The 55,235-nt window shown below is 60.1% G+C and carries 59 protein-coding genes (2 of these 59 cut by a window edge); 28 read left to right on the top strand and 31 right to left on the bottom strand.

Features of this window, described 5'->3' with window-relative positions; translation table 11 throughout:
- The 9 genes from recA to leuA all read right to left on the bottom strand — a co-directional run.
- Positions 1–323 carry the 5' end (the start) of a recombinase RecA gene (gene recA, locus NZ453_RS15820; RefSeq protein WP_263771685.1) on the bottom strand. The gene continues 700 nt to the left of window position 1, outside the view, so only the first 323 of its 1,023 coding nucleotides appear in the window; its start codon is at positions 321–323; its stop codon lies beyond the left edge, outside the window.
- A gap of 120 nt (positions 324–443) precedes the next feature.
- Positions 444–953 (bottom strand): CinA family protein, encoded by a 510-nt coding sequence (locus NZ453_RS15815; protein WP_263771684.1) that lies wholly within the window; start codon positions 951–953, stop codon positions 444–446.
- Positions 950–1,435 carry a phosphatidylglycerophosphatase A family protein gene (locus tag NZ453_RS15810; protein WP_263771683.1) on the bottom strand — a complete coding sequence of 162 codons (486 nt, stop codon included), beginning with the start codon at positions 1,433–1,435 and terminating at the stop codon, positions 950–952. Before NZ453_RS15810 ends, NZ453_RS15815 begins: the two co-directional genes overlap by 4 nt.
- A complete protein-coding gene (thiL, locus tag NZ453_RS15805) occupies positions 1,428–2,408 on the bottom strand; it encodes a thiamine-phosphate kinase (RefSeq protein ID WP_263771682.1) in 981 nt (326 codons plus the stop codon). Before thiL ends, NZ453_RS15810 begins: the two co-directional genes overlap by 8 nt.
- 95 nt (positions 2,409–2,503) lie before the next feature.
- On the bottom strand, positions 2,504–3,013 hold the full coding sequence (gene nusB / locus NZ453_RS15800; protein WP_263771680.1) for a transcription antitermination factor NusB: 510 nt from the start codon (positions 3,011–3,013) through the stop codon (positions 2,504–2,506).
- Positions 3,010–3,492: a 6,7-dimethyl-8-ribityllumazine synthase gene (ribH, locus tag NZ453_RS15795; protein ID WP_263771679.1), complete on the bottom strand. Its 483-nt coding sequence runs from the start codon at positions 3,490–3,492 to the stop codon at positions 3,010–3,012. Before ribH ends, nusB begins: the two co-directional genes overlap by 4 nt.
- Before the next feature lie 45 nt (positions 3,493–3,537).
- Positions 3,538–4,665, bottom strand: a complete 1,128-nt coding sequence (ribBA, locus tag NZ453_RS15790) for a bifunctional 3,4-dihydroxy-2-butanone-4-phosphate synthase/GTP cyclohydrolase II (protein ID WP_263771677.1) — start codon at positions 4,663–4,665, stop codon at positions 3,538–3,540.
- Entirely contained in the window at positions 4,666–5,277 is a 612-nt protein-coding gene (locus NZ453_RS15785) for a riboflavin synthase (protein WP_263771676.1), read from the bottom strand.
- Positions 5,278–5,375: 98 nt separating this feature from the next.
- Positions 5,376–7,055 carry a 2-isopropylmalate synthase gene (leuA, locus tag NZ453_RS15780; protein ID WP_263771675.1) on the bottom strand — a complete coding sequence of 560 codons (1,680 nt, stop codon included), beginning with the start codon at positions 7,053–7,055 and terminating at the stop codon, positions 5,376–5,378.
- A gap of 167 nt (positions 7,056–7,222) precedes the next feature.
- Between leuA and NZ453_RS15775 the strand changes: the two genes are divergently transcribed.
- From NZ453_RS15775 to NZ453_RS15750, 6 genes are all read left to right on the top strand, one after another.
- Positions 7,223–7,684 (top strand): Lrp/AsnC family transcriptional regulator, encoded by a 462-nt coding sequence (locus NZ453_RS15775; protein WP_263771674.1) that lies wholly within the window; start codon positions 7,223–7,225, stop codon positions 7,682–7,684.
- A gap of 229 nt (positions 7,685–7,913) precedes the next feature.
- Positions 7,914–8,804: a ribokinase gene (rbsK, locus tag NZ453_RS15770; RefSeq protein ID WP_263771673.1), complete on the top strand. Its 891-nt coding sequence runs from the start codon at positions 7,914–7,916 to the stop codon at positions 8,802–8,804.
- A 233-nt stretch (positions 8,805–9,037) separates the two neighbouring features.
- The gene (locus NZ453_RS15765) at positions 9,038–10,054 is read left to right on the top strand and encodes a sialic acid TRAP transporter substrate-binding protein SiaP (protein WP_263771672.1); all 1,017 of its coding nucleotides are present in this window, start codon (positions 9,038–9,040) and stop codon (positions 10,052–10,054) included.
- Between the two features lie 99 nt (positions 10,055–10,153).
- Positions 10,154–10,666: a TRAP transporter small permease gene (locus NZ453_RS15760; RefSeq protein WP_263771671.1), complete on the top strand. Its 513-nt coding sequence runs from the start codon at positions 10,154–10,156 to the stop codon at positions 10,664–10,666.
- Positions 10,663–11,958, top strand: coding sequence for a TRAP transporter large permease (locus NZ453_RS15755; protein ID WP_263771670.1), 1,296 nt, complete (start codon positions 10,663–10,665; stop codon positions 11,956–11,958). The genes NZ453_RS15760 and NZ453_RS15755 overlap by 4 nt, the downstream gene beginning before the upstream one ends.
- An 82-nt stretch (positions 11,959–12,040) precedes the next feature.
- On the top strand, positions 12,041–13,066 hold the full coding sequence (locus NZ453_RS15750; protein ID WP_263771669.1) for a LacI family DNA-binding transcriptional regulator: 1,026 nt from the start codon (positions 12,041–12,043) through the stop codon (positions 13,064–13,066).
- A 94-nt stretch (positions 13,067–13,160) separates the two neighbouring features.
- On the opposite strand, the gene NZ453_RS15745 is transcribed toward NZ453_RS15750, so the two are convergent.
- The 5 genes from NZ453_RS15745 to NZ453_RS15725 form a co-directional block, all read right to left on the bottom strand.
- Positions 13,161–14,090: a dihydrodipicolinate synthase family protein gene (locus tag NZ453_RS15745; RefSeq protein ID WP_263771668.1), complete on the bottom strand. Its 930-nt coding sequence runs from the start codon at positions 14,088–14,090 to the stop codon at positions 13,161–13,163.
- A 55-nt stretch (positions 14,091–14,145) separates the two neighbouring features.
- The gene (locus NZ453_RS15740) at positions 14,146–15,795 is read right to left on the bottom strand and encodes a hypothetical protein (RefSeq protein ID WP_263771667.1); all 1,650 of its coding nucleotides are present in this window, start codon (positions 15,793–15,795) and stop codon (positions 14,146–14,148) included.
- Positions 15,796–15,939: 144 nt separating this feature from the next.
- Complete coding sequence (locus NZ453_RS15735; RefSeq protein WP_263771666.1) at positions 15,940–17,526, bottom strand: FGGY-family carbohydrate kinase; 1,587 nt, start codon at positions 17,524–17,526, stop codon at positions 15,940–15,942.
- 421 nt (positions 17,527–17,947) lie between these two features.
- On the bottom strand, positions 17,948–18,421 hold the full coding sequence (locus NZ453_RS15730) for a NanQ anomerase/TabA/YiaL family protein (RefSeq protein WP_263771664.1): 474 nt from the start codon (positions 18,419–18,421) through the stop codon (positions 17,948–17,950).
- Positions 18,422–18,575: 154 nt separating this feature from the next.
- The gene (locus NZ453_RS15725; protein WP_263771663.1) at positions 18,576–19,487 is read right to left on the bottom strand and encodes a LysR family transcriptional regulator; all 912 of its coding nucleotides are present in this window, start codon (positions 19,485–19,487) and stop codon (positions 18,576–18,578) included.
- Between the two features lie 132 nt (positions 19,488–19,619).
- Here NZ453_RS15725 and NZ453_RS15720 point away from each other — a divergent pair, with 132 nt between their 5' ends.
- From NZ453_RS15720 to NZ453_RS15710, 3 genes are all read left to right on the top strand, one after another.
- Positions 19,620–20,096, top strand: a complete 477-nt coding sequence (locus NZ453_RS15720; RefSeq protein ID WP_263771662.1) for a DoxX family protein — start codon at positions 19,620–19,622, stop codon at positions 20,094–20,096.
- A 55-nt stretch (positions 20,097–20,151) separates the two neighbouring features.
- Positions 20,152–20,763 carry a glutathione transferase GstA gene (gene gstA, locus NZ453_RS15715; protein WP_263771661.1) on the top strand — a complete coding sequence of 204 codons (612 nt, stop codon included), beginning with the start codon at positions 20,152–20,154 and terminating at the stop codon, positions 20,761–20,763.
- A 74-nt stretch (positions 20,764–20,837) separates the two neighbouring features.
- Complete coding sequence (locus tag NZ453_RS15710) at positions 20,838–21,632, top strand: DODA-type extradiol aromatic ring-opening family dioxygenase (protein WP_263771660.1); 795 nt, start codon at positions 20,838–20,840, stop codon at positions 21,630–21,632.
- Positions 21,633–21,711: 79 nt separating this feature from the next.
- On the opposite strand, the gene rpoH is transcribed toward NZ453_RS15710, so the two are convergent.
- Positions 21,712–22,566 (bottom strand): RNA polymerase sigma factor RpoH, encoded by an 855-nt coding sequence (rpoH, locus tag NZ453_RS15705; RefSeq protein ID WP_263771659.1) that lies wholly within the window; start codon positions 22,564–22,566, stop codon positions 21,712–21,714.
- Positions 22,567–22,766: 200 nt separating this feature from the next.
- Here rpoH and NZ453_RS15700 point away from each other — a divergent pair, with 200 nt between their 5' ends.
- Positions 22,767–23,147, top strand: a complete 381-nt coding sequence (locus tag NZ453_RS15700; RefSeq protein WP_263771658.1) for a DUF4186 domain-containing protein — start codon at positions 22,767–22,769, stop codon at positions 23,145–23,147.
- Between the two features lie 17 nt (positions 23,148–23,164).
- Here the strand turns inward: NZ453_RS15700 and NZ453_RS15695 are convergent, their stop codons facing one another.
- Positions 23,165–23,947 (bottom strand): NAD(P)H-dependent oxidoreductase, encoded by a 783-nt coding sequence (locus NZ453_RS15695; protein ID WP_263771657.1) that lies wholly within the window; start codon positions 23,945–23,947, stop codon positions 23,165–23,167.
- 88 nt (positions 23,948–24,035) lie between these two features.
- On the opposite strand from NZ453_RS15695, the gene NZ453_RS15690 reads away from it, so the two are divergent.
- Positions 24,036–24,932, top strand: coding sequence for a LysR family transcriptional regulator (locus tag NZ453_RS15690; protein ID WP_263771656.1), 897 nt, complete (start codon positions 24,036–24,038; stop codon positions 24,930–24,932).
- A gap of 135 nt (positions 24,933–25,067) precedes the next feature.
- On the opposite strand, the gene NZ453_RS15685 is transcribed toward NZ453_RS15690, so the two are convergent.
- A complete protein-coding gene (locus tag NZ453_RS15685) occupies positions 25,068–25,703 on the bottom strand; it encodes a TetR/AcrR family transcriptional regulator (RefSeq protein WP_263771655.1) in 636 nt (211 codons plus the stop codon).
- Between the two features lie 59 nt (positions 25,704–25,762).
- Between NZ453_RS15685 and NZ453_RS15680 the strand changes: the two genes are divergently transcribed.
- The 10 genes from NZ453_RS15680 to NZ453_RS15635 all read left to right on the top strand — a co-directional run bounded on the left by NZ453_RS15680 (position 25,763) and on the right by NZ453_RS15635 (position 36,879).
- Complete coding sequence (locus NZ453_RS15680) at positions 25,763–26,986, top strand: glycosyltransferase (protein ID WP_263771654.1); 1,224 nt, start codon at positions 25,763–25,765, stop codon at positions 26,984–26,986.
- Positions 26,987–27,137: 151 nt separating this feature from the next.
- Positions 27,138–27,668: a recombinase family protein gene (locus NZ453_RS15675; RefSeq protein ID WP_263771652.1), complete on the top strand. Its 531-nt coding sequence runs from the start codon at positions 27,138–27,140 to the stop codon at positions 27,666–27,668.
- A gap of 205 nt (positions 27,669–27,873) precedes the next feature.
- The gene (locus tag NZ453_RS15670) at positions 27,874–28,791 is read left to right on the top strand and encodes a dTDP-4-dehydrorhamnose reductase family protein (protein WP_263771651.1); all 918 of its coding nucleotides are present in this window, start codon (positions 27,874–27,876) and stop codon (positions 28,789–28,791) included.
- Between the two features lie 94 nt (positions 28,792–28,885).
- Positions 28,886–29,368 carry an acyl-CoA thioesterase gene (locus tag NZ453_RS15665; RefSeq protein WP_263771649.1) on the top strand — a complete coding sequence of 161 codons (483 nt, stop codon included), beginning with the start codon at positions 28,886–28,888 and terminating at the stop codon, positions 29,366–29,368.
- 200 nt (positions 29,369–29,568) lie between these two features.
- Positions 29,569–30,411 (top strand): DUF2167 domain-containing protein, encoded by an 843-nt coding sequence (locus tag NZ453_RS15660; protein ID WP_263771648.1) that lies wholly within the window; start codon positions 29,569–29,571, stop codon positions 30,409–30,411.
- Complete coding sequence (locus NZ453_RS15655) at positions 30,408–31,154, top strand: hypothetical protein (RefSeq protein WP_263771647.1); 747 nt, start codon at positions 30,408–30,410, stop codon at positions 31,152–31,154. Before NZ453_RS15660 ends, NZ453_RS15655 begins: the two co-directional genes overlap by 4 nt.
- 49 nt (positions 31,155–31,203) lie before the next feature.
- Positions 31,204–31,911, top strand: coding sequence for a site-2 protease family protein (locus NZ453_RS15650; protein ID WP_263771646.1), 708 nt, complete (start codon positions 31,204–31,206; stop codon positions 31,909–31,911).
- A gap of 243 nt (positions 31,912–32,154) precedes the next feature.
- A complete protein-coding gene (locus NZ453_RS15645) occupies positions 32,155–33,051 on the top strand; it encodes an HTD2 family dehydratase (RefSeq protein ID WP_263771645.1) in 897 nt (298 codons plus the stop codon).
- 214 nt (positions 33,052–33,265) lie between these two features.
- Positions 33,266–36,247, top strand: a complete 2,982-nt coding sequence (locus NZ453_RS15640; protein ID WP_263771644.1) for a response regulator — start codon at positions 33,266–33,268, stop codon at positions 36,245–36,247.
- Between the two features lie 17 nt (positions 36,248–36,264).
- Positions 36,265–36,879: a response regulator gene (locus tag NZ453_RS15635; RefSeq protein ID WP_263771643.1), complete on the top strand. Its 615-nt coding sequence runs from the start codon at positions 36,265–36,267 to the stop codon at positions 36,877–36,879.
- A gap of 76 nt (positions 36,880–36,955) precedes the next feature.
- Here NZ453_RS15635 and NZ453_RS15630 read toward each other — a convergent pair whose 3' ends face one another.
- The gene (locus NZ453_RS15630) at positions 36,956–38,308 is read right to left on the bottom strand and encodes an anaerobic C4-dicarboxylate transporter (protein WP_263771642.1); all 1,353 of its coding nucleotides are present in this window, start codon (positions 38,306–38,308) and stop codon (positions 36,956–36,958) included.
- Positions 38,309–38,759: 451 nt separating this feature from the next.
- Between NZ453_RS15630 and NZ453_RS15625 the strand changes: the two genes are divergently transcribed.
- The gene (locus NZ453_RS15625) at positions 38,760–39,032 is read left to right on the top strand and encodes a hypothetical protein (RefSeq protein WP_263771641.1); all 273 of its coding nucleotides are present in this window, start codon (positions 38,760–38,762) and stop codon (positions 39,030–39,032) included.
- 401 nt (positions 39,033–39,433) lie between these two features.
- Here the strand turns inward: NZ453_RS15625 and NZ453_RS15620 are convergent, their stop codons facing one another.
- Complete coding sequence (locus tag NZ453_RS15620) at positions 39,434–39,811, bottom strand: response regulator (RefSeq protein WP_263771640.1); 378 nt, start codon at positions 39,809–39,811, stop codon at positions 39,434–39,436.
- A gap of 195 nt (positions 39,812–40,006) precedes the next feature.
- Positions 40,007–40,396, bottom strand: a complete 390-nt coding sequence (locus NZ453_RS15615) for a hypothetical protein (protein WP_263771639.1) — start codon at positions 40,394–40,396, stop codon at positions 40,007–40,009.
- 160 nt (positions 40,397–40,556) lie between these two features.
- Here NZ453_RS15615 and NZ453_RS15610 point away from each other — a divergent pair, with 160 nt between their 5' ends.
- Positions 40,557–41,474 (top strand): dienelactone hydrolase family protein, encoded by a 918-nt coding sequence (locus tag NZ453_RS15610; RefSeq protein WP_263771637.1) that lies wholly within the window; start codon positions 40,557–40,559, stop codon positions 41,472–41,474.
- Positions 41,475–41,502: 28 nt separating this feature from the next.
- Here the strand turns inward: NZ453_RS15610 and NZ453_RS15605 are convergent, their stop codons facing one another.
- Entirely contained in the window at positions 41,503–42,150 is a 648-nt protein-coding gene (locus tag NZ453_RS15605) for an HAD family hydrolase (protein WP_263771636.1), read from the bottom strand.
- Between the two features lie 600 nt (positions 42,151–42,750).
- On the opposite strand from NZ453_RS15605, the gene NZ453_RS15600 reads away from it, so the two are divergent.
- Complete coding sequence (locus NZ453_RS15600; RefSeq protein ID WP_263771635.1) at positions 42,751–42,960, top strand: DUF3079 domain-containing protein; 210 nt, start codon at positions 42,751–42,753, stop codon at positions 42,958–42,960.
- 24 nt (positions 42,961–42,984) lie between these two features.
- Here NZ453_RS15600 and NZ453_RS15595 read toward each other — a convergent pair whose 3' ends face one another.
- Positions 42,985–44,046: an HD-GYP domain-containing protein gene (locus NZ453_RS15595; protein ID WP_263771634.1), complete on the bottom strand. Its 1,062-nt coding sequence runs from the start codon at positions 44,044–44,046 to the stop codon at positions 42,985–42,987.
- Between the two features lie 166 nt (positions 44,047–44,212).
- On the opposite strand from NZ453_RS15595, the gene NZ453_RS15590 reads away from it, so the two are divergent.
- Positions 44,213–45,013, top strand: coding sequence for a TetR family transcriptional regulator (locus tag NZ453_RS15590; RefSeq protein ID WP_263771633.1), 801 nt, complete (start codon positions 44,213–44,215; stop codon positions 45,011–45,013).
- 64 nt (positions 45,014–45,077) lie between these two features.
- On the opposite strand, the gene NZ453_RS15585 is transcribed toward NZ453_RS15590, so the two are convergent.
- A complete protein-coding gene (locus NZ453_RS15585; protein WP_263771632.1) occupies positions 45,078–46,280 on the bottom strand; it encodes an aldose 1-epimerase family protein in 1,203 nt (400 codons plus the stop codon).
- A gap of 120 nt (positions 46,281–46,400) precedes the next feature.
- On the opposite strand from NZ453_RS15585, the gene NZ453_RS15580 reads away from it, so the two are divergent.
- A complete protein-coding gene (locus NZ453_RS15580) occupies positions 46,401–46,736 on the top strand; it encodes a GIY-YIG nuclease family protein (RefSeq protein WP_263771631.1) in 336 nt (111 codons plus the stop codon).
- Between the two features lie 12 nt (positions 46,737–46,748).
- Here NZ453_RS15580 and NZ453_RS15575 read toward each other — a convergent pair whose 3' ends face one another.
- From NZ453_RS15575 to NZ453_RS15545, 7 genes are all read right to left on the bottom strand, one after another.
- A complete protein-coding gene (locus tag NZ453_RS15575) occupies positions 46,749–47,555 on the bottom strand; it encodes a DUF3750 domain-containing protein (RefSeq protein WP_263771630.1) in 807 nt (268 codons plus the stop codon).
- A 113-nt stretch (positions 47,556–47,668) separates the two neighbouring features.
- Positions 47,669–48,244, bottom strand: coding sequence for a diheme cytochrome c-553 (locus NZ453_RS15570; protein ID WP_263771629.1), 576 nt, complete (start codon positions 48,242–48,244; stop codon positions 47,669–47,671).
- 41 nt (positions 48,245–48,285) lie between these two features.
- The gene (locus tag NZ453_RS15565; RefSeq protein ID WP_263771628.1) at positions 48,286–49,254 is read right to left on the bottom strand and encodes an alpha-ketoacid dehydrogenase subunit beta; all 969 of its coding nucleotides are present in this window, start codon (positions 49,252–49,254) and stop codon (positions 48,286–48,288) included.
- Between the two features lie 91 nt (positions 49,255–49,345).
- Complete coding sequence (locus tag NZ453_RS15560; protein WP_263771627.1) at positions 49,346–50,308, bottom strand: thiamine pyrophosphate-dependent dehydrogenase E1 component subunit alpha; 963 nt, start codon at positions 50,306–50,308, stop codon at positions 49,346–49,348.
- A gap of 146 nt (positions 50,309–50,454) precedes the next feature.
- Entirely contained in the window at positions 50,455–51,792 is a 1,338-nt protein-coding gene (locus tag NZ453_RS15555) for a GAF domain-containing protein (RefSeq protein ID WP_263771626.1), read from the bottom strand.
- Positions 51,789–52,274 (bottom strand): hypothetical protein, encoded by a 486-nt coding sequence (locus NZ453_RS15550; protein ID WP_263771625.1) that lies wholly within the window; start codon positions 52,272–52,274, stop codon positions 51,789–51,791. The genes NZ453_RS15555 and NZ453_RS15550 overlap by 4 nt, the downstream gene beginning before the upstream one ends.
- Before the next feature lie 146 nt (positions 52,275–52,420).
- Positions 52,421–53,011, bottom strand: a complete 591-nt coding sequence (locus NZ453_RS15545) for a hypothetical protein (protein WP_263771624.1) — start codon at positions 53,009–53,011, stop codon at positions 52,421–52,423.
- 303 nt (positions 53,012–53,314) lie between these two features.
- Here NZ453_RS15545 and NZ453_RS15540 point away from each other — a divergent pair, with 303 nt between their 5' ends.
- Complete coding sequence (locus tag NZ453_RS15540; protein ID WP_263771623.1) at positions 53,315–53,602, top strand: CopK family periplasmic copper-binding protein; 288 nt, start codon at positions 53,315–53,317, stop codon at positions 53,600–53,602.
- Between the two features lie 181 nt (positions 53,603–53,783).
- Here the strand turns inward: NZ453_RS15540 and NZ453_RS15535 are convergent, their stop codons facing one another.
- Complete coding sequence (locus NZ453_RS15535; protein ID WP_263771622.1) at positions 53,784–54,515, bottom strand: response regulator; 732 nt, start codon at positions 54,513–54,515, stop codon at positions 53,784–53,786.
- Between the two features lie 75 nt (positions 54,516–54,590).
- Here NZ453_RS15535 and NZ453_RS15530 point away from each other — a divergent pair, with 75 nt between their 5' ends.
- On the top strand, positions 54,591–55,235 hold the start of the coding sequence (locus NZ453_RS15530) for an ATP-binding protein (protein WP_263771621.1). It continues 1,473 nt past the right edge of the window; the window shows 645 of its 2,118 coding nt (coding positions 1–645); it begins with the start codon at positions 54,591–54,593; the stop codon falls past the right edge of the window.

Raw genomic sequence — 55,235 nt, 5'->3', positions numbered from 1 at the left:
CCAAGCTTTTGCGCGTATGTTGGATCCAGCGCATGTTCGGCGTCGATGAATGCCGCTGTGCCACCCAGTTTCTGCATCTGGGCAATGACCTGCAATGTCAGTGTCGTTTTGCCGGACGATTCGGGGCCGTAGATTTCGACAACCCGTCCGCGCGGCAGACCACCGATTCCCAACGCGATATCGAGCCCAAGCGACCCGGTCGAAACCACCTGAATATCGCCGGCGACGCTGCCGTCGCCCATCTTCATGATCGAGCCTTTGCCGAATTGTTTCTCGATCTGGGCAAGCGCTGCCGCGAGTGCTTTTGCCTTGTTGTCGTCCATTGCCTGTCCTTTGCTCAAAGTGATCGAAATTATCTCATGTTCGTGCGCGTCGCCTTGTTTCACCGCCAATGCAACTTCCTGTCATTATATACAGTATCAGGAAAAACCGAAGAGGGTGACTTATGCGGACAGATACGCCGCCCGCCGAAGTATCCCGGACAGCGCATGGGCAACTGACTGAGCACGAATAGCGCGGCGATCGCCTGAGAAATGGTGGCTTTCGGTCTCCACCACCCCATCCGGGCCAGCCCAGCCGAAGCACACCAAGCCGACGGGTTTCGCAGGCGAACCGCCGCTCGGACCCGCGATGCCGGTCACCGAAAGCGCCCAGTCGGCGCGACTATTCCGTAGAGCGCCGACAGCCATAGCTGCCGCCGTGGCCGTACTCACCGCTCCGTGCGCCACAAGGACTTCCGGTGCTACACCGAGCATTTCCTGCTTGGCATCATTCGAGTATGTAACGAAACCGCGATCGAACCAGTCCGAGCCGCCAGCGATAGCCGTGGCACACTGCGCGATCCATCCTCCGGTGCACGACTCGGCCGTCGAGAGCCGCTGTCCATTCGCGAGCAATAGCTGCCCCACACGCGCGGCAAGCTCTTCAAGCTCGGCCTGCTCGTAGTTCCTCATGACAATAGAAAGCGCGCCAGCGCCAGGACAAGGAGCGTGTAAGCCGCCGCGACGAGATCGTCCATCATGACGCCGAAGCCGTTCTTGACGTTGCGGTCGAAGTAGCGCGCCGGTTGGGGCTTCGTGATGTCGAAAACGCGGAAAAGTGCGAATGCCGCGACCTGCCAGGCCCAGCCGACAGGACAGAAAAACAAGACGAGCCAGAATGGGACGATTTCATCCCAGACGATACTCCCGTGGTCGACAACGCCCATGTCCCTGCCGGTGCGGTGAACTGCCAGAACTCCGCCGACAAAGCAGACGGCAAGAAACGCGAGCAGTTGCAAATCGTTGAGCGACGCACGAAACAGCGGGAAAGTTACCCACGCGAACAGCGTCCCGGCCGTTCCCGGCGCGACAGGAGACAAACCGCTGCCGAAGCCGCAGGCCACAAGGTGCGCGGGATGCGCGAGGAGAAAACGTGGGGCGGGCGCTTTACTCACCGTCTTGCCCAAAATGGTCAAACCCTCGGCGATTCATCGGAACAACAGCTCCGTTCTCATCAAGCAGCCGAACTTCGCCGCCGCCCAGCCGAGCCTTGATGACGCGGCCAATGCGCCAAAGCGGCAACTCAAGACGGACACCGAGCGCAAGAAGTCCGTCTCGGCTCGCGGGCGGCGCCGTGAAGACGAGTTCGTAGTCGTCGCCGCCGGCAAGCTGGCACTCACGAGCCAAGCCCGCGTCCACATCAAGAGGTAAGGGAGGCAAATCCTTCAATGAGACCTCCGCGTCCAGGCACGAGCGTTCGGCAATATGTCCGAGATCGGCAAGAAGCCCGTCCGAGACATCGATCGCCGCACGGGCGAGGCCTTCTTCACGAAGCGCGCGGCCCAGTTCGACGCGAGGAAATGGTTGCTGCAGCGCAGCAATACAAACGTCGCGCAAGGAAGGGGGTAACGAGACGCGTCCCTGCAAATGAGCCAAGCCGAGAGCCGCCATCCCGGGATGGCCCGACACCCAGATATCGTCCCCGGCAACCGCACGGTCACGCCGCAACGCCGACCCGGTGGGTACTTCGCCAAGAGCCGTAATGCAGAAATTCAACGGTCCGCGGGTGGTATCGCCACCGACCAGATCGACACCATAACGCTCCGTGCATTCGAACAGCCCGCCGGCGAAGGCGGCAATCCAAGCCTCATCAGCGTGCGGCAGACTGCCCGCGAGCAGCAGCCAGCGCGGCTTCGCTCCCATGGCCGCGAGGTCCGAGATATTGACTGCCGCCGTCTTCCAGCCGAGCTGGCGAGGATTCGTGTCGGGGAAGAAGTGAGTTCCCGACACCAGCATATCAGTCGTCACTACGAGTTCAGTGCCGGGAGACGGAGCCAACAGGGCGCAATCGTCGCCGGGGCCGAGCACGGCATTAGGGGTAGCTCGCGCAAAATAACGCGCGATCAAATCAAATTCCGACACGGACATAGGCAGTCTTCTCTTTTCCCCTGCCGGCAAGAGGCGATCCCCGTGAGTTTCGTGCAAACTGACTCGGCGGGGCCGAGTACAAGCGCTAGTCGCGCTCAGGCTTTCGCACGAGCAGCGCGCTTGGCTTCGACTTCCACCGGCCGCAACTTGCCCGCGAGCTTGTCCAGCACGCCATTCACATATTTGTGGCCATCCGTGCCGCCGTAGCCTTTGGCCAACTCAATCGCCTCGTTGATGATCACGCGGTAAGGCGTCTGCGGATAATTCGCCAACTCATAGGCTCCAGCCAATAATACGCAGGCTTCGACTGGAGAGAGTTCGGCGAACGGCCGATCGAGATGAGCCTGGAGTTGTTCCTGCAACGACTCCTGGTGGGCAAGAACGCCGCGCAACAAGCCCATGAAAAACTGCCGATCGGCCTTTTCGAACCCGGCAGCGTCGGTCAAATGCGCCTCAATCGCCGCTTCGTCATTGCCACCGATCCGCCATTGATAAAGGCCCTGCAACGCAAGTTCTCGGGCACGCCGCCGTGGCGACTTAGGCGCCGCTGCTTTTGTTTCGCTCCCCGCGGCAGATTTCTCGACCGTTTTATCGTGAGTACTCATACGGGCCGATCTCCCATCGCACGTAGAAGGTTGGCCATTTCGACAGCGGCGCGCGCGCAGTCGGAACCCTTTTGCTGCATACGTACCAACGCCTGATCGTCGTCTTCGCAAGTCAGGATGCCGTTTGCGACCGGGATGCCGGTGTCGAGCTGAACTTCCATCACGGCCCGACACGAATCGTTCGAGACGACCTCGAAATGGTAGGTATCGCCGCGAATGACGGCCCCGAGAGCCACCAGCGCATCGTAACGATCGCTTTGCGCCATCGTTTGCAGAACGAGCGGAATCTCCAGTGCCCCAGGCACCGTGGCGATTTCGATGTCCGCCGGCGCCACGCCGAGCCGCTTGAGTTCCGCGACACATGCGGCGAGGAGTCCTTCGCAGACATCCTGGTTGAAGCGGCTCATGACGAGCCCAACACGCAGCCCCTCTCCGGCAAGGACCGATTCATACTCGTAGATGTTGTCGTAGCGCGCCATGGCAGGCCCTTTGTTCAGTTCTGATGATTATGACGGCCTAGGCTGCTAGTCGAGCCCGTCCGGAGTAGCAATGTAACTGGTCACTTCGAGATCAAAGCCCGTCATGCTGGGCATCCGGCGCGGGCTGGCCATGAGCCGCATCTTGCGCACACCGAGGTCGCGCAAAATCTGAGCGCCTATGCCGTAAATGCGCGGGTCCCATTTCGCTGCAGGGCGCTTGATTGAGTTCGGCATCTCGAGGGTCGCCAAGATATCCTGCCCGGATTCCTGTCGGCGTAGAAGAACGACCACCCCGGCCTCCGCTTGCGCCAGCGTACGCAGCGCCTGATCCAGCGAGAATGTATGGTGGCCGCTCTCGGTATCCAGGAAGTCGAGCACCGACAAGGGCTCGTGCACCCGAACCAGCGCTTCCTTGTCAGGGCGTATCTCGCCCTTGCTGAGCGCGAGATGGACATCGTTCGACGTCCGGTCGGTATACGCGTGCAGAGTAAATTCACCGTGCGCCAGGTGAACGGGTTTGGAAAGAGTCCGTTCGACCAAGGTTTCGTTACGACTGCGGAAATGGATCAGATCGGCGATCGTCCCGATCTTCAGCTTGTGCTCGCGCGCGAACTCGATGAGATCGGGTAGCCGTGCCATCGTCCCGTCGCTCTTCAGTATTTCGCAAATGACCGAGGCCGGCTCTAATCCTGCCATATGCGCGAGATCGCAACCGGCTTCTGTGTGACCGGCACGTACCAGCACGCCGCCCGGTTTAGCCATGATCGGAAAGATGTGGCCGGGCTGAACAATGTCGTCCGGCTTGGCGTTGCGCGCGACCGCCGCCTGCACCGTGCGGGCCCTGTCTTGAGCCGAAATACCGGTCGTGACGCCAGAGGCGGCCTCGATCGACACGGTGAACGCGGTGCTGTACGGGCTCTTGTTGTCGCGAGCCATTTGCGTGAGACCGATCTGCTTGCAACGCGTCTCGGTCAGCGTCAAGCAGACGAGGCCGCGAGCGTGCGTGACCATGAAGTTGATCGCTTCGGGAGTAATGTATTCGGCAGCGAGAACGAGGTCGCCTTCGTTCTCACGGTCCTCCTCGTCGACGAGAATGACCATGCGCCCGGCGCGCATTTCGGCAATGATTTCTTCGATCGGAGCGATGGCCGACGATGTAGACTGTGGTGCCATTCAATTCACCTCGGAAGCATCGGAGCCGATCATGCGCTCGACATAGCGCGCGATCAGATCGATTTCAAGATTGACGCGCGCACCCGCCTGTAGCTTGCCAAGCGTGGTCGCGTCCAGGGTATGCGGGATCAGGTTGATGGTGAAATCGGCATCGTTGACGGTGTTCGTCGTCAGGCTCACGCCGTTGACCGTAATCGATCCCTTGCGCGCGATGTACTTCGCGAGTTCGTGCGGGGCCCGAATTTCGAGCAAGCGATTGTCGCCTACCGGGTCGAACCGTACGACTTCACCGACGCCGTCGACGTGGCCGGAAACGAGATGGCCGCCCAGGCGATCGGACAGGCGCAGCGCCTTCTCGAGATTGATTGGCCCCGGCGCGTCGAGGCCGACGGTACACGAAAGCGTTTCAGGAGAAACGTCTACGTCAAACTGGGTGGCGCGCTTATCGACGACAGTGAGACAGACACCGTTACATGCAATGGAATCGCCCACGGCAACGTCGGCGAGGCCGAGTGCCCCGGCTTCGACCGAAAGACGAACGGTCGGCGTACCGTCGTTTCTAGGGGTAAGTTGAGTGATGCGGCCGACAGCGGCAATGATTCCGGAGAACATGGTGGCAACGTTCGGAAGACGCAAGGGAAGACGACGATTCTACCACGTTGGGTGAACCGCCATCCGATGGCGCCCGCGTACCGGGAAGCAAGCCCTCCTCAGGCGGCCTTTTCAGCCGTTGCGACACCAGCCAACCGGTTGATCCCACTCATGAGCGCCTTGATCGATGCAGTCACAATGTTCGCATCCAAACCGACGCCGTAGCACTCGCGCTCGCTGCCATTCTGAGTGACTTCCATAAAGGCGCAGGCCTTCGCATCGCCACCCTTACCCATCGACCGCTCCTCGTAGCTTCGCACTTGGAGCTTGATCCCCGAACGGCCTAAGGCGTGCACCGCGGCGTCGATGGGACCGTTCCCTTCCCCGGTCAGGACCTGTCTCCGACCATCCATCTCGACAGTGAGGCGTATTCCCTGTTTGCTCCCCTCCTCAAACAAATGGTGCTCGACGTATTGGATCGGTGTCACCGTATCGAGATAGGTCGCGGAGAACAGCTTCCAGATTTCCTCGGCTTCCATCTCGCCACCGTGCGCATCGGTGTAGCGCTGGACTTCGCCCGAGAATTCGACCTGCAGGCGGCGCGGCATGACGACGCCGTACTCGGCTTCGAGGAGATACGCAACGCCCCCCTTCCCCGACTGGCTGTTGATGCGGATCACCGAGTCGTAGCTGCGGCCCAAATCGGCCGGATCGATCGGCAGATAGGGAAGCGTCCACAAGGCCTGTGCGTCCTGCGCCGAGAAGCCTTTCTTGATCGCGTCCTGGTGCGAGCCCGAAAACGCCGTGAATACGAGGTCGCCGACGTATGGATGGCGTGGGTGGATCGGCAACTGCGTGCAATGCTCGAAGGTGCGCGCCACGGCGTTGATGTCTGAAAAATCGAGGTTCGGCGAGACGCCCTGCGTGTAGAGATTCAAAGCCAACGTAACGAGGTCGACGTTTCCCGTCCGCTCGCCATTGCCGAAGAGGCATCCTTCAACACGATCGGCACCCGCCATCAGACCAAGTTCAGCCGCGGCAACCGCCGTTCCACGGTCGTTGTGCGGATGCAGGCTGATGATGATGCTATCGCGGCGCGCCAAGTGGCGATGCATCCATTCGATCTGGTCAGCGTAGACATTCGGCGTCGCCATTTCCACGGTGGTCGGCAGATTGAGAATGATCTTGTTGTCGGGCGTCGCTCCCCAGACGTCAGTCACCGCGTTGCAGACCTCGAGGGCGAAATCGAGTTCGGTGGCGGTAAATGTCTCCGGGCTGTATTCGAGAACCCACTCGGTTTCGGGGTTTTCGTCGGCCAGCTGCCTAACGAGCTTGACCGCACGCACGGCCATCTCGACGACCTCGGCTTTGCTCATGCCGAATACGATTTCGCGGAACGGCTTCGACGTCGCGTTGTAGATATGGACGATCGCGCGGCGCGCGCCCTTGAGTGCCTCGAATGTACGCCGGATGAGCGCTTCGCGGGCCGGCGCCAGGACCTCGATCGTCACGTCGGACGGGATATGTCCGCCTTCGATCAGCTTACGAACGAAATCGAAGTCGGTTTGCGACGCCGAAGGAAAAGCGACTTCAATCTCTTTGAAACCGACGTTGCACAACGTCTTGAACATGCGCATCTTGCGCTCAGCGTTCATCGGCTCGAAAAGTGCCTGATTGCCGTCGCGGAGGTCGGTGCTCATCCAGATCGGTGCGGCAGTCAATGAACGACCGGGCCACTGACGGTCATCGAGTTTGACGGGAGGGAAAGCGGCGTACTTTACAGACGGGTTCTTCAACATCACACAGGCTCCTTGGCGGCTATCTTCTATGGTTTGAATGATAGCGAACCAGAAGCCGCAGGTGCTTGCGTATTGTGATGAAAAAACGGCAAACGAAAGCACTTCCTTGCTATTGAAAGCGTTTTGGTGAAATAATATCGCCCTGACACTTGCTACCAGGCAATATCATGGAGATTGACCGTTTCGATCGGCAGATCCTGCAAGTGCTCCAGCAGGATGGCCGTATTAGCAATCAGGACCTGGCCGACCGCATCGGCCTGTCGCCATCGCCGTGCTTACGACGAGTGCGCGCTCTCGAAGACGCAGGAATCATCACAGGCTATCGCGCGACCCTGAACGGCAAGGCGCTCGGCTACACCTTGATGGCACTCATCTATATCGCGATGGACAAACACACGCCGGAACGATTCGAACATTTCGAGAATGAGATAGGCCAGATTCCCGAGGTTCTCGAATGCTTGCTGATCACCGGCCAAGACGCGGATTACCAGATCAAGGTCGTCGTCAAGGACATGGACGCGTTCCAGGAACTCCTCCTAAACAAGGTGACGCGCATCCAGGGCGTCACAGGAGTTCATTCGAGCTTCGTGCTGCGGCGGGTCGTAGACAAAACTGCACTGCCGGTATAACCGTTAGCCGCACATGCATGGCGGGTGGGAATTATTTTGGGCAGGTAACGGTTCTCCTATCCGTTTGAAGTCGCCGCATGGGGCGCCGGGGTTTCCGACGGATGGCGGCCTCGCCGCCAGAGTTAGCGGCTTATCATTTTTAAGTAGACACAACGAAATATCGGGTATAAATTCGCGCCTGCTGAGCACGATTTAGTTCGTGCTAACGAGAATTAAGAAAAGGGCGGGAATGAACAAGGTTGTCGTCGTCGGCAGCATCAATATGGACCTCGTTGTCCAGACCGGGAAGTTTCCCGCACCAGGGGAAACCGTCCTTGGCTCCGACTTCAAAACCTTCCCCGGCGGCAAGGGCGCCAACCAGGCGGTTGCCGCCAGCCGATTGGGAGCGAAAGTGACGATGGTCGGTTGCGTCGGCGACGACGCATTCGGTACAGGTTTGCTTGCCCAGCTACAAGGCGAAGGCGTCGAAACGCGCTTCGTCCGAACGGTAGCCCAAACGTCCACCGGCATCGCCGCGATCACGGTAAGCAGAACCGAAAACAGCATTGTTGTCGTCCCCGGCGCGAATTACGCCCTAACCGCCGATGACGTGCTGAGCGCAGAAGCGGCCTTCGCCGAGTGTGACGTCGTTCTCAGTCAGCTTGAAGTCCCGCTGCCTGCCGTGGAAGCCGCCGCCGCCCTGGCCGAACGCCTCGGAAAACCTTTTGTGCTCAATCCAGCGCCGGCCATGCCGCTGCCGGACTCCCTGCTCGATCGCATCTCATTGCTGACGCCAAATGAGCACGAACTCGCCGTCGTTCTTGACGGGACGGCGGGTAGTTGGCGCGAGACGCTCGCCACTCGTCCCGAACGCGTCTTGATGACCAAGGGGATCGACGGTGCCTGGTTCGTAGATGCGGCAGGCACGTTGCGGCATCAGCCGGCTTTTCGGGTTCTCGCCGTAGACACGACGGGAGCGGGCGACACCTTTAACGGCGCATTGGCGGCATTCTGGGGAAAAGACTTAGCCGACCTAGCTCGGCTCGGGTGTGCCGCGAGCGCGCTTTCCGTGACCCGCCCAGGGGCCCAGGGCGGCATGCCGACGCAAGCGCAACTCACAGAATTTCTCAGAGTTAATTAGTCGGAAGAAACCGAAGAAAACGCCGGCACAGCGGACGGAAAACGACGAGGGAAGAAAAGCGAACGACGCGGCCAACTCGAGCGCGCATGTACGACGAAACGAATTCAAGGGTCCTGCTCCGCACAAAGACATCGCGCGCGAAGCAGGACCGGCCGTGGGTGGTGGGCGTCAGCCCGCGCATCTGCACTGGGGGGCGCGATGTGCCTATTAGCAATGTTCCGAAGGAGAAATCCATGAGTCAAAAACACGTACTACGCCGTACCACTCTCAAGGCACTCGCTGTGGTTGCCGCCCTGGGCTTCGGCTTCGCCGCTCCGCAAGCCATGGCGCAGAACAAGACAGTGATCCGTATCTCGACACCTGCCGTTCCCGAAGACTGGCATGCCAAGATGTGGACGGTGTTCAAGGACACTTTGGAAAAATCGGCACCGGGCGAATTCGACGTTCAGATCCACCTGAACGCCGCGCTCTTCAAGCAAGGAACGGAACCGGCCGCCATGGCCCGGGGCAACCTTGAAATGTCGGCCATTTCGGCGCAGGACATCTCCAAGATCGTTCCTGAGTTCTCGATCTTCACCGCCGGCTACATCATTCGTGACCCGGACCATCAGCAGAAGGTTTTCAACGGCCCGATCGGTGAAGAGGTCTTCAAACCGGTCATCCAGAAGATGGAAGTGACGCCCCTCGCCACGGCTTATCTCGGAACCCGCCAGGTCATGCTGCGCGAAGACAAGAACGTCACGACCCCGGCTGATCTGAAGGGCATCAAGCTGCGCATGCCGGCGAGCAAGGAATGGCTGTTCCTCGGCGAAGCCCTCGGCGCCACGCCTACGCCGCTCGCCTTCGGCGAAGTCTATCTGGCCCTCAAGACCGGGACGATCGACGGACAGGACAACCCGCTGCCCAGCGCTCGCGCTGCCAAGTTCTATGAAGTGAGCAAGACCGTCGTGATGACGAGCCACCTCGTCGACGCTATCTTCTTATCGTACTCGACCAAGGCGTTCAACGCGCTGAAGCCGGAACAGCAGAAGAAGGTCAAGGAGGCCGCCCAGGCCGCCGCGAAGTACAACAACGAAAACCGTATCAAGGACGAAAAGGAAATCGTCGATTACTTCAAGTCGCAAGGACTGAAAGTCGTCACGCCGAACGTCGCGGAGTTCCGCAAGGTCGTGCAGGAAAAATACCAGAAGTCCGAAATGGCGAACAACTGGCCAAAAGGCCTGCTGCAACGCATCAACGACGTGAAGTAACTCTGAAGCAACACGCATGGAAGGGGCGCTCGCGCCCCTTCCATGCGTCTCTTGGCCTTTGTCGCCAAGCAGATACTCGGTAAACCTTGTGGGGGCGCCATGCTCAAGTTGTTAAAGAAAGCCGCTGGCTTGATCGGGACGGTCAGTTACGGCGTTCTGTTTTTGACCTTCATCTTTCAGGTCATCATGCGGTTCGTATTCAATAAACCGCTGACTTGGAGTGATGAGCTTATCGTTATTCTTTATGTCTTCAGCATGTTCTGGGCGGGGGCTTTTCTGCTCAAGGAAAAAGAACATGTCATGCTCGATCTGATTTACGAGCATCTTCCGCCACAGGGGAAGCGTTGCTTCCAAATCGCCTATGCGCTGATCATCGGCGGCCTGTTTTTGTGGGCTGTACCCGCGTCGTACAGCTACGTCAGCTTCATGATGCGCGAAGCGACACCCGTGCTTGACGTGCCGTTCGGCTACGTTTTTGGCGCCTTCATCCTCTTTCTGCTTTCCATCGGATTTTTCTATGCGCGCAAGTTGATCGTGCTTTTCGGGCCGAACTGGAAATCCGAGATTGGTGAAGTTCCTCAAAGTGCACAGAAAGCGGAGTCCGTAGAATGAGTAACGCGCTTATCATAATGCTGGCGATCATGGGCGGTACGATGCTGCTACGCGCCCCAATCTCGTTCGGCATGCTCGCCGGCGGCGTCGGCTACCTGGTTGCCAAGGGTCAGGACGTTGGGCTGATGGCTGATCAGGTTCTGAACGGCTTGTACAACAGTTACGTTCTTCTTGCGGTGCCGCTCTTCATCCTTGCAGCGAGCATCATGAACGCAGGAGCGATCAGCGAGCGGCTGTTCTCGATGGCGATTGCACTCGTTGGACATTTCCGCGGCGGCTTGGCATACGTAAACGTCATCGTCAGCGTCATCTTCTCGGGCATGAGCGGCAGCGCCATCGCCGACGCGGCGGGTCCAGGGCTCGTATCGATCCGAATGATGACGAACAAGAACCGCTTTTCGGCCGAATTCGCCGGGGCGATTACCGCATGTTCGTCGACGATCGGGCCGATCATTCCGCCATCGATTCCGTTGGTGATCTATGCGCTGGTTTCCGGTTCATCGGTAGGCGCATTGTTCCTCGGCGGCGTGATGCCCGGGTTCATGATGGCCATTGCGCTGATGATCGGCATTTACATTCTGGGCCGCGTCCGCAACCTGCCACGCGAGCCGCGCACGCCGCTGAAGGATATGCCGAAGGTCATTGCCGAGGGCTTCTTGCCGCTGACGCTGCCGATCGTTTTGCTCGGCGGGATCTACACCGGCTTTTTCACGCCGACGGAAGCCGCGGCCGTTGCAGCAATGCACGCCATTCTGCTGACGATTTACTATCGCAGCCTATCGTGGAAGCGTTTGTGGCAGGTCCTGAACGAGTCGCTCCGCCAAAGCGCCTCCGTGACGTTGATCGTCGCTAGCGCCTTCATCATGAACTACGCGATCGCGGCCGAGCAGATTCCGGATCTCGTGGCGCATTGGTTCACGCTGCACCACTTCAGCCGAATCGAGTATCTGCTCTTCGTTAACCTGATCTTCCTGATCCTCGGTTGCTTCCTCGACACTTCGACGATGCTGCTGGTGCTCGTGCCGCTCTTGCTGCCGGCGACCCGGGCAGTCGGCGTCGATCTGGTGCACTTCGGTGTGATCGTGGTCGTAAACATGATGATCGGAATGGTCACCCCGCCGTTCGGCATGCTGCTCTTTGTCATCAACGCGATGACAGGCACTTCGCTGAAAGGCATGATCCGCGAATCGGTTCCATTCATGATCCTGCTGTTGCTGGCCTTGTTGCTAATGACTCTGGTACCGGAAACGGTGCTGTGGTTACCGCAGTCGATGGGATACAAAACGGCTTAGCAATTTGCTCGAGCGTTGAGGGGAAGGACTCTTGCGTTCCCCTCAACGTTTTTCCTCAGTTCTAATATCCGCGCAACCACCAATGAGCAGTTATAAACGCTTAACGATTGACGATATCGCCCGCATGGCCGGCGTGTCACGGACAACAGCGAGCATGGTGCTCAACGGCCGCGCCGAGCAATTCCGCATCTCTGCGGCCACACAACAGCGCGTACTCGAAACCGCGCAAGCGCATAATTTTCAGCCGTCGCACTCAGCGCGCGCCCTACGCTCCGGATGCAGCAACACCCTTGGGCTGGTGGTCCCCGAACTGACCAATTTTGCGCACGCCAGCCTGGCTCAAGCCATGGAGCCTGCGTGTCATCAGGCCGGTTACCAGTTATTGGTCGTCACGAGTGGCGATGATCCCCAACAGGAACAGGCGGGTATCGAGCACTTGGTCGCCCGGCAGGTCGATGGCCTGATTGTCGTGCCGTGCTCGCCCGATCCCGAGATGTACCTGAAATGGCGCAAACGCTTGCCACTGGTGCTCGTCGACCGCCGTGTCGACAACAGCGGCTTGCCCTACGTGATCACGGACGCCGAAAGCGCTGTAAGCACGATGGTGCTGGACGCGCTGCGTAACGGCGCGAAGGAAGCCTATTACTTCGGCGGCCAAGCCCATCTTTCGCCGAGTATCGACCGTCTAAACGGTTTTCGGGCCGCGCTCGCCGAAGCCGGCATCGCCGAACAGCCCGGCTGGGTGCGCCAACGCGACTATCGCCGCAGCACAGGTTACGCCTTGATGCAGGAATGCTTTACGGAGCTCGGCCGTTATCCGCGCGTGCTCTTTACCGGTTCGATCACGTTGCTTGAGGGTGCCCTGATCTTTATCAGTGAGCACCACCATTTCGGCATCGCGCCGCAACGCATCATGACCTTCGACAACCACCATCTGCTCGATTGTCTGCCGCTGCCCATCGACGCCATCCAACAGGACAGCCAGGGCATCGCGGAAGCTAGCCTCGAACGGCTCATCGGCCTGATCAACAAAGGACAAGCGACATCGACGACGATCCCGGCGCGTCTGCACTGGCGGAGTCGTGAAACGGAGACGTTCGAACACTGAGCCACAGCCCGCGTAGCGTCGGCCGGGACTCTCTGTCGTACCTGGCGAAAAAAAGGGCCGCCTAAGCGGCCCCGATCAGGGTCGTCGATGAAGTCTATTTTCCGATGCCCAGTTGCCGCTTCACGAACTCTCCGAGCTGGACCATTTCGCGCATGTTGCTGGTGAAGTGCGCCGCATAGTAATTGCCCGCATCGCGCACACGGCTAGCAACCGATTTGAAGTTACCGATCGACTTCTGGTAGTCCTTGGCACAGATCGGGTAATCAAGGTGTTCGGCCAGGGAAGCGGTGGAGAGGTACGCCGACAGCACTTCCGCTTTCTCGGGTTCCTTCTCCCAGTTATCGCAGAGCCAGACGTATAACTCGGGATGGAAGTTGGTCATCACCCCGCTATACCCAGCCGCCCCCGCACGTAGCGAGGCCAGCAGCGTCTGGCCGTTGGCGTTTGCGATATGCAGTCCGCTCCCCTTCACCAACTGCACTCGCCGGCGAATGGTATCGATCTGGCAGCAGGTGTCCTTGATGAAGGTGAAACGCCCGCTCTTCGCACACCAGCTGACGATCGCATCGGACAACAGCCGCTTATAGGGATAGGGGCATTCGTAGATGCCCAGCCCAACCTTGGCTGGCACGTTGGCGGTAATCGCCTGGATATTGGTCAGCGCCACGTCGTCGCTTTCCTCGCGCATGGCGAAACGGTTGCTGATCAGGATGACGCTGTCGACTCCTGTTTCAGCGATCTTGCCGAGCTGGTCGATTTGCTGCGAGAGGCCGCACGCTGTATGCCCGGAAGCGACGACGGGCACACGACCGTCGACATAGTTCACAACGAACCGCGTAAGCTGTAACGATTCAGCTTCGGACAAAAAAAACATCTCGCTCGATTGGCAATTCGCAAAAAGCCCATTGACCCCCGAAGCGATGTACCAGTCGATCAGCTTCTTCAATGATTCCCAATCGATTTCCCGGCGGTCGTCGAAAGGCGTCAACATGACCGGCCAGACTCCCCTGTACTTCTCATTCATATTCGTACTGTTCCTGTAAGTCGCGGGCGACCTGAGCCACCCGCGACTATGTTTGTTATAGCAATTTGAAGGCGTCGCCGGCGACGCAAACCTTGATGTTTTGCGTCACGGCCTGTGCCACGAAAGCCCGCAGCACGTCGGCCAGTTTGCCCTCATCGACATAGGCAACGGTAATGTGGTTACTTTGATGCCCGGCCATCAAGTCATCCCGGCCAACGCCGTCCAGGGTGCAATTGAGGAGCGGCCATTCATACGTGGTGGCGCGGCGCCGGCGCTCGAACTCGGCCGCCGGCAACTCGACGGCCTGCCCGGTCCCGATGTGCATGTGAACCTGGGTTCCTTCGTAATGCGCACGGGCCCAGATCAGTCGGCCAGCCTTGCCTTGTCCGTGGATCGACGATCCGCCTTTCGGGAAGTACATCGCGGGCTGCCGATAGCCGGTCGAACCAGCGATCCCACCCTTGATGTGCTCGAAGGGAACCGACCCCGAGATCTCGAAATCCCAGTAGAACGTACCCTCGTAGTCGCTACCCCACCGGATGTCGTGCAGCGTGGTTTCTGACGGCAAGCCGAGCGAATCGAGCAGGCGGAAAAGCATCGTCTGCGGCACGGCCGTCCCCATGTCCACCTCGTTGGCGCAGGTGATCGGCTTGCCCGGGCGAATGATCTTTCCGTTCTCGTCCGGAATCGGAAAACGCTCGGTGGAGCCGATCGCGCCTTCGGCAAAGTCGGAAGCCGCGCACGAGTGGGCCAACCCCTGCTGATACTGGACGCCGACGCATGAAAGGCCGAAACGCTGTGTGAAACGCGCCATGGCAATCATCATTGCGCACTGCTCGAGCACTTGGTCGCGCGTCAGTTCCTTGGCGGGATCCTTGCCGAAGTTGAACTTCATGCCGCGCGCCTCATACCACGCTAGACATTCTTCGCGCAGCGACTGCGGCACCTTCGCCATTTCGACGAGCAGGGCGGACTGCGACAGGCTTTCCAGCGGCATGCCGATGTCAATGAGCGCTTTCTGCGGGAAAACCCCGTTGATCATCCCCATGCAGAACATGTCGAACAGCCCGAGGATTTCCTTGTTGCGCAGCACGTATTCGCCAACGCTGCGCCCAATTTCCCAAGCCGGCGTTTTGGCCACGGGGTGGCTCGCGTCGACCGGGTGCAGATACGATGTATCGTGCTTGATGGTGCCCGTCTTGACCCAGGACTCAAGCCCTTTGTAGAAGAACTCGTCCTCGAAATCGCTCGACCAGAGGCGCGAATACGATTTACCCAAGCTCGTCAGCGTGCCAGCCAAACAGAGCATGCCAACCAGGCCGGGCCACGTGCCGTCGAAATTCGCGAGGAGAAGGACAGGGCCACGATGCTTAACAAGGCTCGGCGCCAGATGGTGCGAATACTGCCACGCCGTCAACAACACGATGACCGGCGCATCGGGATCGATGGAGGCGAAGAGATCGCTGCCTTCGCGCTGGCTGCTGATGAACCCGTGCCCCTTGTCGCCCTTGTAGAGATGCGCGCGTTTGGCCTTGAGGCCGAGACGTTTCGCCAGCGCCTGCTCGAGCTTCGCCTCGAACTTGCTCTGCACCGGCCAGCATTCGACGTTGGCCGATTCGCGGAGGTCGGCATTGGTGACGAAGAGGACTTCCTTTTCACCGGGTTTGAGTAGCGGTTTGGATTCGGGGAGGGTCAGCTTGAGCATTTGAGAGTTCCTCTTGGCTAGTGCGTTTCGGTGGGACGACGAGCGGTCTCGGCGGACACCACCCGCGAGCGATCCCGGGCCATTCGCCCCGAGTCCTCGCTCTGCTTGGTGCTCATCGAGCTGCTCCTGCTTTTCATGCGCGAACTATTGCCACGCCTTCATGGCGGCGCGGCATCGCTCCATGTCTTCATACAGTTGCAAATAAACGGCGTACTTGGCGTCATGAAACGCCTTGGTTTCCGGCCGTGCCTTCACGCTGCCGCCCGGGCGAACCATCGTGGCGGCGGCCTCCGGCATCGAGGCAAAGGCGCCGCTCGAAACGGCTCCGAGCAAAGCGGCGCCGAGGGTCACCGCATCCTCCTCGCTCACGAGATGAATCTCGCAACCCGTGGCATCGGCGTTCTCGCGCAGCCAGTACGGATTCTTGGTGCCGCCGCCGCACATCACGATGCGCGTAATGTGGTGGCCCGCCGCGTTCATGCTTTCGACGATGTGGCGCGTGCCGTACGCCAAGGCTTGCAGCGTCGCCAGATACAGGCGCGCCAAGGCATCCTTGCCTTGCTCCAGGGTCAGGCCGACGACAGCGCCGCGGGCATTTGGATTGGCGCGCGGCGAGCGGTTGCCGTGGTGGTCCGAGAGGACGTGCAGATCGCGCGTCGGCCAGGTTTCCCGCTTTTCCAGATCGGCGAGCCAGTCGTTCGCCACGGCATAGATGTTCCGGTTTTCAGCCTTCGCGGTGCTTTCCAACAGCGGCCAGGCGTCGCTTTGGCGCAACGTCCAGTCGAGCAACGCTCCGGCGGCGCTTTGCCCGCCCTCGTTCAGCCAGTACCCGGGAAGCATCGCGCCGAAATACGGGCCCCAGACGCCAGGAACCATGACTGGCGATGGATTGACCACCATGTGGCAGTTCGACGTACCGCCGATGATCGCCAGGCTTCCGTTCGGTTCGGTACTCACCAATGCCAGTCCGCCGGCATGCGCATCGATGATGCCAGTGGCGACGACGATACCGGCGGGAAGATCGAGCGCGGCAGCCGCTTGCTTGGTTAATGCCCCCGCTTTGGAGCCCAATGGGAGGACCTTCTGCGGCACCTTGGCGACGATGTCCGTCAAGCCGACGGCATTCAACAATGTCTCGCTAAAGCGATTCTCGTGCGCCAGGTAATTCCATTTGCATGTCAGCGTGCAGACGCTTGCGATATCGGCATCGGAAAGGCGCCAGACAAGATAGTCGGCAAGGTCGAAAAGACGCCAGGTAGCGGTATAACGTTCCGGGTAACGTTGCTTGAGCCATAGTGCTTTGGGCAACTCCATCTCGATGCTGACTTCACCGCCGACATACGCGAGCGCCGAATCTTTCGTCGCGTTGATGGCTCGCGTCTGCTCGCCGGCACGATGATCCATCCACATGATGATGTCGCGCTCCGGCGAGCCGTCCTCCGCTACGGAAACCGGTTGCCCGCCCTGGCCGACGGCAACCAGCGAACACGTCGCATCGACGCCGATCGATACCACACGCGCCGCGTCGACCCCGGGGAATGCAACGGCTTCGCGAACGGCCGCACAGGCCTGCGCCCAGATATCCCCAGAGGACTGCTCGACAAACAAGGGCTTCGGGTGGAACTGCTTGATCGGCCGAACGGCAAACGACAACCGCTGTCCGGCCGCGTCATATACGCCGGCGCGTACGCTCGCCGAGCCAATGTCTATGCCGAGAAATAGTTTGTCCATAGGCGATTTTCTTTGTTGTTGGCTCAGCGAGGGTATCCCCGGCCGCAGTTTGCAATCTTGCTCAATGAAGGGAGTGCGGGAACGAGCGATAGCGGTCCGGTGAGCATCACCAAGGCCAACTACAATCCTTGCAACCCTCGTATGAGCGGTTCATTTGCCGCTTTTGCTTGTCACGATTTAGCGCATAGTTTCCTGCGCTCTTCGTCGCGTGTCAACTTTGAATTGCAGGCATGCTGTAACGTGTTAGCACGTGCCGTACATCAGACAGGTGGCTTGGCCGATTCCGCCCTCGGAGAAGTGGCAATGACCGGACCCAGACCACCTGCTCGTTGCCTCCGAGTGAATACAACGACGCCCGCGAGGCCGTCGGCCGTGCGGGCGTCATTTCGTTCCGGCGCTTATCGCACCTATAACGCCAAAATCAGAGGCCGAGCAGACTCCGGTGGACTTTGACCACGACCTTGCGAATCGTTTCGATCTTTCCGAGCGAAAGGCAGGGACGATGCAGTTCTTTCGGCATAAAAACGAGATAAGTTCCCGGCACCGTATCGACGAAGCTTTCGTTTGCTGGCGTCGGATAAAAGGCGAGGTCCTTGGTCGCGAGCTGGTCGTCGGTCGGCGCGAGAGGCTGCGGCAAGGCGAACCCGTACCGTTCTGCAGTGCTCACGGGAATCTGAATGTCGGCGTACTCGACATGCGCCTCAGCTCGGCTCTGCTCCACCGTGCGCAGTTCGACGTCCTGGACGAGGTAGAACAGCTTGTCGCCTTCGATCTCGTAGCGCCCCGGCTCCGCCTTGCGCAGATCGACCGACGAGAGTTTTTCGAGCGCGCGGACGATCGCCGCCGGGAGCGCGCTTTTCTGCGCGCCGACATCGGATAACAAGCCAACAATCATGATCAACTCCTGTGTGAATGAGCGTCTGCAAGGAAAAGCAGGCGCAAGAAGAATCGCGATGGGGAGACGGCCATCCAGCGCGAGCCAAGCGACGCGTGATTATCCACCGATGCGGCACATTGCGCACCTCTTGACCCGTGAGCTCGCGGCTCGTTCAGTCAACACCACCGTGCTCCGCATACCAACGGGCGAGAAAGCCAGCCATCGCTTGCACCCGGGCGGAGAGATGTCGACGCGCAGGGTAAACGACCTGTATCGGCAGTCTCCGTAGCGGCCATTCCTGGAGAACGCGTTGCAGGCGACCGCTCTTGATCAGCGGCGCAAGAATGAAGCAGGGCGCCATCGCTATTCCCGCGCCGCTCGCCGCCATCTCCCCGATCAGCAAACCGTTGTTGGCGTTGATTGGCCCGCGAATGCGGACGTTCACCGGCTCGCCGTCAGTTTCGCCATCGGAAAAGAATTGCCACTGGTTGCCTGTAGACGAATACGCATATGTAAAGCACGCGTGATCCGATAACTCCTCGGGTCGTTGCGGCACGCCGGCCCGCGCAAGGTAATCCGGCGAGGCGGCGACGAGCAGCTCCGTTTCTCCGATCTGGCGGGCAACCACGTTGGTACTGCCCACCTTGCCCACACGAAGCGCGAGGTCCAGCCCTTCCTCCGCAAAATCCGCGATCCCGTCCGAGAGGACGATATCAAGCTCGATCTCCGGGTGCTCGCGGGCAAAAGTGGCGAACGCTGGGCCAAGCCGCAGAACGGCAAGTGCAATCGGTGCGGTAAGGCGCAATCGACCATGCAGGCGGCGGGCCTGGCCTGAGACGCTCGCTTCGGTTTCGTCGAGGTCGGCGAGCAATTGCGTGCAACGCTCGAAATAGGCGAACCCATCCGCCGTCGGACTCATACGCCGTGTGGTGCGGTTCAGCAGGCGGACGCCCAAGCGGCTTTCGAGTTGCGCTACGTGGCGCGAAACGGCCGTCGTCGACAAGCCGAGCCGATCCGCCGCCGCGGCAAATCCGCCGGCCTCGATTACCGTGCAGAAGATTCGCATCGCCTCAAAGCGGCCCATGATTATCCCGAAAATCGCAACGATTTATGAATTGTAGAGCCATTTATCCTGAAGCAGCCAGTATGTACAGTTCTCACAACGCCGCGATACTCGTCGGCGCCGAACCAACCACCTACCGTTGAGGAGAAAACCATGACTACGCTGACCGCCGCCATCCCTTCAAACGCAAACCCTGCCATTGCCCCCACGCGCACTGCCGATCGGACGGCTACGGATTACGGTGTTGCCCTGCTTCGGGTAGCACTCGGCGCCATGTTCCTGGCCCACGGTTTGCTCAAGATTATGGTATTCACCCTTCCAGGAACCGCCGGCTTTTTTGCTTCTGTCGGCTTTCCACCTTTCCTCGCGTACATCGTCGCACCGGCTGAAGTCCTCGCTGGCATCGCGTTGGTTGCCGGCTTTCAGACACGCCTCGTTGCCGCGCTCACGGTACCTATCCTGATCGGAGCGGCAACCGTTCATTTTGGAAACGGATGGGTGTTCAGCGGCAAAAACGGCGGCTGGGAATACCCTGTTTATCTGATCATTCTGGCCATCGCGCAAACGCTGCTCGGAGCCGGCGCCTTTTCCATCGACTCGGCGAGATCGGCGAAAGGCGCTTCGCGCTGATCGGTCCGAATTCCCGAGTCGCTTTACCCACTCTAGAAATTGAAAGGAGAATCGAATGAAACTCTATTTTTCCCCCGGCACCTGCTCATTTTCGCCGCACCTTGCGCTACGCGAAGCCGGTCTCAACGCCGAACTCGTCAAGGTCGACCTCCGCAAGCACGTCCTGAGTCGGGACGGCAGCGACTATCTGACTATCAACCTCAAGGGCTATGTCCCCGTCCTGGAGCTCGACGACGGCACGCGGCTCACCGAAGGCCCGGCCATTGTTCAGTACATCGCCGATCAGAAGCCGGAATCCGGGCTCGCGCCCAAGGCCGGCACGATGGAACGCTATCGGCTTCAGGAATGGCTCGGCTACATCAACTCCGAGATTCATAAAGGGTTCGGCCCATTGTTCAAACCCACAACGCCCGACGACTACAAGACGATCGCTCGCGAGGCACTGATCGTGCGCCTCGATTTCGCGGCCAAGCACCTGGAAAAGAACGACTATCTTGTCGGCAATCGCTTCACCGTGGCCGACGGTTACCTCTTCACTGTTCTCGGCTGGGCCCAACACACCGGCATCGACCTGAAACAATGGCCTTCGCTCGTTGCCTTCCAGGAACGGGTCGGCGCCCGCCCGAGCGTGGAGGCAGCACGCGCCGCCGAGTCCGCGGCCAGCTGACAGAGCCATTAGTTTGTCACGGGGAGGCACGCCTCCCCGAACCGATTCCTAATCTACCCAAACACGGAACCGACGTGAAAAACTCAGACCGCCAGCCCATCCTCTTCCTCTCGCACGGCTCGCCAATGACGGCCCTTGATGGTGGTGAACTGGCTACCACCTGGACAGGGCTCGCCAAGCGGTTGTCGAAGCCGGACGCCATCCTCGTGGTTTCAGCGCATTGGAATACGCAATTGCCGGTGATCGGCGGCAGCGCGCGGCCTGAAACGGTCCATGACTTCGGCGGGTTCCCTGCCGAGTTGTATCGCATGCAGTACCCTGCTCCCGGCAACCCGGCTCTGGCGCAACAAATCAAAGAAGTCCTTGCCGATGCCGGCATTGCGGCGGGGATCGATGCCGGTCGCGGCCTCGACCACGGGGCCTGGGTGCCGTTGCGCATGCTCTTTCCAAGGGCCGACATACCCGTGGTACCGCTTTCAGTTCAACCCGGACGCTGCCCTCGGCATCACTACGCCCTCGGAGCGGCCTTGGCCCCCCTAGCCGCTGAGAACGTCCTCATCGTGGCCAGTGGTCACATCACGCACAATCTCGGTGAATACATGCGTCCCGGGGGTGAGCGCCCTTCGCAATCGGCTCGTGCATTTCGCGACTGGGTGCATGCACGACTCATGGCCGGAGACCACGAGGGCCTGTTCGACTGGTTGCATGAGGGCCCTGGCGCGCGGGCCGCACATCCGACACCTGAGCACTTTTTGCCGCTGTTCGTCGCGCTCGGGGCCGCCGGGGAAAAAAGGCGAACCGAATGGCTTGGCGGCGGCTGGGTCGAACAATCGCTGGCGGCCGACAATTACCTGTTCGAGGTAGCCTGAAAAAAAAACCGCCCGGGAAACCGGGCGGCAGATGTGTAAGTACCAGCGCGAACTAAATGGTGGCGACGACGCTTCTCGCCTACGCTCCCGCCATGGGCGCCAGCGTCGTGCGCATTTTCTGCATCGCCTTCGATTCGATCTGACGGATCCGTTCTGCGGAAACCTTGAACTCAGCGGCCAGATCATGCAGCGTGGCCGGCTCCTCGCTCAGCCAACGGGCCTCGACGATGCGCCGGCTCCGTTCGTCCAGCCCCGCGAGCGCCGTTTGCAGGCCATTGCTCTGAAGCTCGTCCATCGCGCGGGATTCCAGCACCCGCGTCGGCTCGCTACGGTTGTCCTCAAGATACGCGATCGGCGCGAAAGCGTCCTCGTCGTCATTGCCGGTTTCCAACGCCAAATCATGACCCGAAAGCCGAGTTTCCATCTCGACGACTTCTTCCGGCTTCACGGTGAGTTGATGGGCGATATCGGCGACCTGTGCGGGGGTAAGCGCGTCGCTTCCCGGCTTCATGCTGCGCAGATTGAAGAACAGCTTGCGCTGCGCCTTGGTCGTCGCAACCTTGACCATGCGCCAGTTCTTCAATACGTATTCGTGAATCTCGGCTTTGATCCAATGGATAGCAAAGGACACCAACCGGACGCCGTGCGACGGGTCGAAGCGCTTCACCGCCTTCATCAGGCCGATGTTGCCTTCCTGGATCAGGTCGGCATGGGGAAGCCCGTAGCCTAAGTAGCCGCGAGCAATCGAAATCACCAAGCGCAAGTGCGAAAGAACCAGTTGGCGCGCCGCTTCAAGATCCGCTTCTTCACGATACCGCTTCGCCAGGCGAAACTCTTCCTCCTCAGAAAGGATCGGAAACCGTTTCGCCATCTGGATGTAGGCGTCAATATTGCCCACCGCCGAAATGGTCGGAAAAGCCAAAGCGTGTGTCATCTGAACTGCACCTCCTTACTCGTTGTACTGCATTTGCAGTTTAGCACTCTCGTCCTGAGAGTGCTAAACAGACCATAAGTTTCTCGTATCTATATGTAACAGCAGCCATTAAGCTCAGAATCCGCTTCCGGCATACAGGGCTACCAGAGCTGGGCGGAAAGCCAGTAGAAGCCTTCTTCCAATCGGTCACCTTCTTCCAAATGCGCAACCTCGATCTTCTTTTCGCCGCTTTAAGTAAATCCCGCTTTCGCCGCCGCTTTTCCCTCGGGGCAAAGGAACATGAGTACTTGGCAGCAAAGGGAACAGAAACGATTGCCGATCATGCCAGGGAGTTTGTGGCGCAGCGTCTCGCGCCTGCCAAGCCTGCCAACGATGGCCGGCAAACGCCGTTCCGTGGCCACCCGGTGTTTGTCGCGCAACACGCCACGGCGACGTGCTGCCGGAGTTGTCTTGCGAAATGGCACGATATAGCCGCCGGCCATCAGCTGACGCCGGAAGAGCAAGCGCATGTCGTGGCCGCGATCATGCGCTGGATCGAGACACAAGAAGGGGAAACTGGGCTACCCAACTCTCCGCGCTGATTGTCGCTTCAAGGCCTTCAGGTCGATTCCGTATGAACGGCGAACCCCGACTTTCCCGGCGCAAGCTCTTCTCTCAGCGTCAGTTCGGGAATCAGATAATCGCCGGCGTTTTGCCTGCGGAACCGCAGCGGGGGCGTTGTCCAAAGGGCATCGAGTCGTTTTCCCAACGATTCGCAGACTTCGCCGAAGGACGCTTCGGTCACCTTGCTGGTGCGGTGGATCACATGCGGTGGCAGCACGTCAAACCCTGGGTAGAACAGGACGCCGTGCTGAATCGGGAAAAGGATGTCGTCAATCGGACCGTTGATGCCACGGGACCCGTAATGCGAGGCCCAGCCACCCGTTGTAACGACAAGCATCGCCCGCTTGCCGGCCATCGAGCCCTCGCCGTAACGGTCGCCCCAGTGCGAGTCCGAGTGTTCGCCTACGCCGTAGGCGAAACCGTACGCATACACCCGGTCCACCCAGCCCTTCAGGATGGCGGGCATCGTGAACCACCATAGCGGAAACTGCAGGATGACGGCATCGGCCCAGCGGAGCTTGCTCTGTTCGCGCTCGATGTCGGCGCTCTGCGTACCGTTTTCGTACGCCCGCTTGGAGTCGGCAGAAGGATTGAAGCGCGACCCGAGTAGGGGTGCGGTATTGTCGTCCGCATCGAGCGCGGCTTTCCATTTCATGGCATACAGGTCGGAGACCTGCACGACATGGCCGGCGCGTTCGAGGCGCCGGACGGAAAAGTCCTTGAGTGCCCCATTCAAGGATCGAGGTTCAGGATGGGCGAAGACGAGAAGTACGTTCATGGCTAGGTACTCAAAGTAATTGGGAAGCAATACCGTAAGGCCTGATGAGATATATTGGAAATGAATTCCCAATATACGTGGCATAGAAATGAACAATACCTTACGGCGCATCGACCTCAATCTGCTGGTCACCCTCGACGCCCTGCTCGCGGAACACAACGTAACCCGCGCCGCTGACCGTCTGCACCTCTCGCAGCCCACGGTCAGCGTGCAGCTCGCCAAGCTGCGGGAAGTCTTCGGCGACCCGCTGTTGCTTCCCGGCCCGCGCGGCATGCGACCGACGGCGCGAGCCGATGAATTGCGCGAGCCGTTGCGCCAGGCCTTGGAAACACTGCAGCAGGCGATTGCGCCTTCCAGCCCCTTCGACCCCGCGCAAGCGACCCATACCTGGCGGATTGTCGCCTCCGACTACAGCGAGTCCGCGATCGTGATGCCAGCACTCGCCGGACTCCGGTCGGCCGCGCCGAACACGAGGCTGGCCATTCTCGGGCTGAATCCACCGGCGCTATCGCGTCAAGCCGAACAAGGTGACATCGACCTCGCTTTTCATATCAGCCCCGAAGCGCCGACTAACCTGCGTCGACGTTCGATATTGACGGAGCGGTACGTTCTGGCTGGCCGGATCGGGCACCCCTTGCTGAAATGCCGCCCAACATTGGCTCAGTTTTGCCAATTCGATCATGCGATCGTGTCGCCGGACGGCGGGGGCTTTTACGGTCCTACGGATACGGCGTTGGGCGAACTGGGCATGACCCGGCGGGTGGCGCTTTCCGTGCCTCACTTCCTGTTCCTCGGCGCCGTGCTGGCGAGCACTGATCTCGTGGGGCTGATACCGTCGCGTCTGGTGCGAGAGAATGAGAAGCTGCAAGCGGTCGAGCCGCCTGTGGAGGTTCCTGGCTTTGAGATGCTGATGCTTTGGCACGAACGAAAACACCGTGATCCGGCACACCAGTGGCTGCGGGATTTCATCGCCAAGTCGGTGTAGCGGCTCACTTTATTTTGAGTATAGCTATGGCCGTAGCGATGGAAACGCCTTCAACTACGCCACGTGATCCCAGGCACCCTCAACGTCCTCTTGATGTTCGGGTTCGCCGACATTCGGGCGGCCGCGGCAAGACACTCACCGTGCTGCGGCGCCTTCAACGAAGAGCCGTACGACCGTCTCGAACTCGCCTGCTAGGCTCAGATCCCGACCGGTGATCCAACGCATCAGCGCGCCAAGGTACAGGTAGTGAAAGTAGATCGCTAGTTGGTAAGCAGGCCGGTTGGGATCCAGCTCACCGTGGCGCTGACCGGCGCTGATTAGTGCCTCCCACGCCGGTACGAGTCCGCGGTCGCTACCGGCATCTGCTCCAGGCTCGAAGACCGAAAACTTGTATCGGATGTAAGGCAAGAGGTAGTCGGAATGTCCCTCGCACCAAGTGGCTGACTCCGCAAGCAGCGCTGACGCTCCCGCCCGAAAAGAACGCGCGTCCTGAAGTCCGAGTTGCCGATCATCGAGGTCGTGCGCAAGCTCATCTTCCAGAAGGTGAGCCAGAATGGCCTCTTTGGCGGGGAAGTATTTGTAGAGCGTGCGTTTGGAAACATCTGCTTGCACCGCCACCTGTTCCATGGTCACCGCCACGTATCCCTTGCTCAGAAACAGTTCGCCGGCCGCAGAAGCAATGCGCTCAAGCAGCTGCGACTTCTTCATTGCCCGCAAGCCTGGGTGGATGGAGGTATTGACGGCGCCTTCACGGATGGATTGTCTCGTCATGGCCGAAGAGTATACGCAATGCTAAAGTATACGACGTATACATTTTGCAGAGGAATGCGATGAGACTATTGGTCCTGACTTATGGCACGGAAGGCGACACGCGGCCCCTCGCGGCCCTAGGCCGCGCACTACGCCAATCCGGCTATGAGGTTCACCTCATGGGCGACCGGCGAACCCTGGGGTCGGCGAACGAACTCGGCGTTCCCGCGTCCGCCCTTTCCGGCGACATTCAGGAGCTTTTCTCCGAGTGGGGAAAACAGGGCCCGAAAGGCACCGCCAAGGCGCTGGTGCGTCTGACAAATAACAACACGATGCGCTGGACCAAGGAAGCGCTCGCCGCGGCGCGAGGATGCGACGCGATCATCACGTCCGGACTTGCCGGTTTCGTCGGGCTTTCGGTCGCCGAGCACCTGGGTATCCGGGCTATCGGCGCTGGCATGATCCCACTCACTCCGTCACGCGAATTTCCCTCGGCCTTTCTGCCACCCGGATGGGTCCCGACCATCCTCAATCACGCCAGTCTCCGCCTGACCAACCAGCTTTTCTGGCTGGCGTTCAAGAAGACGCTGAATGCGGCGCGGGAGAGCCTGCTGGGCTTGCCACCGTGGAGAGCGCTCCCGGCCGGGCATCCAATGCTTTACGGCATCTCGCCGACGATCCTTCCTCAACCGGCCGACTGGCCATCATATGCCTTGATGTGCGGACAGTGGGTATCGCCGACAGATAGTTTCTCGCCGCCACCTGAACTCGCTGCCTTTCTTCGGGCCGGACCGCCTCCCATCTATGTCGGGTTCGGAAGCATGGCAGGAATCGACGCGAAGCGGACGGCGGAAACATTGGTTTCCGCCCTCGATGGACGACGTGCGCTGTTCTATCCGGGATGGAGCGGAATGGACAATGTCGTATTCCCCGATAACATCCACTGTATAGGCCCCACACCGCACGATTGGCTGTTTCCGCAAACGGCGGCCGTGGTTCACCACGGTGGATCGGGAACAGCTCATTCCGCGACACGTGCCGGAAAGCCTTCCGTCGTCGTGCCGTTCGCCGGCGACCAGTTCTTCTGGGCCCAGCGGCTGGCACGCCTTGGCGTCGCACCGCCCGCGCTGAATGGACGACATTTCAACGCGGGCGCTCTGGCTAACGCGCTCGCTTTTACTGAAAAACCGGGGGTTCGCGAACGCGCTATCCGAGCCGGGGAAAGCATGGACCGGGAAGATGGCTTGGGCACGGCTGTCGCGGCAATCGAGTCTTTGATCGGAGTACGCCAAAGCGACGGTTAGCGGTGATCAAACGGGAAGCGCCAAAGAGCCCATGCCAGGCGCTTCTTCTATGACGCGGTATCCGTTGCGTCGAAGATGACGGACCTTGGGAACCGATAGCCGATTCTGCTGCCTTTCCGCTGTGAGCAAAAAAGCACTGGGAGTACTACGCATGAATCAGTCGCGAGACCGCCGTACCCTTCACTCCGTTTCTGCGGGGAGGCAAGTTGGATACTTCAACAGCCCGTCCGTAGACAACGACGCCGAGTGGCCGCTCGAAAGCATTCGTTTGAGCAGGACGTTTTCCGATGTCACCGGAGAACCGCGCCCACACCGTCGAGCGGCGCTGGAATATCTGAAGGAAGGCGACACGCTCCACGTTCCTTCCATGGATCATTTGGCAGACGATCTGGGCGATCTGCGCGATGTCGTAGCGGAACTCGTAGCACGCGGAGTCACGGTCCAGTTCCACAAGGAAAACTTCACTTTTCCAGCCCAGGATGCGCCGACTACGAGCGTGCTGGTGAATCTCCTGAACGCCGTTGCTGAATTCGAGCGGCGGGGAGACACATTGACGCCGAGTGCGGCCACCGCGGGGAACAGGCCACCGCCATCCACGCGAAGCAAGAACGAGCGGACGAGCGATTTTCGCGATGGCCGGGAAACCATGTTCCGATTCCTCCGATTGCGTGACGTTTCCTGAGAGCCCCCTCGCCTTGCGCTAGTACGGCACGCAAGAATGAACGCCATGGATTCCCGCGCATTCGCCATAGCGAAAGCCACCCGCGGCAAGTACAAATAGGGGGCACAAAGCTCCGGCCATCTGAAACATTGTCTCCCTCGCGCTTAGCGGGCAACCACGGCCGGACGTGTGCAGCCCCTCCAACCCGCTATGCTAGAGTTCCATCATGAAAATTCTGCTCACGGGCGCTTCCGGTCTTCTTGGTCGGTCTCTGATGGATCGTCTCGCGCCCCTCGCCGGCTCACCGGGCGATCTGATCGGCACAGCGCGCTCGAGAGTCAAACCGCCGTTACGTCACCTCGATTTGACTGACGAGCACACCGTCCGCACCGCCTTCGCCGAGTTGTCGCCACGTCTGGTTGTGCATTCTGCCGCAGAGCGGAGGCCCGACGTCGTTGACGGAGACCCAGCGGCCGCCGAGCGGATTAATGTGGATGCCACAGCGCTATTGGCGGCCCTCGCGGCGGCGAACGGTGCCGCCTTTATCTACATCTCGACCGATTACGTCTTCGACGGCAGCTCGCCTCCCTATGCGGTCGATGCCAAGCCGTCACAGCTCAATGCCTATGGGCGCATGAAACTCGCTGGGGAGGAAGTGGTTCGTGCAGCCTACTTGGCCGCCGGCACCCCTTCCTTCGCCATTCTGCGAATCCCGATTCTTTACGGTCAGGTCGAAACGTTGGGGGAATCGCCCGTTACCGAGCTTGCCGTGAAGCTTCTCGAAGGGCGCCCCCTAACGGCAGAAGATTGGGCCATGCGCTATCCTGCGCACGCAGACGATGTTGCGGAAGCCGTTGCCACCGTGGCGGCCGGGCTCACCAGCGATTCAATGCCACGGTTCACCGGAATCTTCCATTTTGCCGGCCGCGAACAGTTAACCAAGTACGGAATGGCACGCGTGATCGCAGACGCGCTCGGTGCGGACGCTGCGCTCGTCCGTGCAGACCCGAATCCGCCGGCTGGAGCTCCCCGACCCAAGGATTGCCGGCTGGATTCCTCGCGGCTCGATGCGCTCGGATTCACCCCCCGCATCCGCTTTGCCGAAGGCATCCGCGCGGCGCTGGCTCCGTTCGTCCGAGGGTAGGATTTGACCCGCCGCACGGCCATTCCACCCGGCGTAACAGCGGAGCGCGTCTGGAGCGGCTGGCCGCAAACATGACAACTCCAAGAACAAATTGATGATGACAAGGCAAGAAAAGCGGTGCGACGAGGCGATCGCCGATATCGACTGGGATTATCCCGCCCCCTTTACCGTGTCGATCACCCCCTCTCCTGACGAGATCGACGGCTTGAACCACACGAACAACGCAGTCTACGTGCAGTGGTGCGAGGCGGTAGCCTGGGCACATTCAAAGGCCATCGGTCTCGACCTCGCCGCTTACCAGCGACTGGACCGGGGAATGGCGATCCGGCGCGGCGAGTACGACTATCTTCTCTCCAGTTCCCTTGGCGATCGGCTGGTCCTGGGCACCTGGCTGACGGCGAGCGATGGCAAGCTGACGCTGGAACGGCGGTTTCAACTCGTACGGGCGGACGGCGACCATGCAACGATCCTGCGCGGGCGGTGGGATCTCGTCTGCATCGCATTGAGCACCGGCAGCGCGCGCCGGATGCCTCCCGAGTTCCGGGAAGTCTATCTGCCGGCACTGCGCATCGCCTAAGTCTAGCCGCCAAAAAACGGCGGAGCTATGCAATACATCTAGCAGTCGTTCACTGACACTGATCGATAGCCAATTCCTGCCGTCGGCTTGCCCATCCCCATCTAACCGACGGCATTTCCCTTTACAAACACTACATAATTGCGTTATCACGCACAATTAATGTATGTTTGGCTATTTTTCGCCACAAAGGGAGAACAATAATGAAGCTGCGAGGGTGCCTTTCTATCGCCTTGATCCTGCCTTGCCTGGTTTTTGCCGCACCGGCATCGGAAGAGGATCGCATGGAGGCGATGCAGGCATTGAAATGGCAGGAAGGGCCGAGCCTTGCAACAATTGCCGACAAGGCCGTCTTGAAGACGACGGCGGACCTTCTGTTCATCGACGAACAGAACAGCAAGCGCTTCCTTGAACTAACCGGCAATATTCCCGAGGACGGCAACTACATCATCTACAACAGGAAAGACGGCTGGTGGGCCGTATTCCAGTTTGATCCATCGGGTTACGTCAAGGACGACGAAAAGATCGACGCGGACGCCTTGCTGAAGAACCTGAAGGAAAACGACGCGCCGAGCAACAAGGAACGGCAACGTCTCGGCATTGCGGAAATCTACACGGACGGTTGGTCCGTCCCGCCGCATTACGACGAGGTCAGCAAGCGACTCGAATGGGGGGTTCGGCTGCGCAGCAACAACCACGTGAGTGTGAACTACACCGTGCGCATTCTGGGCCGTAGCGGCGTAACGAGCGCGACGCTGGTTTCCAGTCCCGACAAGCTGGCGAGCAATGTAGAGAGCTTCAAGTCCGTGCTTCCCGGGTTCGAATACAAGTCGGGAGAGAAATACTCTGAGTTCAAACAGGGCGACCGCATCGCCGAATACGGGCTTGCTGCACTCGTCGCCGGAGGAGCGGCCGCGGTAGCCACAAAGAAAGGGCTATGGGGCGTCCTCGGCGCCTTCCTGGCAGCGACCTGGAAAGTCTTGGCTGGCGCTGGAGTAGCCGTCTTCGCCGGGGTTCGCTCTCTGTTCAGACGCAAGCCTTCGTGATGCTGCTGCCCTCTGCGGAGTATTTGCTGATCGGTGCCGTGCTGGTCCTCTATCTCTATGACTCGGCGGTCCTCCTCTACGATAACGAAGCGGTTCTCTACCCGTCCCGTGGAAATCGTTGGCGCGTCCTTTTCGCATCCGATGCCTTCCAGTGCAAGGGAAAAGGGGTTTTGCTACCCAATCCTTTTGCGCCGCATCGCCCTCTCTATCGGATAACGTGGTCGATGGGAGAGGAGAGCACGCCCGAAAATGAAGTCGAGGAGCCGAACCATCTGTTTGGCTGGCTGGCGGTCCAAGTAGGATTCATGGCATTTGCGTTGTTCATCCTGCTGCCAGCCGGTTTATTCGCAAGGCATCGCGATGCGTTCATGCTCGCAGCAATCGTGTCTTTTTACGGAGCGGCGACAAGCGCATTGAGCTACATCTGGATTCAGCGCCGACAACTCCGGTGTTCGGGCGCGGCCTTCGTCCGCCTCGCTTTCGAATCATTGACCTGCCCGCCATTTGCATTGAACCTCGTCCGCCATCTATCGTTGGCTCACGAATTACCGTTCGATCTCGAAAACGCAGCGCGTGCACTTCAATGTGATGCCGATTGGGCGGAAACACGGCAGGCATTGATCACCCGACTTGAGAACGAATTGATGTGGTCGGACGGGCGCCCGGAAAGCGTAGCCAAACTGAACCGGCTGGTTGCCCGCTTAACAACGAACAGGAACACCGGGGAACAGTCGTTGTGCTGACCGCGAGGCAAGAACCGCCGGCAAACGGCTCACTGACGAGGGATCGGGCATGAAACTGCTCACGATGCTTCTCGTCACGGGCAAGCTCTCCAAAGTGATGATGACAGGAGGGACGATGGTGCTGTCCCTTGTCGCCTACTCCTGGGTCTTCGGGTGGCTCTACGCGGCTGGATTCATTGCCTTGCTGTTCGCTCATGAAATGGGCCATTACCTTGCCGCAAAGCAACGCCGGCTTGATGTTGGAGTCCCTTGTTTCATCCCCTTCGTTGGCGCCTGGATCAATTTGAAGGAACAACCGCTGGACGCCGAGACGGAAGCTTATGTCGCCATTTGCGGTCCGTTATTGGGCACAGTGGCGGCGTTCGTCTGCTATCTATTGGGCCGCAATAGTGACAACGGCTTGATGCTCGCGGTGGCGTATTCGGGCTTCATGCTCAACCTATTCAATCTCATCCCACTCTCGCCGCTCGATGGCGGCCGAATCATGGCCGCGGTGTCACCCCGCATCTGGTTCGCGGGGCTTCCCCTCCTGGCGGCTTTATATTTCTGGCGGCCAAGCCCGATGCTCGTTGCCATCGCCGTGATGGCCGCACCCCAGGTCTTTTCGCTATTCAGGGACCGCTCGAGCATCGCGACAGCGTATTACGACGTGCCAGCCAACACGCGCATCGGGTACGCGGCGCAATACCTCATCCTCGCCGGATTTCTCGCCGTCACGGCCTACGAATTGCACAGACAGCTTCCGGGCATCGAGTAAGTCGGACGTTTCTTTTTCTCATCGGGACAAGCAAAGGGTTCGGCGACGGAACGGGAGCCTTTAGGGCCGAAACGTTGCCTGCACGCCATGAGAGTCTCTGCCCACCCTGACCAATTTTTTCCAACTGTGACGCGAGCCGATTGTATGGCAGCATGTGCAGGCGACGTGTGCCGCCAGCATCTCATTCGACCGGCGTAGCCGGCGCCAGCGCCTGCCGGCCAACGACCTTTGAGGAAAACGTCTATGGAAGCGCAAAACGTAAGCTCCCTCGGCCAGGATGATCTCGATCTCCTGCAGCGTTGGGTCGGGAAAACGGAGAGCAGCTCGGACGACATTTCGGCCGCACCGGCCCGCGGGCTGCGGGCAACACTCGATCTCGATGATGTTGATATCCACCCCGGCGTGCCATTACCGCCGTTGTGGCATTGGATTTACTTCCTCCCACAACATCTGCAACGAGAACTGGGGCCGGACGGCCACGCCAGACGCGGAGGTTTTCTCCCGCCGGTGCCTTTGCCGCGGCGGATGTGGGCCGGCGGGGACTTTACCTGGAACGAAGACAATCCACTGCGAATTGGTGATTCAGCCACCCGGGAATCGACCATTGAATCTGTTACACACAAGAAGGGAAAGAGCGGGGAGTTGGTCTTCGTTCAGGTCCGCCACGACGTGCATAACGGACAAGGACCCACGCTCGTCGAACGCCACAATATCGTTTACCGTGACGCCGCACTTCCCGGCGAAACGCCGCCCGCCCCAATCGCCTCGGACAAAGGCGCGGCGTGGCAGCGCGAAATTGACGCGGATGCTGTACTGCTCTTCCGGTATTCGGCGCTGACGTTCAACGGCCACCGTATTCACTACGATCGCTCTTACGTGACCGAGGTCGAGAAGTATCCCGGCCTCATTGTCCATGGCCCGCTCATCGCCACGCTTCTTCTCGATCTGGTGCGGCGAAATGCACCCGCCGCCTTCATCAAACGCTTTCAGTTCCGCGCCGTTCGCCCGACGTTCGATCTGCATCCTTTCCGCATCAACGGTCAGCCAAGTGAGGACGGCAAGACCGTGCGCCTATGGGCTGAAGACCACGAGGGATGGCTAACGATGCAGGCGCAGTGCGAACTGCTTTGCTTTGAATAAAGACGGCTGGCTAGGGGCGGTAGTCACACAGTGTTCGCGGAGTCCTTGAAACGACTCGTACTGACGCGAGACGAAGACGGCCAGCAGTGACTGATAGAATGCTTCGCTGATCAGGAGAGGCGACAGTAACGCGGTCACCGCATAGAGTGGCGCCGAAAGTTGTACGCGTCGCCACAAGACGAATCATCGCGCATACGAAGCGAAGAGCGACTCGATGCTACGTGCCAGACGGATACGAAACACGCTGTCCATTTTCGGGATGCTGTTGGCGTTTGGCTACCTCGTTTACAACGCCAGCCTGCAAACCGGTATCCGGGATCGTCAGGCGATCGCGGCACGCCGCCTGGAAGCTTTCAGCGCCGCCCTCTTCTCGCCGATGGACAAGTACGATTACTTGCCCGAGATCACGGCAAACCATCCCTTGGTCATGGACGCTCTTGAGCACGCGGATGATCCTCTGCGCATCGGCAAGCTCAATGACTATCTGCAGAATCTGAACCGAACGGCAGGATCCGAGGCTATCTACGTCATCGATGCCAAAGGGTTGACGATCGCCTCCAGCAACTGGGCCGATACGCCGACATTTCTCGGCAACAACTACTATTTTCGGCCGTACTTTCAGGACGCCATCGGAAACGGCAAGGGTAGATTCTACGGTGTCGGCACCGTCAGCCAGAAACCCGGCTATTACCTCGCCCACCGGGCCAATTCGGATAGCAAACAGGCCGGCATCGCGGTTGTAAAAGTCGATCTCGGCGATCTCGATGCGCGATGGGACGACGAACAGGACACGATGGTCGTCACCGACGAGAATGGTATTGCGTTCCTCAGTTCACATAAGGACTGGAAATATCGCGCGCTCCGTACACTGGATGCGAAGACGATCGACCAGTTGGAAAAGACCCAACAGTATGGCTCACGCCTCAGGACGCCGGTTCACATTGTCCATGAGAGAAACCTCGACAACGGCGACCGTATCGTTCGCATCGATAGCGACGGAGAAAAACCTGAAGGACGGCGCTACTTCGTGCGCAGTGCTCTCCTGTCTGGATCGAAATGGGAAGTCAGTATCTTTACGCCGCTCAACGAAGTCGAAACGCGAGCAAGCCTCACGTCGGCTGCGGCCATGGCAGCTGGAACGTTTCTGATCCTGCTGTTCATGTACTTCCATCAGATCCATAAGCGTCGCCTCGAGCGCGAAGAATCGCAGCAGGCCCTGCAGGCGGCGCATGAGAAACTCGAGGCCAAACACGGTGAACTGGAGGTGTTGAACACCAGCCTGCTGGAACAAAGCGAGCAGTTGCGGCACACGGTGTCTGAGCTCAAGCGCGCCAAGGCCGACGCAGACTCGGCGAATCAGGCCAAGTCAGAGTTTCTCGCCAACATGAGCCACGAGATCCGCACGCCCATGAACGCCATTCTTGGCCTCACTCATCTCACCCTGAAAACCGAGCTCACATCAAAACAGCGCAATTATCTCGCCAACGTCGATTCGGCCGCGACCACCTTGCTCGGCGTGCTGAACAACATTCTCGATTTCTCCAAGATCGAGGCCGGCAAGCTGCAGATTGAACGCGTCGCATTCGACTTGTGCGAGATTTTCAGCAACGTCGCGTCAATCCTTGCGCTCAGTGCCGAGGGCAAGGGACTGGAACTTGTTTTCCGTATCGATCCCGACGTCCCCGCACGCTTGGTCGGTGATCCCTTACGCCTGGGGCAGGTGCTGCTCAACTTCGTCAATAACGCTATCAAGTTCACTGATCGCGGCGAAGTTCGGGTATCGGCAACCTGCACGCGGACGTCGAACACCGCCGTCGAATTGAAGTTCGCCATCGAGGACACCGGGATCGGCATTTCCACCGGAGAACTGGAACGTCTCTTCCGATCTTTCAGCCAAGCCGATCAATCGACGACTCGACGGTATGGAGGCACCGGGCTGGGGTTGGCAATCAGCAGAAAACTCGTCGAAGCAATGGGCGGAGTAATCAATGTCTATAGCCAACCCGGCATCGGCAGCACGTTCTCTTTCTCCGCCGTCTTCGGGAGCGGTCACGACACAGCCATCCCTATTCGCCAGCTGGCTTCCGGTCTGCCGCCATACAGAGTGCTTGTCGTCGAAAACAATGCCAGCGTGCGCCTCATGCTGGGCGAGTTGCTTGGCGCCTGGGGCATGGCGGCGACATTCGCTGACACCGGCGAATCGGCTATCGAGCTTCTGGCCCAGGCACAAGAAGCGGACACGATGGCTTTTGACCTTTTCCTGATCGACTGCCGAAAATCGGCCGTCGATAGCCTCGATATTGTCGGCCGGTTGAGGGAGACGAGAGCATCCAGGCCACCACGAATCATCATGCTCACATCGCGCGGTAGCGACGATTCGTCGCTCCAGGCCGGAAATGCCGGAGTTAACGCTCTGCTTGCGAAACCGATCGAGCCCGCTACGCTGGCTGACGCAATCCGCCGCGCCGACGATGCACCGGTCGCGAGGCAACCGTTGTCACCCACAGGCAAGATGCAGGGCGATGTCCCCGAGGTGCGAGGCCTCCACGTGCTTGTGGCCGAAGACAACGAGAGCAATCAACATCTTGTGCGAGAGATTCTCGACGCGTCGGGCATCGCATGCGACATCGTTGCAAATGGGCACGACGCGGTGCGTTTTGCACTCGATTCCACGCGGCACTACGACCTGATGCTGATGGATCTCGAAATGCCCGGAATGGACGGGCTGGACGCCGCGCGCGAAATACGGCGTCGATCGTCGCGAGAGATTCCCATCATTGCGTTGACGGCACACGCGATGGAGCAGGACCGCCAGCGATGCCTCGAAGCAGGGATCAACCAGCACCTCACCAAACCAGTCAATCCGCAACGGTTGATCAGCGAAATCGCGCGTTGGGCCTGTGCTGATTCTCCGCCGGTCGCCACGCCATCCGTGGACGCTCAGGCCTTGCAAACGCTCGTAGCGGATATCGATCGGTTGTTGGCAGGCAACAACCTCAACGCAGAAAAGCGGGTCACGGAACTACGTGCAATGCTCGCGGGCAATGGTTTGGAAACCCAGATGGACAAACTTGAACTGTCGATCGACGGGCTTAATTACCGCGAAGCGCGCGAGCAACTCTTCACGCTGGCTGCTCAGGCAATACCTGAGGTTTCGCTATCGGCCGGCACGACGGACGTTTACCGACAGGGTTAACCGGACGGACGAAAACCATGCCTTTTTCCCGGAAATACTCGGTTTTGCTCGTCGATGACGAACTCATCAACATCAAGATACTGTCCGACCTTTTGAAAGACGAGTACGAAGTCGTCTTCGCGACAAGCGGCGAGGAAGCGGTCTACCGCGCCATCGAATCGAAACCGGATGTCATTCTGCTAGACGTCATGATGCCGGGCATGGATGGGTACGCCGTGTGCGCGGCATTGAAAGACGATCCCCGCACCGCGTCCATGCCCGTCATATTTGTCACAGCGCTCGATTCGCCGGTCCACGAAATCAAGGGGTTGAATACCGGCGCCATCGACTATGTCACCAAGCCCATCAATGGTGACATCGTCAAAGCTCGGGTGCGTAACCAGCTACGGTTCCGTGATGAACTCCTTGCTACGGCGCAGCCCGAGCCGCCGGCCGACCAGGCGATGGAGTTGCTCACGGAGCGGCAGCGCGAGATTTTCCAGTGGGTGAAGGAAGGAAAGACCAACTGGGAAATCGCCAAAATCATCGGCTGCTCCGAAGAGAATGTGAAGTACCACATGAAGAACATTCTTCGACTTCTCGGCTCATACAATCGGACACAGGCCGTAGCCAGTCACTCCGGCAAGAACTGATCGAATCGGGCAGCAGGCGAGCCGGAGAGCGCGGAACACAATCCGGCCGCTGCGTTGGTTGCTTTTTCCTGTTCGATCAGAACAACAGCTTGACCATCAGCCACCCAACGGCGCATCCCGTCCCGACTCCAATCAGGCCGGGAATAATGAAGCTGTGGTTGATGACGAACTTTCCAATGCGCGTTGTACCGGAGCGGTCGAAGCCAATGCAGGCCAGATCGCTGGCATAGGTCGGCAGAATGAAATAGCCGTAGCACGCCGGCAAGAAGGCGATCATCACTTTCGGGTCGACGCCCAAGCTGACGCCAAGGGGCGCAATCGCCGCGATGGCTGCCGCCTGGCTGTTGACCAGCTTCGAGACAATGAACAACACAATCGCATAGGTCCAGGGCTGGGCGGCGACGATACCTGCGAGCGCCTCCTTCAACAGTTTGAAATGGGCTTCGAAAACCGTGTCGGCCATCCAGGCAACGCCGAAAATGGATATCACGGCGACCATCCCGGCTTTGAAAACGGTACCGTTCGGGATTTCCTGCGGCTTCACCTTGCAGAACACAAGAATTGCGGCACCCGCCGTAAGCATCATCACCTGGATCAACAGATTCATTGACAGCGGCTTGGTCTTGCCGACCTCACCGACCAGTGGGCGCAGCCCCTCGAACGCACCGAGCAGCACCACGATGCCGATTGCGGCAAAGAAAATCGCCGTTGCCCAATACGCTTCCTTCGGGAAAACCTTATCCAGCAGGGTGGCAGCTTCGCCGTAAATGTAGTCCTTTTGCGCCGGATCTTTCAGCTTGGCCTGGAAGTCCGGGTCTTTGTCCAGGTCAAGGCCACGGCGCATGCTCCACAGAGCGGCCATGATCATGCCGCAGAACGTGGCCGGCATACCGACAGAAAGCAATTCGACGATGCTCACTGGATGGTCGAGCCCCTTGGCTTTAGCCATGATGGCGACCATTGATACCACCGCGACGGACACGGGCGAAGCGCAGATCCCGATTTGCGAAGAGATGGACGCCACGGCCATCGGGCGTTCCGGGCGGATTCCGGTCTTGATGGCGATGTCGTAAATAATGGGAAACATCGTATACACCACGTGACCGGTGCCGCACATCACGGTCAAGGTCCATGTCGTGATCGGTGCCAGCAAGGTGATGTGTTTCGGATGGCGCCGCAGTATCCGCTCGGCAAAACGCATCATGACGTTGAGTCCGCCGGCGGTCTGCAGTGTCGAGGCACAACCGAGCACGGCCATGATGGTCAACAACACGTCGATTGGCGGCTTGCCCGGCGCAAGGTGAAAGACGAAGGCAAAAATCAGAAGTCCAAAGCCGCTGATCAGCCCGAGCCCATAGCCGCCGTAACGCGCACCTGCGAGCAGGCAGCACAAGATAATGATAAATTCATATACGATCGTCGTGTCCACAGGACTTCCCCCGATTGGTCAAAAATAGCTCGTCGGATGCGGCTCGCTATTCGGAGCGCACCTCGACGGCGGATTTCTTCTTATCGTTTCCACCGCCGATCCATTGCAGACGGGTTATGCCAATTTGATCAGTCGCCCGCCTTTTGACTGGCGTGAATCGTAGACCACGCGGACAGTAGGGGGACTACCCGGAAGAGTAGTGTCTTGTGATGTACCGACGAAATATCCGGGGTAACTGCGGATTCCATGAAGGAAAAAACGCCGCCCGCGTCGAATGGCGCCGTGGTCTGCAACGGCGCGGTGCAGGGGCATACCGCTTGCTGTGTTCGCCGCGCATCTTCAGGGCCTTTTTGAGCCGAAGGGAAAGCGAGTTGAACTCCGGTGGGCTGCGAGGGTCGATTCGCCCACGGCCCTACTTATTTCAGCGTGACACTCACTTTCGCAAGGAGAAATGATGAGCATCGACGATCAAACGGCTTTCGTCGTTTTGCAGGAAGGAAGCGGTGGCGAAATCATCGCGCACGTATTCGAATCGTACGGAGAAGCTCACGAACACCGGAACGAAACTGCGGAGTACCGCAGTTCGGAGCCTGTCGAGGTTCCCGCTTCAATTGCCAACCATCCCGAATTCCCGGAAGTAGCGGTTGCGCTCATTGACGCCTCCCAGGCAATGGACTATCCGGACGAGGATGTCGACGACGAAGAAGACGACATGGATGAATAGGGGATGGAGGCCGGTTTTTCCCGGGCGTTAGCGGCTTAGGTGTTGCCAAAAGAGTTTCGGAAGGGCATCCGGATAACCGGCACTACCACACGAGTCGCAGCTAACCGGAAATTCGGCGAACCGGTGCAGAAAACGGAAGCGATCCTGGCGGGGGCAAACTGGTACGCTCGCGAGATTTTGCGTGGGGCATACGCGCGCTTCCTGTTTCTTGACTTTGATGTGGCGGAAGCGCGGAGCTGGGGACTGTATTCAGTGGAGTAACCTCGGCCCGCGTGATCCCGATTCGACGATACTGAGGGATGGCATTGTTACGTTGGCTCAGACAGTAGCCATCGCTGAAGCCTTTGGTTTCGACGTCAGAGTGGACCAAGCAAATTGCGTCGGTTACCTCTCAAGAGGAGTTACCACCCGAGCACCTTCTTGAGCTGCACGCGCAACTGGTCCGGTCGAAAGGGCTTGATTACGAACCCCGATATACCAAGAGCCACGGCATCCAAAACATCCTGCTTTCCGGCGCCGACCGCAAGCATCATGATCACGGGGAGCGCTTTCAGTTTGTCGTCGCCGCGTACCGCTCGCATCAACTCCGCTCCGCTCATGCCGGGCATGGCCGTGTCGGCGAGCATCAGGTTATAACGCCCGGACTGGAGCCGTCTGAGCGCTTCGGTCCCGGTACTCACCTGATCGAAATCAAGATCCGTCCGATTGCATGACAACAGCACTTGTACAACGGCCGTCCGCACGTTGGCCTCATCGTCCACAATCAGGATACGCGTCACGGTTCTACCCTCAATTCGCTACAAAAAGCGCACTCTTCTCTTTCGCGTCCGCATGATCCTGCGGCAAAGCCGGCCGGCCCATGCGGTGCGCCCCACGTCACGCATAACTCTTGTGACGTCTCCACGCCGAAACTATCCGCGACCGCGAAATGACTGTCAATTGCCCCACTCGCTCTCAAGGAGAACGATGACGGGTCACGTGGAAGCGTCGTCCAGCGGCCCGCTCGCATCGAAAACGGCTTCGCACTGGGCCATCACCGACAAGGCGAGTTCGGAACGGTAGTTGGGATCGAGCGATTCCGTCAGCTCATGTGCGGCATAGAGCCCGGCCTCGCGCGATAACGTACTGGCGATCTGGCGCGCCAGTTGATCGCTCAGTTCGGAAAGATGTCTCCGCACGGGTAGCGGCAGTGCGCGTTTCGTTCGCCCTAGCCATTCGCCAGCCCGCGTTGCGCCTTGCGCCGGCGTCAGCCATACGCCATGTTCGTAATAGGTAGAAAGCCGTTCGGTGACCAGAGCGAAGATCAAAGCGACCTGGGTGCCGCGATGATCGGCGGAAGGAAGAGGTGTCTTGTCCTGAGTCATGGGCGCATTCTCCCCGAAAGCAGGGGCAGGAGGTAACGTAAAGAAACCGGCACGGCCCGCCGGTTGTCCAAATGACATTTCAAGCTGAAACGGAACGGTGGCGCGCCGCCAACCATCTGCATCGCTACCGCCGCCTGTGGCCTTTACAAGGAGATCGACGATGAGCGACGTGAACGTGGCCGCCAACCCCTCTGTTCATGGCATAACGCAGCACGAGATCGACCAAAGGGTATTCGATCTGTACGACGAGTACTGTCACGGTCGTATCGACCGACGCGAATTCCTCGCGCGCGCCGCCGCGCTTTCCATTGCCGGTGGCTTGGCGATGGCGCAAGCTCTGCTGCCACGTTACGCTCAGGCGCAAACGGTTTCATTCACCGATCCACGCATCAAGGCTTCGTACGTTCAGTACCCGTCGCCCGGTGGCAACTCAGGAACAATGCGCGGGTATCTGGTTCAACCGACGGCCACCGCGCCATCCCCGGCCGTGCTGGTGGTACACGAAAACCGGGGGCTAAATCCCTACATCGAGGATGTGGCTCGTCGCCTCGGAGCCGAAGGGTTTCTCGCGCTCGCCCCGGACGGCCTATTCCCGGTTGGCGGCTATCCCGGCAACGATGACGATGGCCGCACGCTCCAGGCTGGCCTCGACCAAACCAAGTTGCGCACCGACATGCTGAACAGCGCGCGCTTCGTCAAGAACCACGCGCTTTCTTCGGGAAAGCTCGGCGCCACGGGCTTTTGTTACGGCGGAGGCGTGGTCAACTACTTGGCAGCGGCGATGGGCGAAGAAATCAATGCCGCCGCCCCGTACTACGGCGTCGCTGCCGAGACGACCAGCGTTCCGCGAATCAAGGCGCCCCTCCTGTGCCATCTGGCGGAGAAGGACGAACGCATCAACGAGACCTATCCGGCGTTCGAGGCGGCTCTAAAGGCAGCCGGAACACCATACCTGGTGTACGTATACCCCGGCACCCAACATGGATTCCACAACAACTCGACGCCGCGTTACGACGAGGAGGCCGCAAAGCTGTCATGGGAACGCACCTTGGCGCACCTCAGGAAATACCTGGTTTAGCCCGCCGCCACAGCGCTTATCACACGGCTCAGAGAAACGAGTCCAAATCGGCCAGCGAGCGGATGAAGACGACCTGCCCGGCGATTTCCTCCGGCACGCCTTCGCGCTCGTGGAGCGAGAAGACCTGCATGCCGGCAGCGACCCCGGCGGTCAGGCCGGGGATACTGTCTTCGACGACGGCGCAACGCACCGGCTCGCACTCCAGCAACCGGGAGGCGCGGAGGAACAATCGGGGATCCGGTTTGAAATGGCCGTCGTCGTAAGCGCTGTAAATGCGGTCGCCAACCAGCGGCAGGAGTCCCGTCAGCTCTAGTGTCAGCAATACCTTCTCGCGCGGGCCATTGGTAGCCACGCCGAACGGGACCGAAAGCCGGCTCAGCAAATCGAAAGCTCCAGGCATCGGTTGCAAGCTGGCCTTGAATCGTTCGTTGATGGTTTCGCGATACGTCTTTGTAAACCGGGCTTCGAAGTCCGCCGGCTTGTCGGGAATCTGGGATCCGACCCACGCAGCGATATCGGCCATGCGCTCGCCGCGAAATCGGGCGTGCGCTTCGGCCCGGGTGAACTGGACGCCGGCGGCGCATGCGAGTTCGAACAGGGCGTCCATGCCCGGTACTTCGCTGTCTACGAGCGTGCCGTCGCTGTCGAAGATCACGGCGCGGATGTCTTTCTTCATAAATCGAGGAGTTGGTTTTGAAACACGGAAAAATCGTGCCGGCGCATTGTACGCAGTAAGTCGACCAGGGCGAATCGTGAATGCGAACCGCGTCTCCCTGCCATGATTGGCATCGCTCTTGGGGGATCACGGAGAAAATGGTTGGACCGCTGAAGCGCGCCTTGTTCTCAGCACGGCCTCAGACAGAACCAGATCCGCTCCTGCCCTGGTCAGGCCCCAAGCTGAGTGACACGACGCCGCCCTTCCCGCTTCTCTTTCCGGTTCAACTCCATTTTTCACTAGATGAATGCAGGCAAAAAAAATCCCGCGCCGGTTCGGCACGGGATTGAAATCCCATCATTGCGATGGGTCAGGGAGGGTCAAACGTTGCCAGCGGGGGGCGCTGAAGCAACGATTGCAGTGTACGGAAAACAGAGCCCCAGGTCTGTATGGCTTCGTTGCAGTTTTCGTAACAGTTCTTGAGCGCGCAGGTAATGCTTCGATGGCCGTCGTAGGTCGTTTCAGTTGAAATATCGTTTTTTCTCCACTGTTAAAGGAGTATAATTAATACATGTTTAAATGATCGGGAAAAGCTGACAAGCCCCGGCGAACAGCGTTGATATGGCTAAAAAATTCCCACTGCACCCCAAGCACCCCGAGCGCGTTTGTTGGGGATGCGACAAGTATTGTTCGGTCGATTCCCTTGCCTGTGGCAACGGTTCCGACCGTACGCAGCATCCAATCGAACTGCTCGGTGAGGATTGGTTTGAATACGGCGGCTGGGGAATTGAGGTCGAAGAAAAGCCTTCCTCCGCAGCCACGAAGAACTAGCTCCAGGCCACCACGACCCTGGGCTTATCCGGCACGAAAATCTTCGTGGATGACGGCCTGGATTGCTCGAACGATCCTAACGTCATAGTGCCCCGGAGCGCTTTCTGTCGCGATGTCGAGCGCCTTGCGTAAGCCCTGAGCCGGGTGATAGGGGCGATGCATGCTGATTGCATCGACGACGTCAGCCACGCTGACTATCCGTGTTTCGACCAGGATGCTTTCCCCCATCAGCCCTTCAGGGTAACCGCTGCCGTCGAGCCGCTCGTGGTGCTGCAGAATCATGTCGGCTACCGGCCATGGAAAATCAACGCTTTTGACGATGTCGTAGCCCGCCTGCGGATGCGTACGGACGAGCTCGAACTCCTGCTCCTCGAGTCGCCCAGGCCGATTCAGGATCGCGGTCGGCACCGAGAGTTTGCCGATATCGTGGATCAGCGCCCCGCAACAGATGCCGCGCAGCTGTTCCTCGGCAAGGCCAAGCTTTCGCGCCGTTCGTATGGCGAGATCCGCCGTACGCGACTGGTGACCCGCCGTGTAGGGGTCGCGTTTTTCCAAGGCGAGCGCCAGCGCCTTAATGGATTCCACCAGGGCGGCGCGTCGTTTTTCGACAGCTTGCCGCGCTTTCTCCTCCGCCCGTTCGGCGCGCTCTTCGGACACGTTGTACCGCGTCGTTTCGACAAGAATTGCGACGACGCTCGTGGCGTTGCCTTCAGGCCCGACCTCGGGAATCAGCTCGATCTGCACGGTGCGGACCTGCCCGCCGACGTGCCTGTCAATCTCGAAACGTTGCGCCGCTGAACCGAGTATCGCGGAGGCAAAGCGAGTGCGAAATTCGCTCTGGCCTGGTTCTGAGAAAATGCCTGGCAGCGGTTTTCCCACCAGGATATCGGGACGAAGCGCCACGAGGTTCTCAATCGTGGCACTCGCATACCTGACACGCCCATCGAGCCCAAGGCGAACGACCGCAGAGGGCAACCCCCCATCTACGCTGGGGGTGGTTCTTTTCGACGGTTGATGTGGTTTGCCGGACTTGCTGGGGTGGGCCTCGCCTTTTCCCGCAGTCCCCCGGCTTGTTTCCCCGCTCATACGCGACCGACAACCGCCGGAGCCGGAGGTTCCGGATACGAGAGCCGGGGCGGGCCGCGGTAGAGTATGGTGTTCGGTGCATCAATAGTGAGAACACGGGTTGCACGATGAATTGCCGTTGCGGCATACGGTCCAATTGTGGGATAACCCAGCTTCAGGAAACGAGATGGTAGACAAGGAATGGGTTTTCGTTCTCGGAGCCCAGGATCCGGAAATGCGCGAGATCGAGCGAACGTTGCGGCGCGCTGCACGGCCGTTCGTTCATGCGGCTCAACGCAATAGTCGCTGTATTCCACGCACCGCCTACGACGCCGATGGCGTCATCCGCGTCTCGCGCGCGGGCCAGGCGCTTCCCACCGTTCTATTGCCTGCGCAGCCCGCTGTGTTCGTCGAGTGTTCTATTGCTCGTGTTCCGCCCTCGTTCCGCGTCGACCACCATCATCCCGGCGATCCGGGCTACGACAAGTTGCCGCACGACTACTTGGACGGCTCATCCGTTGGTCAGGTTCTACGCTTGCTCGAAATGGAGGCGACCGAGACTCAACGCTTGTTGGCCGCCGCGGACCACTGCCTCACGGCCGCGTACCAGGGCGCATGCCCCGGTATAGACCCGAACGAACTCCTGTTTTTACGCGCCTCATGGCAAGGACTGATGAGCCGACGCAGCCTGGCCGACATGATCGATGGCATCAGGGAGTCAAAGAAACAGGTCGTGCGCCATTTCGACTCCGAACTGGGCGAAGCGCTGTTTCTCGATCCGACCGAGATCCCTCCCGATCTTGCCGAAGGCGCGGCCTTGGCTGGTAAGCCGGTACGTTACCGGCAACTGCTCCCCGACGGCACGGTGAAAGAAATGCTCAAGGGCGCGGCGCCGCCCCATATCGAGCGCTTCATGGAGCAACACCGCTCGGCTGGCCGCGATGTTTATGGCAACCCCCACCGCGGCTACGCCGGCGCTTACTACTGAGCGTCTGGCGGCAAAGTCTCGCTTCGCCGCCTGCGTGTTGTTACGCTGTTCCACACCCTAACGGTTAACGCTCGAAACGCTTCTGCGCCTTGCTTAAGCGCGTTTCGCGGCCGCCCTGGATGCGAGACACCTCATCGCGTACGGCAACCACCTTCGCGGCCGAATCGAGCACTTCGATCGTAAGGTCGAAGCTGGTGCTTTCCCGCGGTGCCAGCTGGCGCAGACGGCCCATATCGCGCTCGATGGTGCGCGCATAAGGCGCGTTCGTTCCCGGTTCGATGCCGGTCACGTAGCCTTGTTTGAGCGTATCGGTGTTCTTCCACAACGTCAGCGCCGGCAGTTGCTGCGTCGAATAGCGCAGTACAACGCCCCGGGTTTCCCCGGCATTCACCAGGGCGGCCAGCGTCGCGTCGCCATTTTGCGCACAAGGCTGGCAATTGAACACCATCTCGTCGTAACACGGCGTCGGAGCCGAATAGGTGCTCCAATGCTCTAGGCCCGGAAGCGCGGCGTCGTTGAACGGGGAAACTTCGAGCAGCGGCGCGAGAACCTTCGCCGATTCTTCGAGCAACGGGGGGCCGAAGTTGGTGTGATAGATGATCTGATAGGCGCGCGCGTAATCCGACAGGTTGGTGATCCGGTCGTGCACCTCGAAGCGCGCTTCGCCCGGCACGATCGACAGCCCCGCCCACACTTCGAGGTCGGAGAACTTGAAGGTCTTTTCCTTTACCAGCCCGAAAACGCGGATGCCGTGCGGATAGGCTTTGGCAACCTGTACGACCACGGTGGACGCCGGCGTGTTGGCCGACCGGCCGTGCAGCGTGTAGCGCGTTCCCGCGTCCTCGCAAGCGTGACCGGTCCATTCGAAACCGCAGCGCACCATGAGCTCGGTGAATCCGTCGAGCCACCCGAGCCCGCCCCGCTGCTCGAGATTCATGAACGCCGGGTGCACGATCTCGTCGACCGGCGAGTTCCATCCGAGCGTGACGTCGCCGGACCGCGCATCGAGGATGCTCATGCCGCGGGTGGGCACGATCGACACGTCCATCGCGTCGGTCTCGATCTCTATAAGCGTACTGCCTTCCTGCTTACCGCCGTGCAGCGTTTTCTTGCGAATATGGAAACGGGTCGGCAAGCCGAGATCACGGTTGCTTAAAGACCACGCCGGGACTTCGATATTCATCACGGTGTCCGTAAGGACGTACGACCAGTAGCGATCGTCCTTCACGTACGTTTCAGCGGCCGAAACGGCTTGACGATTGATCATTTTCTTCTCCATGAGAAAACGGGCGGAGCCGGAGCGTGTTCATGCCCGGCGGAACACCGGGATTGTGCGCCGCTTCGGTCCACCTGTCTTTATCCCGGCATGCCGAATGATTTGCTTTTTTTGCTCCGTCGCCACATTGCTTCGGGTTACGAGTACCATCGCGTCGTCGCTTTCGTCGTACCTGCCCTTTTTATCTCAGCCATGCCTTGGTATCTCTACCTGCTCGAATGCAAAGGCGGCCGGATTTACGCCGGCATCAGCAACGACGTCGCCGCTCGCTATGCAGCGCACGTCTCGGGTAAAGGGGCCAAGTTTACCTGCGCGTTCCCTCCGACGCAGATTCTCGCCGTGTTCGAGTATCCCGACCGCTCTACGGCCTCAAAAGCGGAAGCCCGGGTCAAGGCCATGCGGGCGGAGCGCAAGCGTGCGCTGTGCCTGCAATCCGAAGCCCCCTGAAGCCAGGGCAAATCAGTGCGGCAGTTCCTCGCTAGCCGCCACGGGAAGATGGATCGACCGGCTCGTGTCGTCCATACCGAGACGGCCGACGAAGGGCAGACGCAAGCCAAGGCTATTGAGGTCGACCCCAAGATTGAGGCCGAGAAGATTCATTTCGACGCCCTCTTCAACCCCGACGCTGATCCCGAGCAAGCCGAGCAGCGAGGCCTGAACGCCGCGCCCAGAGGGCGACAGTCCTAGCGGCGCGCTGATCGGGCGATAGTCCTTACCGATGGCGTTGGCCGGTAGGTCGAGGTGCAGGTCTGGAACCTCGCGGCCGATATGTGCGAGAAAGGTATTGCTGTTCGGCCCCGGGTAGCTGCGGTAGGTGGTCGGATAGGGGTAGCTGGCGATGGCTTTTTCGATCTGGCCGATCAGCGCATCGACGCCTTCGCCGCGCTGGTCGACGAGCAGCTTCGGCTGCGCCCCGAACCACAGGCCGTCGGGAAGCGCGTAGTTGCGCTGGACGACCTCACCCCTGCGCCAACCAACGACCTCATAACGGGTAAATTCGGTCTCTCCGGACTTCTTGTAGATGATCCAGGGGTGGACGGCGAAGACGCCTCGCCAACCATAAGTCGACGCGGCATACACCTGCACGATCGGGATATCCGCAAACTCGGCGGGATTTGGCGCAATGCCCGCCGAGTGGCGCGGCGCCGTTCGCCAGCTACGAACCTCGCCGCCGCTTTCGCCGCGGGAAGCGTCGGCAACGCTAAGACCGAAGGAAAAGCAGAGAATCGCGGCCAAGGCCAACGTGAGACGGCTCGTGCGCTTCATGGGACACCTGATCGGGAACAAATGCGTTCGCCGCATTTCTCCCTCAAGTATGCACGATGTTCGCCCGGCTTAGCGACCCGCCTTAGGGACGGGCCGCCAGCATCTTCTTCGCGTCACTTCATCGCGCCGGCGGCGGCCATTGGCGGGGGCGCGTTTTCGGGCACCTTGTTCTTTACCGGCGGTTGCGCCATCAGGTAAGTGTAGATAGCCCGCAGGTCACGCTCAGGGAGCCGCGACATCCCCTGCCATGGCATCGGCGGCAAGATCGGTCGACCCACACCGAGATGCTTGCCGCTGCGCATCGCGCGTATGAAGTCCTTCTCGTTCCAACTACCGATACCCGTCTCGCGATCAGGCGTCACATTAGCGGCATACGAAGTACCCCAAGGGCCGACGAACGCCGTCGTCGTGGCACTCCCCGCCCAGTTCCATTCCCCGCTCAAACGCGGCGGAGGCGGCAGATCGAGTCGTTCCGGGTGGCCGGACAATCCGCGGCCTGCATCGCGCTCCGGCCCGTTCGGACCCATCTTGAGCGGCATATGGCAGTCACCGCAACCGCCGACACTGACGAGCAATTCGCCGCGCTTCACGAGCGCCGGGTCACGGCCGGCAGCAAAAGTGGAAAGGGAAAGCAGCATGCAAGCGACCAGGGTAGCGACGCGTGCAGTGTGTTGATGGTTGTAATGCATGGTTCTACCTCACGAATTTCGGTATGGATTGAGAATGGGCATCAGGCGTACTGCCGCCTGCAAAGACGCTCGGCGGCCGCTGCGATCGCCGCCGCTTGCGGCACGAAAGCCTGCTCGAGCGGGTAGCTGGCGGCGACCGGCGCATCGGGACCACCAAGGCGAGCGATAGGCGCTTTCAGGCTGGCGAACGCTTCCTCGGCAACGACGGCGGCAATCTCGGCCCCAACACCGCACAAGCGGTTGGCCTCGTGGACGACGACCAGCCGTCCCGTTTTGGCGACAGAGGCAAGCACGGTCGGCATGTCGAGCGGTTTCAGACTACGCAGGTCGACCACCTCGGCCGAAACGCCCGCAGCCGCCAACTCGTCGGCGGCGCGCAGGCAGTTGTGCACCGTCTTGCCATAGGACACGAGCGTTACGTCGTGCCCTTCGCGTCGCACAGCCGCCGTGCCGAGCGGAATCGTCGCCTCTGTATCGGGCACTTCGCCCGGTTCGTGGAGCAAGCCGATGTCGAGGAAGAAGAGCACCGGGTTGTCGTCGCGGATGGCCGCCTTGAGCAACCCCTTGGCGTCCGCCGGCGTACTCGGCATGACGACCTTGAGGCCCGGGCTGTGTACGAACCAGGCCTCGACATTGTGGTTATGCTGTGCGCCAACGCCCCAGCCGGCCCCGGTCATCGCCAGCGTGACGAGAGGAAATGACCATTGGCCTCCGGACATGTAACGCAGCTTGCCGGCGCTGTTCACCAGTTCGTCCATCGCATAACAGAGGAAGGGCGCGAAGAGCAGATCAATGACCGGCCGCAAACCCGTGGCCGCCGCACCGACCGCCGTGCCGGCGATGATGCCTTCAGCCAGCGGCGTGTTGCGCACACGCAGCGCGCCGAATTCGCTCACGAGTTCGTGGCGTTTGGTTGCAATGCCTTCGCCGAAGGCCATCACGGTGCGGTCGCGGCGCATCTCCTCGGTCAGCGCGGCACCGACGGCGTCGTAAAGAGTCAGGATGGGCATGCTCAGTTCTCCTGGGCCGCTTCGAGAGCAACAAGGCGTCTTTGGGAAGCGGCAAATGGTTTGAATGCGAGCGAGGGGATCATCGTCTCCCTCAGGCGTAAACGTCGCGGGTCAGCGTATCCGCATTGGGATAAGGCGAAGCGTCGGCGAAGGCGTGCGCCGCACAGATGCGGGTGGCCACCTTGTCGGCCAGGCGAGCATGGCCGCTCGCCGTCATCGATCCGTCGGCGACGAGACGGTCGCCAAGGAGCTTGATCGGGTCGCGGGCCAGCCAGGCGGCCAATTCTTCACGGTCGACATAGGCTTGGTCATCGGGCTCGAAATGGCCGCGAGTGCGGTAAGTCAACACCTCCAGCAGATAGGGGCGGCCGCTCGTCCGCACTTGCTCGGTGGCGGTCTGCGCGGCGGCGAGCACGGCCAACACATCGTTACCGTCGATGGTTTGCGCAGGGATACCGTAAGACGCCGCCCAGTCGGACACGTGTTCGCGGCTCATCGCCTCGCGCCGATGCACGAAGGCTTGCCAGTGGTTGTTCTCGCAGACATAGAGGACGGGCAGGTTCCAAAGCGCCGCAAGATTAAGCGACTCATGAAAACGCCCTTCGCAGGCCGCTCCGTCGCCGAAAAAGCAGACGACGATGCCGGGCAGGCCGAGCATCGATCGCGACAGCGCGACGCCCGGGGCCATCGCCAATTCGCCGCCGACGATGGTCGACGTGAGGACGACGCCAAGTTCCTTCACGGCGATGTGTAACGAACCGCTACGGCCACCGCAATAACCGCCTTCGCGGCCCATCACTTCGGCCAGCAGCCGGCCGGGGTCGGCGCCGCGCGCGAGCAGATGGCCGGCGCTGCGGTGGTTGGTGAGGATGAGATCCTCGGCGGCGAGCGCGTTCACCACGCCGACAGCCGCCGCTTCCTGACCGACCGAGGTACAGGTTCCGGGGACCGCCCCGGCCGCACTGCCGGCGACGATCGCTTCCTCGTAGGCGCGGATGAGCAGCATCTGCTCGAGCAGCATTGACGGATCGATTTGAGGGAAATTTTGTGCCATGACTTCTCCTGTCCAGATGACGGAAGCAAGTCTATGGGTGCGGCGCCACCTGGCAAGACGGCCAGACGCCGCTTACGATTCTTTTAAGAAGTCGTGAATGAAGATTTAAGAAGAACCGCCAGATGGCCCCTTCGGGCGCGATACATTCAGCCTTCGCCGAGATGCAGCGGCCGGTCGACGGAGAGCACGAAACGTCCACGCCCCGACTTTTCGAGATGGATTCCCGCCTGCCGCTCGTCGAGACGGCGGCGCAACAACACGAGGCGGGCTTCCAGGTTGTCGCCGAGGTCGGGGAGGCGCACACGCGAATCGACACGCAGGCTCTTGTTGGTGAATACGGTGCGGCCGCGTTCTACATAGTCGGTGAGCAGCGCCCAAAGGATCGCTCCCGCAACGCCCTTGATCAGGTAATCGTCACCGAGGAACACGCTGTCGTTGCCCGCGAAATGGCGGACGAGCAACGGTGTTCCGGAGATCGCCGGCGTGACGACGCCAACGAACGAAGGTTCTTCGGCCTGATCTTCCTGCTGCTGGTGAAAGTGGACGGCCATCCCGAGCTGCGCGGCCAAAGCCACAAGGGCATCTTCGTCGTCGTACCCGAAATGCAGATCGGCCACGCTCTCGACGTAGAGAACCCCGATCAAACGTTCGAACGCGAGGATGGGTACCGCCAACTGGCTGCGTGCTTCGGGCAGTCCCGGCAGCGGAATCGCCGTTTCGAGCGTGTCGCCGAGCCCGCCCGCGATCCAGCCCTCGCGTATCGCGCGGCCGTAACCATACTCTGCAGTCATGAAGCCGATGCGGATCGGAGTGCGTTCCCGTGCGCAGACACCGATCACGCCGTCGCCCACCGGGATCTCCGAGCCCACCCCGGATTCGGCGTATCCCCGGCTGGCGAGCGTGTACAAACGCCCTCGGCCTTCGTCGTGCATCAGTAACATCGCGTGGGCGATCCCGAACTCCTCATCGAGTGCATCGAGTGTCGTCTCCAGCAGGCACTCGAGCGTCGCGCAGGTACCGATGCGCGCCACCGTGCGCCGCAACGCGGTGAGCAAATTGATGAGCGATGGCGGCGAGGCGACGGTCGGCCCCGGAACCTGCTCGATGTCACCCACTTGGTAGATGTCCGCTCCGAGCAGGCGGAAAACGCCGCTCATGCCGGTGTGCGAGGCGATGCCGGCGAGTTTCGCCTTCATTTGCTCAAATAACGGCCCCGCGGTCTCGGTACGCAGATACCGCAGCCCGAGACGGTATTGCGCGCCGGTGAGGTGGCTCGTCAGCAAGAGCTGCACAGGAGAACCGGCGAGCACGTTCTGCCGGGTACGGTTGAAAAACTGGTACGACAGGGCGACGTGTTGGCTGTCGATGAACTGCACTTGCGAGAGGTAGGCGAGGTTCGGGACTCCCTCGGGATCGCAGGTAGCGATGTGGCCCGGAATGATGCCTTCCAGGCACTCCCGCAGATTGTCTAGACGCAGGCTCATGCTCCGCCCAGCCTTTCGCCAGCGTTCGGCCCGGGGGTCTGGGAGAACACCGCGTTGGGTGAGTAAACGACCGTCACAAGGTCGTCGGCATTGAACGCCAACACCGCCCGTACGACGGACTCGGGCAGCCCGAGCGGCCGGACTTCCTGCATGAAGTTGCTAAGGTGTGCTTCGACGACCGGCCAGTCCGCCGCTTCGAAGGTCTGTACCTCGGCATCGGCGCCTTTGAGCTGCAAGGTCCGGTTGGTACTCGGCAGGCTGAAGACGTTGGCAACCCGCCGGCTCGTGCGTATGCAGTCGAGAAGTGCCGCCGATTGCGAGCGCAGGATGAAAACACCGACTTGACGGCCATCATCCAAGACTTTGCACCCCATCCCCCGGCTCATGGTCGGCGGATGGCCGGGCCGCCACGACGCCAAGCTGATGCTGACGCCAGAGGTTATGAAATCGACATGATCGTTTTTGAGCAGGTTTTCTGCCATGGCGGCTTGGCTCTCTCTCGGTCTTTCGGAGAAAATCCCGCATGTTTATCGCGGTTTAGCCGCGATTGGACACGTCCGCCACCCCGAAGTGCCCGCCGCACGGTGACGATGAACATCGTCCCGGCGGATGGCTTTTTCGCGGCGCCTTACGGTAAGCCCAACACGGTTTCGACTTCTCGCGTATCGGCTTCCGCCGCGGCGCGCCCCCAAGCCAAACGCCGCTCGTGAAACTCTTTTGCCTTGCGGTTCACTTCTTCGGTGTTCGCCGGATTGCCCGGTGTCGCCCGCGGCGGGACGAAGCGATGCCTGTACTGCAGGGACGCGACCCCCTTGCCGTTCTGACTCCTCCAGAAACGAACGACGTTGAACTCCATGAATTTTTCGTCGGGCGGCCACGTCAGATAATCGATGATCGCCTGGTCTCCCTTATCGTTCTTCTCAACGTGGAAACTGGCCTGTGGGTTGCCGCGCTTGACGAGTTGGGCCATCGCCTGCGCATATTTTTCCGGATCGTTCTCCAAAACCGCGATCTGCTGAAAGCGGAAAGCGATCAGGCGCGTCCAGTTCTGCGGCGTCTCCGTTGGCCGGATGAACTCGATGAGCTTTTCTCCATCGGCCGGATGCCCGACCAGCTTTTTGCTGAACGCCTCGCCTTCGAGCATAGGCGCGGTTTCGCCGGCGAAGACAAAAGGCCCGAAAGCCAGCACTAGAACGAGGAGCAGAGCAAAGCGGCGCATGGCGGCCTCCGTAGCTGGGTGGGATACGGCAGGGTAACAAAATCGGAAGGGGGCGCCTATCGCAAACTCTATCGCGTGCTTTGTGACAACCCGAATTACAGATGTAACAAACGCGGATTCAATCCGCAACATCGTGCTCATGCTCGGCGATCACTATTCGCTTGCGGCCCGGGAACAAGCAACAGGAAGTACCCGGGCCAGGACAGGCGCATTGGTTGTCGGTTCTTCTTCTTCAGAAACACGAAGGGGATTGACCCTGATGCCGCCTTTCTGAACCCCTAGTTCTTATTTGGAGAAGTGAAAATGCTGAAGAAAACCATGATCCTCGTCGCCCTGAGTGCCGTCTCTGCGTTTGCCGGTGCTAGCGAACTCGATGCCCGTCAAGAAGCGAAGCAGGTCGTTGATCTGCAAGACGGCTCCACGCTGTATGTGTTCGATAGCGGCAAGACCGCGCTGCAGAACAAGTACGGCCAACCCGTGAGCATCGCACCGGGATCGACCTTGAAGGCCAAGGATGGCCACGAAATCCGCACGGTGGGTAACGAAGTCGCCCGTCTTGACTACCTGCTGAAGCTCGGCATGGGCGTATAGTCGGAATGTGCGTACCGGCAACGACAGAGCGTTGTTAACGAAGAACGTGTTGGTGGCGGCAGATCGCCAAGACCAGCGCGTTATTCACCCTCTCAGAACGGAATCGGCGCCACCATGCGCTGATTCCGTTCTCCTTCGTTCACGCTTCACGCGCCCCGCTGAGCAGCGCAATGAGACTTCCTCAGTACAGCGTTTCAACGTCAGCGGCGAGCCGATAGCCGGCGCCGCGTTCGGTGAGGATGAGCAAGGGGTTCGCCGGGTCGCTCTCAACCTTCAGACGCAGACGCCGGACCTGTACGTCGATCGTCCGATCATAGACTTCGCCTTCATGCAGCCGCGACATCGACAGCAGCTGATCACGCGACAGGATACGCTGGGGCGCACGGCAGAGCGCGCTCAAGAGGCTGAACTCGCCGTTGGAAAGCTCAACGACCGCGCCACTGGGCGACGTAAGGCGCCGTGTGCGCAGATTCAATTCCCATCCGGCAAAACGAAACGCGCGACGCGACGAATCGCGTTCGGGCAGCGTCGCCTGTACTTGGTAACGACGCAGCACGGCGCGCACGCGGGCGAGCAGTTCGCGCGGGCTGAACGGCTTCGTCACGTAATCGTCGGCCCCCAGTTCGAGGCCCATTACACGGTCCGCCTCCTCGTTGCGGCCGGTCAGGAAGATGATCGGCACGGCCGCCCGGTCGCGCAGGTGGCGGGCGAGCAACATGCCGTCCTCGCCGGGGAGGCGCAGATCGAGCAGAACCAGATCGATCGATTCGCGATCGAAGAGATCGAACAGATCACGGCCGGATTCGCCGGCGCTGACGCGCATGTCGTTGTTGCCGAGGTACTCGACAACGAGTTCGCGCACGTCGGGATCGTCGTCGATGACGAGAATATGTGGAGCCGTGGGGACGTTCATTGCTTCACCGCAGTAGGAGACCGGCAGCGGCCCCGTAGACGCGGGGCATGCGATGCGAGCGGAGTATCATAGCATATGCTCACCAAGCTTCAGGATCACAGTTCCCCTCATCGTCTCTGGGTCGCGGCGCTTTCCGTATGGTACGCCGTGATGGTCGTCGCCACCGTCGCGCTATGGCATATGCATCGCAGCGCGATCGACATGCAGATGCGCGAAACCCGTTTGATTTCGTTCGCTCTCGCCGATGAAATCGCGCGCGGCCTGCAAGGCGTCAAGGACGGCTTGTTCGCCATGCGCGACGATTTGCGCAGCGGTCAGGTTTCCTCCTCGGGCCCGCAGGGAGCGCTGGAACGAGCGGTCCGTTATATGCCGACGGTAAGGACCCTTTGGTACGTCGATAACAAAGGCGGCCAGCGCTACGGCTCGGATGCGAGCCACCCGCCCGATCCGCGTTCCTTTTTCCCAACGCTGGAATCGCTAGGCAACGGTGCCATCGCCGTGAGCGCCGCGTTCACAGACCCGGCCACGCGCGAATCGTTCATTGCTCTCGCCGCACGTGCCAACGGGAAGATCGATGGAAGCGGCGGCTGGATCATTGCCGGCGTGCCGGTCGCGGCGCTCTACGGCGCGTTTCATGTCGCTTCGCCCGGGGCAGACGCGCGCATGGCGGTCTATCGTAACGACGGATTGCGCCTGGCTGGGCGCATCGACGACGGCGCA

Source organism: Propionivibrio soli (assembly GCF_025770765.1).
Lineage (GTDB): Bacteria > Pseudomonadota > Gammaproteobacteria > Burkholderiales > Rhodocyclaceae > Propionivibrio > Propionivibrio soli.
This window is presented reverse-complemented; position numbering and strand designations above follow the sequence as displayed.

Excerpts from the sequence above, each read along its gene's own strand:
- NZ453_RS15815 (WP_263771684.1), bottom strand. The coding sequence starts at position 953 with ATGAGGAACTACGAGCAGGCCGAGCTTGAAGAGCTTGCCGCGCGTGTG.
- thiL (WP_263771682.1), bottom strand. The coding sequence starts at position 2,408 with ATGTCCGTGTCGGAATTTGATTTGATCGCGCGTTATTTTGCGCGAGCT.
- nusB (WP_263771680.1), bottom strand. The coding sequence starts at position 3,013 with ATGAGTACTCACGATAAAACGGTCGAGAAATCTGCCGCGGGGAGCGAA.
- ribH (WP_263771679.1), bottom strand. The coding sequence starts at position 3,492 with ATGGCGCGCTACGACAACATCTACGAGTATGAATCGGTCCTTGCCGGA.
- ribBA (WP_263771677.1), bottom strand. The coding sequence starts at position 4,665 with ATGGCACCACAGTCTACATCGTCGGCCATCGCTCCGATCGAAGAAATC.
- NZ453_RS15785 (WP_263771676.1), bottom strand. The coding sequence starts at position 5,277 with ATGTTCTCCGGAATCATTGCCGCTGTCGGCCGCATCACTCAACTTACC.
- leuA (WP_263771675.1), bottom strand. The coding sequence starts at position 7,055 with ATGTTGAAGAACCCGTCTGTAAAGTACGCCGCTTTCCCTCCCGTCAAA.
- NZ453_RS15775 (WP_263771674.1), top strand. The coding sequence starts at position 7,223 with ATGGAGATTGACCGTTTCGATCGGCAGATCCTGCAAGTGCTCCAGCAG.
- rbsK (WP_263771673.1), top strand. The coding sequence starts at position 7,914 with ATGAACAAGGTTGTCGTCGTCGGCAGCATCAATATGGACCTCGTTGTC.
- NZ453_RS15765 (WP_263771672.1), top strand. The coding sequence starts at position 9,038 with ATGAGTCAAAAACACGTACTACGCCGTACCACTCTCAAGGCACTCGCT.
- NZ453_RS15760 (WP_263771671.1), top strand. The coding sequence starts at position 10,154 with ATGCTCAAGTTGTTAAAGAAAGCCGCTGGCTTGATCGGGACGGTCAGT.
- NZ453_RS15755 (WP_263771670.1), top strand. The coding sequence starts at position 10,663 with ATGAGTAACGCGCTTATCATAATGCTGGCGATCATGGGCGGTACGATG.
- NZ453_RS15750 (WP_263771669.1), top strand. The coding sequence starts at position 12,041 with ATGAGCAGTTATAAACGCTTAACGATTGACGATATCGCCCGCATGGCC.
- NZ453_RS15745 (WP_263771668.1), bottom strand. The coding sequence starts at position 14,090 with ATGAATGAGAAGTACAGGGGAGTCTGGCCGGTCATGTTGACGCCTTTC.
- NZ453_RS15740 (WP_263771667.1), bottom strand. The coding sequence starts at position 15,795 with ATGCTCAAGCTGACCCTCCCCGAATCCAAACCGCTACTCAAACCCGGT.
- NZ453_RS15735 (WP_263771666.1), bottom strand. The coding sequence starts at position 17,526 with ATGGACAAACTATTTCTCGGCATAGACATTGGCTCGGCGAGCGTACGC.
- NZ453_RS15730 (WP_263771664.1), bottom strand. The coding sequence starts at position 18,421 with ATGATTGTTGGCTTGTTATCCGATGTCGGCGCGCAGAAAAGCGCGCTC.
- NZ453_RS15725 (WP_263771663.1), bottom strand. The coding sequence starts at position 19,487 with ATGGGCCGCTTTGAGGCGATGCGAATCTTCTGCACGGTAATCGAGGCC.
- NZ453_RS15720 (WP_263771662.1), top strand. The coding sequence starts at position 19,620 with ATGACTACGCTGACCGCCGCCATCCCTTCAAACGCAAACCCTGCCATT.
- gstA (WP_263771661.1), top strand. The coding sequence starts at position 20,152 with ATGAAACTCTATTTTTCCCCCGGCACCTGCTCATTTTCGCCGCACCTT.
- rpoH (WP_263771659.1), bottom strand. The coding sequence starts at position 22,566 with ATGACACACGCTTTGGCTTTTCCGACCATTTCGGCGGTGGGCAATATT.
- NZ453_RS15700 (WP_263771658.1), top strand. The coding sequence starts at position 22,767 with ATGCGCAACCTCGATCTTCTTTTCGCCGCTTTAAGTAAATCCCGCTTT.
- NZ453_RS15695 (WP_263771657.1), bottom strand. The coding sequence starts at position 23,947 with ATGAACGTACTTCTCGTCTTCGCCCATCCTGAACCTCGATCCTTGAAT.
- NZ453_RS15690 (WP_263771656.1), top strand. The coding sequence starts at position 24,036 with ATGAACAATACCTTACGGCGCATCGACCTCAATCTGCTGGTCACCCTC.
- NZ453_RS15685 (WP_263771655.1), bottom strand. The coding sequence starts at position 25,703 with ATGACGAGACAATCCATCCGTGAAGGCGCCGTCAATACCTCCATCCAC.
- NZ453_RS15680 (WP_263771654.1), top strand. The coding sequence starts at position 25,763 with ATGAGACTATTGGTCCTGACTTATGGCACGGAAGGCGACACGCGGCCC.
- NZ453_RS15675 (WP_263771652.1), top strand. The coding sequence starts at position 27,138 with ATGAATCAGTCGCGAGACCGCCGTACCCTTCACTCCGTTTCTGCGGGG.
- NZ453_RS15670 (WP_263771651.1), top strand. The coding sequence starts at position 27,874 with ATGAAAATTCTGCTCACGGGCGCTTCCGGTCTTCTTGGTCGGTCTCTG.
- NZ453_RS15665 (WP_263771649.1), top strand. The coding sequence starts at position 28,886 with ATGATGACAAGGCAAGAAAAGCGGTGCGACGAGGCGATCGCCGATATC.
- NZ453_RS15660 (WP_263771648.1), top strand. The coding sequence starts at position 29,569 with ATGAAGCTGCGAGGGTGCCTTTCTATCGCCTTGATCCTGCCTTGCCTG.
- NZ453_RS15650 (WP_263771646.1), top strand. The coding sequence starts at position 31,204 with ATGAAACTGCTCACGATGCTTCTCGTCACGGGCAAGCTCTCCAAAGTG.
- NZ453_RS15645 (WP_263771645.1), top strand. The coding sequence starts at position 32,155 with ATGGAAGCGCAAAACGTAAGCTCCCTCGGCCAGGATGATCTCGATCTC.
- NZ453_RS15640 (WP_263771644.1), top strand. The coding sequence starts at position 33,266 with ATGCTACGTGCCAGACGGATACGAAACACGCTGTCCATTTTCGGGATG.
- NZ453_RS15635 (WP_263771643.1), top strand. The coding sequence starts at position 36,265 with ATGCCTTTTTCCCGGAAATACTCGGTTTTGCTCGTCGATGACGAACTC.
- NZ453_RS15625 (WP_263771641.1), top strand. The coding sequence starts at position 38,760 with ATGATGAGCATCGACGATCAAACGGCTTTCGTCGTTTTGCAGGAAGGA.
- NZ453_RS15615 (WP_263771639.1), bottom strand. The coding sequence starts at position 40,396 with ATGACTCAGGACAAGACACCTCTTCCTTCCGCCGATCATCGCGGCACC.
- NZ453_RS15610 (WP_263771637.1), top strand. The coding sequence starts at position 40,557 with ATGAGCGACGTGAACGTGGCCGCCAACCCCTCTGTTCATGGCATAACG.
- NZ453_RS15605 (WP_263771636.1), bottom strand. The coding sequence starts at position 42,150 with ATGAAGAAAGACATCCGCGCCGTGATCTTCGACAGCGACGGCACGCTC.
- NZ453_RS15600 (WP_263771635.1), top strand. The coding sequence starts at position 42,751 with ATGGCTAAAAAATTCCCACTGCACCCCAAGCACCCCGAGCGCGTTTGT.
- NZ453_RS15595 (WP_263771634.1), bottom strand. The coding sequence starts at position 44,046 with ATGAGCGGGGAAACAAGCCGGGGGACTGCGGGAAAAGGCGAGGCCCAC.
- NZ453_RS15590 (WP_263771633.1), top strand. The coding sequence starts at position 44,213 with ATGGTAGACAAGGAATGGGTTTTCGTTCTCGGAGCCCAGGATCCGGAA.
- NZ453_RS15585 (WP_263771632.1), bottom strand. The coding sequence starts at position 46,280 with ATGATCAATCGTCAAGCCGTTTCGGCCGCTGAAACGTACGTGAAGGAC.
- NZ453_RS15575 (WP_263771630.1), bottom strand. The coding sequence starts at position 47,555 with ATGAAGCGCACGAGCCGTCTCACGTTGGCCTTGGCCGCGATTCTCTGC.
- NZ453_RS15570 (WP_263771629.1), bottom strand. The coding sequence starts at position 48,244 with ATGCATTACAACCATCAACACACTGCACGCGTCGCTACCCTGGTCGCT.
- NZ453_RS15565 (WP_263771628.1), bottom strand. The coding sequence starts at position 49,254 with ATGCCCATCCTGACTCTTTACGACGCCGTCGGTGCCGCGCTGACCGAG.
- NZ453_RS15560 (WP_263771627.1), bottom strand. The coding sequence starts at position 50,308 with ATGGCACAAAATTTCCCTCAAATCGATCCGTCAATGCTGCTCGAGCAG.
- NZ453_RS15555 (WP_263771626.1), bottom strand. The coding sequence starts at position 51,792 with ATGAGCCTGCGTCTAGACAATCTGCGGGAGTGCCTGGAAGGCATCATT.
- NZ453_RS15550 (WP_263771625.1), bottom strand. The coding sequence starts at position 52,274 with ATGGCAGAAAACCTGCTCAAAAACGATCATGTCGATTTCATAACCTCT.
- NZ453_RS15545 (WP_263771624.1), bottom strand. The coding sequence starts at position 53,011 with ATGCGCCGCTTTGCTCTGCTCCTCGTTCTAGTGCTGGCTTTCGGGCCT.
- NZ453_RS15540 (WP_263771623.1), top strand. The coding sequence starts at position 53,315 with ATGCTGAAGAAAACCATGATCCTCGTCGCCCTGAGTGCCGTCTCTGCG.
- NZ453_RS15535 (WP_263771622.1), bottom strand. The coding sequence starts at position 54,515 with ATGAACGTCCCCACGGCTCCACATATTCTCGTCATCGACGACGATCCC.